Here is a 57671-nt window from a genome sequence, read left to right on the forward strand (position 1 = left end):
GCCGCCGCCGCGAAGCCGGCCGCGCCGCCCGCGAAGCCGGCCGCGCCCGCGCCCGCCCCGAAGCCGGCCGCGCCGAAGCCGAACATCGTGACGATCATCGCGCCGCCCCCGAAGGCGAGCGGCGGCCCGAAGGCGTCTGCGCCGAAGCCGGCGCTGACGGCGAAGGAAGCCCTCGCCGCGAAGGCGAAGGCCGCGCAGGCGAAGGGCAAGGCCCCGGCGCAGCCCGCGAAGGCGGAAGGCGCCGCGGAGGCCCCGGCGGCCGCAGCGGCCCCGGCGTTCGAGGCGGCCGATTTGTCGGCCGGCTGGGATACGGCCGTGGAGGCCGCGCGCAAGGCGGGCGATCGCAGCGGAGCGCTCGTGGACGCGTGGCTCGCGGGCTCGAACGTGGAGGCAATCGCAGCCGTGGCCGACGCAGACGACGCGCCGGGCGTCGCGCGCAAGGCCGCGCGTCGCGCGATCAACATCCTGAAGTCGCGCGGGACGGCGATCCCGACGCGGCCGCGGGTGGCGCGCGTGGACACGCGGGCCGAGGTGGCGCTCGAAGCGACGTTCCTGCCGCCCGACGGCAGCGGGACGTCGGCCATCTCGATCACGAGCCGCGACGCGAGCGGTCGCTATCACCTGGCCGAGGTGATCGTGAGGGACCCGATCGGCATCCTGAACGCGGGCAGCGCGTGGATGAGCGGCTCGCAGCTCAAGGAGGGCCGCAACCGCGCGCTCGAAGGGCTCGGCGTGTCGCCGGCGCCCGTGCCCGTGGAGTGGGCGCGTCATCGGATCGCCACGGCGCGGAAGCAAAACGCGACGTCGGGGCAGATCGTGCCGCTCGGGTTCGAGGGCTGTCGCGAGCTCGTCGAGCCGTGCCCCGAGGCCGAGCCGGCGCATCCGGTGGCCGATCTCGAAGCGGAGGTCACGAGCGAGATCGCCTGGGCGCGCGCGCCCGGGTCGGCGACGCTGCACGAGGAGCCGGAGTTCCGGTCGTGGCTGCCCGATCGCGGGAGCCTGGAGGAGCTGCTCCAGCGGCTCGGCCAGCGGCTCGGGCCGGAGGGCGTGCGGGATCCGCAGGCCGTGAACGAGGCGCTGCGCGAGGAGATCGCGAGCGCGACGGATCGCTTCTTCTCGCCGGAGGCGCGCGCGGTCGTCGCGACGCGGATGCGAGACGCGGCGATCTCGGTGCGCTCGCGAAAGGGGAGCGACCGCGCGACGGACGTGCTCGCGGTGGCGCGCGCGGTGAAAGAGGCGGGGCTCATCACGTCGCCGCCGAACGAGATCCCCTTCCTGCTGGGCTTCTTCCAGAAGGGGATCAACGTGCTCGCGCATCAGGGCGGCGGCTCGCTGCGGATCCCGATGGCGCCGATGGCGCCGCAGGCGCAGCAGGCTGCTCCCGCTGAGGGAACGCAGGAAGCCTCGACCTGATCACGGCATCATGAAACGGGGGCCGGTCGTTGCGATCGGCCCCTTTTTCATTTCAATCGACCCACGGCGCTTTCGCGTCACCCATCCCCACATGACGCCGAAACGCGAGGTGCAACGCTCGCGTGTTCGGGCCCGGTTTGCCGCTGCCGATCGGCGCGCCGTCGACCACGACGACCGGCAAGAGCTCTCGCAAGCTCGACGACAGGAACACCTCGTCCGCCGCGCGCACGTCGTCGGGCACGAGCGGACGTAGCTCGACGGAGAGGCCCGCTTCGTCGGCGATCGCGAGGATGTGCGCGCGCGTGATGCCCGCGAGGATCCCCGCCTCCTCGGGCGGCGTGATCAGGGTTCGTCCCCGCACCACGAAAACGTTGGAGGTCGTACCTTCGACGATCTGCCCCGCGGTGTTGATGATGAGCGCCTCATGCGCGCCGACGTCACACGCCTTGCGGATCGCGAGCACGCTGGCGAGGTAGTTGCCGACCTTGGCGCCATGCGCGGCATCACAGGCGCGCTCGGTGCGATGCGTGATGACGGCGACGCCGTCGCGGTACATCGCCGCCGGGAGGAGCTTCAGCGGCTCGACGAGGATGACACGCAGCGGATGCGCGGCGAGGCGCGGATCGAGGCCGAGCGGGCCGGTGCCACGCGTGAGCGTGGCGCGCACGTAACTCTCGGGGTTCGCCGCGGCCGCGAGGGCACGCTCGATCTCGGCGGCGAACGCGGCCCGATCGATCGGCATGGGGATCGCGACCTGCGCAGCCGATCGTTCGAGGCGCTGCACGTGCTCGTCGAGCGCGAAGGGGCGTCCGCCGTAGGTGCGGATGGTCTCGAAGACGCTGTCGCCGTAGAGGAAGCCGCGGTCGTAGACCGAGACCTTGGCGTCCTCGGGCGCGTGAATCACTCCGTCGATGCAGGCGATGCGGCTCATGGTCGTCACCGCGGAGCGTGTCACGGATCGGCGCCGAGCGCGCGCAGGGCGGCCTCGCGAGCGGCGTCGATCGCGCGCGCGAGGGTCGTGGTGTCGAGGCCGCGTGGATCGAGCGGCGCGCCGAGCGCGACGGCGACACGCGAGAAGGGGCGCGGGATCTCGAACCGATCCCACGTCCGCGCGAGGACCCACGCAGAGGAGCAAGCCGATGCGAGAGGCACGACGAGGCCGCCGCCGAGCTGCGCCGCGAGGATCGCGCCGACACGATCACCGTCGCCACGCACGACGCCGCGTGGTCCGCGTGGTCCATCCACGGCGAAGGCCGCGTCATGACCGTGGCGCATGCGACGAACGATGCCCTTGAGGCCCATGGCGCCGCCGCGCGAGGACGAACCACGCTCGACGACGAGGCCGAGGGATCCGAGCGCGCCGGTCTGGATCTCGCCGTCGTCGGAGAGGCTGACGAGCACGGAGGTGCGGCGACGCTTGGGCCAGCGGTGCAGCGCGAACTGCTGACCGTGCCAGAAGGCGAGCACCCAGGGGGTGCCGTCGGTTCCGTCGAGATCGGGGTGCGTGAGGAGGGAGAAGCGGACGGTGCGGAGAAGAACGCGGGCGACGAGCCCCACAGCGTGGCCGAGGGCTCGTCGCCGCGTATTCGACGTTTGGGGGCTACGCCCGAGCAAGTCGGGCTTCGCCCCCAAACCCCCGGCGCTCACTTCTTCAGCTTGGCGAGCAGCTCCTTCGCGGGCGCGAAGTTCTTGTCGGCGTCGATCGCGCGATCGAGCTGCTGGATCGCCTTCTTGTCGTCGCCCTGCGCGTGGAGGATCCGGCCGATGTAGTAGAAGGCCGCGGCCTTCGAGATCGGCGAGTTCTCGTCGAGCTTCTGCAGGAGCAGCGCGCGGAAGGTCTTCTGCGCGCGCTCGAAGTGCGCGTCGCGCCCCGCCTTCTCCTCCGTGGCCTCGCCGAGCTCCATCGAGAGCACGCCGAGGTCGCGCAGGATCGCGATCGAACCCGGATCGATCTTGAACGCGATGTCGAGGTCCGCGAGCGCCTTGTCCTTGTCGCCTTCGGCGAGGTACGCCTTGGCGAGTCGGTGATGGATCGTCGCGAGCTCCTTCGAGCGACGGCCGCCGTACGACTCCACGATCTTCTGCAGCACCTCCGCGGCCTGCTTGCCGCGGCCCGAGGCGCTGTAGGCGTCGCAGAGCGCGAGGAGCAGCTCCCGATCGCCGGGCGCGAGCTCCGAGGCCTTCACGAGCAGGTCCGCCGCGGCGCCCGGATCGTTCCGCTTGCCGAGGTGGATCTCCGCGGCCTTCCGGAAGAGCTGCACCTTCTGGCCCGACTCGGTCGCGGCCTCGGCGTCGCCCTTCACGAGGTCGGCGAGCTCGGCCCACGCCTGCTGCTTCTCGTAGAGCGCGTGCAGCTTCTTGCGGATGTCCGCGGCGCGCTCGTCGGCCTTGAGGCCGGCTTCGAGGACGCGACGGACCGCCGCCTCGTCCTTGAGCGCCGTGTACAGATCCGCGAGGCGGAGCGACGTCTTGACGGCCTCTTCGCCGCTGGCGGAGGAGAGCACCGTTTCGAGCGCCTTGGCCGCCTCGGCCTTGTCGCCCTTCTTCTCGTAGAGCCGCGCGAGCGAGAGCAGCGCGCCCTTGTGGCTGCCGTCGCGCTCGAGCACCGCCTTGTACGTCTCGATCGCCTTCGGGACGTTGTTCAGGCGGTTCTCGAAGACCTCACCGAGGCGCACGCTGTAGACGAGCTCCGCGGAGAGATCGCCGCGCTCCTTCGCGAGGTCGATCTGCGTGTTGAGCAGCTCCGCCAGCTCGTCATCGCGGCCCGTCTTCTCGAGGAGCTGCGAGAGGAGCAGCGTGGCCTGCTCGTGCGTGCGCTCCTCGTCGAGGATCGCGCGCAGGTGCTCCATCGCCTCGCTCGTCGCGTCGAGCTTCTCGATGCAGATCCGGGCGCTCTCGAGGCGCAGCGTGGCGCGCGCGGAAGGCGTCTCCGCGAGGTCCACGAGGCGCGAGAGGACGTTCAGGAGCTCCTTGTGCTTGCCCGCCTTCGCATAGAGCTCGCGCAGCGCGTCGGAGGCCTTCGCGTCGTTCGGCTCGTCCTCGAAGATCTGGCTGTAGAGGTCGAGGGCCTTCTTGTCGTCCGAGAGTTTCTCCCGAGCGACCGAGGCCGCGCGGTGCTTGAGGTCCCGGATCTTCTCGCCCTCGGCCGCGAGCTCGGCCTGACGCACGAGGAGATCGAAGACCTCCTTCGCGTCGCCGGCCTTGTCGCGCACCTTCGTGAGCTCCGCGAGCGCCCACGCGTCGCTGTCGTCGGCCTTGATCATGTCGCGGAGGATCGCCTCGCTGAGCGCGTCGTCCGCAAGCACGCCTTCGGCCAGGCCCTTCGCCTCGCGGCGCAGGTCGGAGGCGAGGTGGCCGAGGCCGTCGAGCCCGGCGAGGCGGCGCAGCGTGCCCACGAGGTCACGCTCGCGGCCGGCCGCGCGCTGCAGGCCCTCGATGTTGCGCAGGATCGTCTCGCTCGTCGGGTCGTGCTTGAGCGCCTGTTCGAGCGCGCGTTCGGCAGCGGCGTTGTCGGCGAGCTTGTCCTTGCGCCACTCGGCGATGCGCATCCACAGGTCGCGCGCCGAATCCGTCGAGAGATCGCTCTTCTCGGACACGGCCTTTTCCAGCGCGTCCGCGGCGCCCGCCCACCCGCCCGTGATCGGGGCGAGGCGTTCGAGCTCGGCGAGCACGTCGACGTCGGCCGGGTCGTCCTTGAGCGCGGCTTCGAGCGCGCTCTGGGCCGCCTTCGGATCGCCGGAGCGATCTTCGAGGACCTTGGCGAGATCGAGCCGGAGCCGCACGCGCTCGGTGGGCGTTGCGACGAACCCGATGCGCTTCTCGTAGAGCTTCGCGAGCGCCGCGTGATCGCCCTGCGACTTGTAGACGTTCTCGAGGGCCTCGGCGGCCTCCTCGAAGAGCGACCGCTCGTCGGTGAGCTTCTCGAGCGCCTCGCGCGAGGGCCCGTGATCGGGCGCCCGCTCGAGGGCTTGCTTCAGCGTCGCGAGGCCCTGCGACTTCTCGCCGAACGCCTCGATCTGGATCGTGGCGAGCCGGTGTTGGAAGTTCGCCTGCTCGCGCTCGTTGGAGATCGCGGACACGCGGCGTTCGAGGACGTCGGCGAGCGCCTTGTTGTCCCCGAGCCGCGAGTAGAGACGATCGAGGGCTTCGAGCAGCGCGGGCTCGTCGCCGGCTTGCTCGACCGCCTTCGCGTACGCCTCGACGCTGCGACGATCGTCCTTGAGCTTCTCCTCGGCGATGCGACCGACGCGGAGCCAGAGGTCCTTCGCGATGACCGCGTCGAACGTCGCCGCCGCGCGCTGCGAGAGGGCGTCGCAGTACCGGCCGAAGCCCTCGGAGCGCTCGGCGAGCCGCTCGATCTCGGCGTGGAGCTCGGGATCGTCCGGCGTGTCTTCGAGCGCGCGGAGCAGCGCGCCCTCGGCGGCCAGGGGCTTGCCGAGCTTCTCGTCCTCGACGATCGCGATCGCGCGGAGCGTGCGGGCGCGGTCGCTGCCCTCGGTCTGCGCCTTGAGGCGCATCTCGAGGACGCCGACGAGCTCCTCCCAGCGCGAGGCCGCGCGGAGGACGGGCTCGAGGGCGTCGGCCGCGTCGAGGCGCAGCTCCTCGCGACCCTCGCCGATCGCGCGGATCGCCTTGATCGCGTGATCGTTCGTGGCGTCGTCGTCGAGCACCAGGCGGTAGTGTTCGAGCGCGTCCTGCGGGCTCGCGAGCTCGGCGGCGTAGAGGTCGCCGATCGCGGTCCGCAGTTTGACGCGTGCTTCACGCGTATCCGCCGTGCTCGCCTGGAGCTTCAGGTTGTCGAGCAGCTCGTCCCACATCTTCTCGGCGCGGTAGAGCCGCTCGAGCGAGGCGAGGACCGCCGCGTCCGAGGGCCGCGCGTCGAGCGCCGCGTTGAGCGCGTTGATCGCCTCTCGACGGTTGTCGAGCGACTTCTCGTAACGCTCGGCCGCGCGCACGTTGAGGTCGTATCGGAGGTCAGCCTCGCCCGAGCCCGCGAGCTCCACGCGACGCGCGTAGAGCTCGACGAGGCGCTGGGCTGCGTCACGCGGCTCGTACAGCGGGATGAGCGCGTCGACCGTGACCGTGCTCTCCGGATCGAGCTCGAGGGCGCGCTCGTACGCCTTGATGGCGCCCTCCTCGTCGTCGAGCATCTGCAGCTTCGTCTCGGCGATCCGGCGCCAGATGGCCGCGTTCTCGTCGTCCGACGCGAGCTCGCTCTTCTTCTCGAGGACCGCGATCAGGGTCTGCCAGTCGGAGAGCAGCATCGACAGCACGTCGATCGCCTCGAGCGGATCCCGCTCGCTCGGATCGAGCTCGCTGAGCCTCCGGTAGGCGCCGAGGGCACGCCGCGGATCGTCGACCTTGTCGTCGTAGACCTTGGCCACCGCGAGCAAGAGCTCGCGCTTCACCACGTCGTCCGTCGTCTTCTCGATGCCCTGCTCGTAGCTCTCGCAGAGCCGCTCCCAGGCGCCGAGCATGGTCGCGAGGCGCTCGAGCTCGGCCCGCGTCTGTCCGTCCTCGGGATCGAGGGCGAAGGCGGCGCGCATCGAGCGGAAGGCGAGGCTCTTGTCGTTGCCACGCGTCTCCCAGAGCTGCGCGGTCTCGCGCAGCACGGCGACCTTCTCGTGCACCTCGCTCGCGAGGTGGTAGCGCTCCTCGTTCAGCTTCACGAGCAGGCGCCAGTCGTCGCTGCGCTCGTAAAGCGGGCGGAGGATCTCCACCACGCGCGCCTTGTGCTCGTCGTCGCGCGTGAGGGCTTCGAGCTCCTTGATCGCCTCCTGGTGCCAGGGCACGTCGGAGACGATCGCTTCGAGCTGATCGATCGCGGCCGACGTGTCCTTGATCTTGTCGCGGAGCAGCCGCGCCAGCGCGAGGCGGTACGGCGCGCCGGCCTCGCCGTTCGCCGCGGCCTCGGCGCGCCGCAGGTAGAGGTCGGCGAGGTCCTGATCACGGCCGAGCTCCGCGTAGAGCTCGGTCAGCGCGTCGAGCGCGCGCGCGTCGGACTCGTCGACGTCGAGGGCCGCCCGGTACGTCTCGATCGACTTCTCGGGCTGCTTGAGCTCGATCCGTTCGAGGCGCGCGATCGTGTGCAGCGCGTCGAGCCGCTCCTTGTCGTAGCGGTAGTCGAGCGACGAGCGGTAGAGCTCGACGCGCTCCTCGTGGCGGCGCTCCTTCATGAGCAGGCCGTCGATCGCCGAGAACAGCTCGCGCGACTCCGGCTCGAACTCGTGCGCGCGCCGGTACCACTTGAGCGCGCTCGTGACGTCGTTCAGGTCCGCGTAGATCTCGCCCGTCCGGCGGCAGAGCTTGGCGCTCTGCGCGTCGTCGACCGTGATCTCGGTGAGCTCGGCCGAGTAGATCTCGGCGAGCCTCCGCTCTGCGCTCGCCACCTTCGCGAGGCGCTCGAGCTCGTGCCACACGCCCTCGTCGCCGAGGTCCTCGTGCAGGAGCTTCGCCACCGTCTCGAGGGCGGCCTTGTAGTCCTCGAGCTGCTCCTCGTGCAGCGTCGCCAGGCGCGTGAGCAGATCGCGCCGCTCCGACGGGTCCTCGCTCGCGGCGAGCCGCGCGTCGAGGGCCATCTTCACGCGCGCCCAGTCGGCACGGCGGAGGTAGACCGGCTCCAGCATCTCGCCCGCGCGCGCCCGGTGCGCCGGGTTCTCCGACGCTTCGAGCAGCGCTTCGAGCTCGCCCACCGCGCCCACGTGCGCCGCGTCGATCACGAGCGCCTCGGCGAGCTCGTCGAACGCGCGGGACACGTCCTCGAGCCGCTCGTGCGCGACCTTCGCGATCTTCACGCGGAGCTCGGCCGGCGTCCCCACCGCTCCGTCGAGCTGACGCTCGTAGAGCTTGATGAGGTCCTCCCAGCGCTTCGACTCCTTGTAGAGCGTCTCCAGCGCGTCGATCGCCTTCGGGTTCAGCTCGACGTCGAGCAGCGCCTCGTACGTCTCGATCGCGCCCGTCGGATCCTTCAGCGCGTCGCGCTGCAGCTCCGCCTGGCGGAAGAGGAGGCGCTTCTTCTCGACGTCGTCCTCGGCGTTCTCCACCCGCTGGCGGAGGATCTCGAGGAGGTTCGGCGCGTCGTTCGCCTCGCCGTAGAGCTCCTCGAGGGCGATCATCGCGCGGCGATCGTCGCTCCTCGCTTCGAGCGCGTTCTTGTACCACTCGACCGCGAGCGCCTTGTCGTCGAGCTTCGTCCGGGCGAGCTCGCCGACGCGGAGCCGCACGTCCTGCTGCACGTCGCCGTCGAGGATCGAGTCCACGACCGAGCGGTAGAGCTCGGAGAGCTCCGCCCACCGACCCGTCGCCTTCGCGAGGCGCTCGACCGTCTCGATCCACTGCGCGACCTCGGGCTCACCCGCGGCCTCGCGCACGCCGCGCACCGCGTACCCGAAGGCCCGGCCCGTGTCGCCGAGCGGACCTTCCGCCGTGCGCAGCGCGCTCTGCAGGTTCGAGAGCCGCTCGCCCGTGCTGTCCGCCGTCTCCACCTCGATCTCGAGGACGCGGAGCAGCTTCTCGCTGTCGCCGTCGGCCTCGTAGAGCGGATGCAGCGTCTCGGCCGCGTCGCGCCGCGCCTCGGGATCCTCGAGCAGGGCTTCGAGCGCGCTCCTGCAGCGCGCGTTCGCCGGATCGAGGACGAGCGCCTGACGGTACGCGTCGAGCGCGCCCGGCAGATCACTCTGGTGCAGGCGCCGCACGTCGCCGAGCCGCGCGAACAGATCGAGCCGCTCGTCGAGCTCGGTCGCGAGCGACAGGTGCACGTCGAGCGTGTCGGCGAGATCCGACCACCGCTCGGCCTTCTCGTAGAGCGCTTCGAGCGCCGAGAGCGTGGCCGGCTCGGGGCCGAACTCGTCGGAGACGTTGCGCCAGCCGCTGATCGCGCCGGACACGTCGTCGAGCTTGCTCGCGAGTGTCTCGGCCGCGCGCACCATCGTCCGCTTGCGCTCGGTCGCGTCGTTCGAGAGCGTCTGCCGCGCTTCCAGGATGGAGACGAGCTCGCGCCACTCGCCCGTGCGCTCGTAGAGGCGCTCGAGCGCGGAGAGCGCTTCGAGGTCCTCCGGATCGTCGGACATACGCGCGCGCCAGGCCCCGATCGCCTTGTCGGGCGCTTCGAGCACCGACTCGTACACCTCGCCGATGCGGCGGTAGAGGCTGCGACGCTTCTCGAGGTCCTCTTCGAGGCGCACCTCGATGCCGAGCACCTCGGCGAGCGCCTCGTGCTTGCCCTTGCCCGTGTAGATGCCGGCGAGCGCCTGCGCCGCCGGGATCACCAGGTTCGGATCGGTCTCGTCGATCGAGAGCACGCGCCGGTAGACCTTCTCGGCTCGATCCAGGTCGCCCAGCATGTCCGCGCAGATCTCCGCGACGACCATGAGGATCTCGCCCTGCGTCGGCGGCGTGCTGCACGCGTCGGCGGCCGCCGTGAGGACGGTCGCCATCTTCTCGTGCTCGGCGAGTCTGCGACCGATGTCGACGAAGCGCTCGCGCACGACCGCGTCGTCGGGCTCGAGCGGCACGAGCTCGCTCAACGTGGCGAACGCGCCCGCGTCGTCGCGCAGACGGTCGTCGCGCAGCGTGCTCACGCGGCGCAGAAGCTCGCGACGCTCGTGCTCCTCCTGCGCGCCTTCGCGCCGGATCTCGAGCACACGCACGAGCTGACGCACCTCGTCGCGCGCCTCGTACACGACCTCCAGCACGCGCGCGGCGCGCAGGCGCAGGCTGCCCACTTCGAGCAGGCGCTCGACGAGCTGGCGCGCCTCCGTGTCACCCGGACGTTGCTCGAGCACGCGCTCGAGGTGCTCGAGCGACAGCGCAGGCTCGTGCAGGCGGTCGAGGTAGATCCGCCCGAGGCTCAGCTTGATGTCGGCCGCTTCCTCGTCGGTCGCCGTCTCGAGCCGTCGCTCGAGCAGCGCCGCGAGGTCCTTCCATCGCCCCTCGCGCTCGTAGAGCCTCTGCAGCGCGTCGAGCGCCGGCTCGTAGAACGAGTCGAGCGTGAGGATGCGCTCGTAGTAGCGGATGGCCTTCGCCGCATCGCTCATGATCTCCTCGGCGATCACGGCGACGTCGTTGAGCAGCGAGATCCGCGTCGGTTGATCCGGCGTGCCCTGCGCGGCCTTGTCGTAGAGCGCTTCGAGCTCGCCCCACCGCTCCGCGTTGGTCAGGATCTGCTTCAGGCGCGAGAAGGCGCGCTCGTTCGTCGGGTCCACCGCGAGCACGCGATCGAGGTAGGGCATCGCCCCCTCGGGATCGCCGAGCTGCTCGTCGTGCAGCATCGCCGCGCGCTCGCAGAGCTCGATCTCCACGTCGTCGGGCAGCTTCTTCTCGCTCTCGGCGCTCCGCGCCGTGACGAGGTGCGTCCGGTACGCCTCGGCGAGGTCCGTCGGGCGACCCGCCCGCGCGGCGAGCTCGGAGGCGCGGTCCCACACCGTGAGCTCGCTCGAGAACTCGTTCAGCGCGCCGAGCACGACGTCGAGCGCCGTGCCCACCGCGCGGAGCTTCTGCTCGTTGACGTCCGCGAGCCGGAGGAAGAGCGCGAGCCGCGTGGCCGTGTCGGTCTCCGACTCGAGCAGCACCTTGATCGCGTGCGCCTCGCGGCGCGCGTCGCCCGTCTCGGCGTACTCGATCGACAGGACCTGCGCCGCCTGCGCGCGCGTCTCGGGTTTGTCGAGCAGCCGCGCGAGGATCCCCACCGCATCCGTATCGTGCGGCAGGATCTCGAGCGCGCGCACCGCCGCGTCGAACGCGTCCACCGGTCGTTCGAGCTTCTCCAGGTACAGCGTCGCGAGCTCGACCTCGCACTGCCCGCGTTGCTCGCCCTCGGACACGTCGCGATGACGCGCCACGATCTCGGCGCCCGCGGCCGCCTCGCCCGCCGCGATGAGCAGGCGCGAGAGAGCGCGGAGTGCCTCGCCGCGCGCCGGCGTCACCTCGACGACCTTGTGCAGGAGCTCGATCGCCTTCGCGTTGTCGCCGAAGACCTCCTCTTCGAGCGTCGCCCACTCTTCGAGGATCTCGGCGCGAGCCTCGCCCTCGACCTGATCGGCGCGCAGCTGGAAGAGCCAGCGCAGGTCGTCCTTCTTCTCGTTCGCGCGGAGCAGCGCGTCGAGCTCGCGGATCGTCTCCTCGTCGGTCGGATCCGCCTCGACGAGCTCGCGGTACGTCGCCGCGGCCTCGTCCACCTTGCCGAGCTCGCGCGCGTACACCTCCGCGAGCCGCAGCTTCAGCGCGCGCCGCGTCTCGCCGTCGAGATCCGCGTCGCGCTTGAGCCGCGCCTCGACGGCCTCGACGAACGGACCCCACGAGCTCGCCGCGCGCGACCACGCTTCGAGCAGGGACAGCCCGTCCTCGCTCGCGTCGAGCTCGTAGGCGCGCCGCGCGTAGCCGAGCGCCTTCTGCTTGTCCGCGAGCGGCCCGCCCGTCACCGCGGCGAGCTTGCGCAGCATCGAGACCTGCTCCTCCACGTCTTGCGTGGCGCCGAGCAGGATCTCGTAGAGCGCGGGCAGCCGCCCCCACTTCTCTTCCTTCTCGTAGATCGGCACGAGCGCTGCCGCCGCGCGCGCGTCGGAGGGCGACACGCTGAGGACGCGCTCGTACGAACGCACGGCCCGCTCGGGCGCGCCGAGCTGCTCCTCGTAGATCCGCGCCGCGCGGAACGAGATGTCGAGCTTGACGTTCGGCTCGGTCGCCTTGTCCGCCGCGCCCGAGAGGAACTCGACGAGTCCCTCCCAGTCGTTCTGCGACGCGTAGAGCTCTTCGAGCCCGTCCCAGTCGCCCGACGCCACGTACGACTCACGCAGCACGCGGAGCGCGCGCGCGTGCCCCGGCGAGAGCACGAGCACGCGACGCCACGTGCGCGCCGCCGCCACCGGATCCTTCAGCCGCTCCGCGTACACCGCGCCGAGCTTCTGCAGCGCGTTGAGCCGACCGGCGTCGTCCGTCGCCGCGTCCACGCGCCGCTCGAGCACCTCGGCCACCGTCGCGAAATCCTTGTCGCGCTCTGCTTGCTTCTCCAGCGCGTCGAGCACGCCGGGCGCCTGGGCGTCGAGCTCCAGGATCTGCTTGTAGTGCGCGATCGCGTCCGCGCCGCGATCGAGGCGCTCGGCCGCGAGCTTCGCCATCTCGCCGAGCAGCTCGATGCGCGCCGCGTCCTCCGTCCTCGGGAGCTGCGCCTCGTAGAGCGCGTAGAGCTGCGCCCACGAGCGCCGCTTCAGGTAGAGCTCCTTCAGCCGCGACTCGGCCTCTTCATCGCCCGGCGCCACCGCGAGCAGCGACTCGTAGGCCGACACCGCGTTCTGGACGTTCGAGAACTGATCGACCCAGCGGCGCGCCACCGCGCGGTAGAGGTTTGCCTTCTCCGCGTCGCTCGTCGAGAGCTCGGCGAGCTTCTGCTGGTAAGCGAGCAGGTCACGCCAGCGACCCAGCGTCTCGTAGACCCGCGTCAGCTCACGCACCGCGTCGATGTCCCGCTCGTCGAGCTGCACGATCTGCGTGAGCGCCGTGACGAGCGCCGCGTCGTTCTTCGCGCGGTCGCGGTAGACCGAAGCGATGTCGCGCAGCACCTGGATGCGACCCTGCACGTCGGTCTGCGGCGTGCGCTCGAGCTCCTGCCGGTAGAGCTCGACGAGGGCGTTGTAGCCCTCCGTCTGCATGTAGAGACGCTTCAGCGCATCGCGCGCGTCGCGGTTGTCCGGGTCCGTGCGCAGGATGTTCTTGTACTGATCGATCGCCTTGTGCGCGTTCTCGGTCGACTCGGCGAGCTTGGCGAGCTCCGAGGCGATCGCGCGTTTGTCGGCCCCGTCGGGCAGCGCGCGCTGCGCGTCGGTGAGGATCGCGTAGAGCCGCGCCTTGTCGCCCTTGGCGAGCAGGTGTTCCCGGAAAAACGACAGCATGCCGGCGTGCGTCGGATCGGCGCGACGCACGCGATCGAAGTACGCCTCCGCCGCCTGCGGCTGACCGCGCATGCGCCAGTGCACCATGCCGATCTGGATGAGCACGCCGAGCTCCTCGCCCGGCTTCACGCCGCCGCCCTTGAGCTGATCCTCGTAGAGCGCGACGAGCTCGTCCCATTGCTCGTTCGAGGTGAAATGGTCGGCGAGGAACGCGAGCGCGTCCGACTGACCGGGCTGCATGTCGAGCACCTGCGCGAAGGCGTCGCGGGCGCGGTTCTTGTCGCCGAGCTTCTCCGCCGCGACGCGCCCGAGCTTGAGCCCTGCCGCGATGCGATCGTCCTTCGTCGCGCCCTCGCGCAGCGTGAACGAGAGCGCCCGCGTCACGCCGTCCCAGTCGGCGACCTTCGCGCTCGCGCGCTCGAGTAGCCGCGTCGCGCGGCTGTTCTTCGGGTCGAGCGCGAGCGCGAGACCGATGAGCTCGTCGATCCGATCACGCGCCTCGCCGTGCCCGTACCGGAGCGCCATGTCCGCCGCGCTCGCGAGCAGCGAGCTCTTGAACGCGGGGCCGTCCGCGTTCTCGGACTCGGCCACGTAGCGGTCGACGATCTCGCTCCACCGCTCGCGCTTCGCCGCGTCGCTCTCCAGCGCCTCGGCGGCGGCCTCGTCATCCGGCCGGAGCTCGAGCAGGCGCTCGTACGCGGCTCGTGCCTTGTCGGCATCGACGAGCTCCTCGTTGTAGATGCGCGCGAGCTCCGCCTGCATCGGCGGCTCGACGGGCGTCCCCGAGGCAAACGAGATCTCCAGCTCGAGGAGCTTGGCGACCGCGCCCCATTCTTTCCGCTCCTCTTGCTTGGCCCGCGCGAGCCCCAGGAGACGCTCCACGTCGTTCGTCGACGTGTCGGGGGCCGTCACTGCCTCCGAGAGATCGTTCCAGGCCGCCTCGTTCTCGGGATCGGACTGCAGGACCCCGAGGGCCACGCGAATTTTCTCAACGCTCATCGTTACCCCGGTCGGCGAAGCTCAACGACACGATCATCCGGTCACCCATACGCTGCACCTCGACGTGCAGCGTGGGCTCCTTGGACCAGACAGCTCGTCCTTCTCCCGCCATGCGTCACGAGAGAAGGATCCTCGTATTTATTTGACGCGAGCCGACTCTACGCTGCATTCGACCGGCGTATCAAGGTGCCGTTTCCATCCCGGCCCGGCCGTCCGCTCGCGGCGCGGCAAACCCGCGGGAAAGCTCCCATCCTCCCCCGGTGCGTCCTCGGCCGTTCCACGCGGCCGCACCTTGGGCTATCAAGCGGGCCCATGAACGCTTCCTCCGTGAAACGGATTGGTGTCATCGGCGCTGGCCAGATGGGCCGCGGCATCGCGCAGGTCGCCGCCGCAGCCGGGATCGAGGTCGTCCTCTGCGACGCCTCCCTGGAGATCGCGGACAAGGGCAAGTCGCTGATCGGCAGTATCCTCGGAAAGCTCGTAGAAAAAGGGAAGTTGTCGGCCGACGATCATCGTGCATTGCTCGATCGCATCGTCCCTGCCGGCAGCATGACCGCCTTCTCGTCGGTCGAGCTCGCCGTCGAGGCCGCGACGGAGAACGTCGACATCAAGCTCGACCTCTTCTGCAAGGCCGACGCCGCGCTCGCGCCGGGCGCGATCCTCGCCTCGAACACCTCGTCCATCTCGATCACGCGCCTCGCCGCCGCGACGTCTCGGCCCGAGCGGGTCATCGGCATGCACTTCATGAACCCCGTCCCGCTCATGAAGCTCGTCGAGATCGTGCGTGGCGTGCAGACCTCGCCGGAGACCTACGCGCTCGTCCACGAGCTCTCGGTTCGTCTCGGCAAGACCGTGATCACCTCCGAGGATCGACCGGGCTTTCTGGTCAACCGCATGTTGATCCCCTTCCTCAACGAGGCTTGTTTCACCTTGCAGGAAGGCGTGGGCAGCCCCGAGGACATCGACACGGGCGCGAAGCTCGGCCTGAACCACCCGATGGGCCCGCTCGAGCTCGCGGACCTCATCGGCCTCGACACGGTCCTCGCGATCGCGGAGGTGCTCCACAAGGACCTCGGCGAGGACAAGTACCGCCCCGCCGCGCTCCTGCGGAACCTCGTCGCGGCCGGCTGGCTCGGCAAGAAGAGCGGCCGCGGCTTCTACGTGTACGACGAGAAGGGCCAGAAGACGAAAAGCAGTCTCGCCCGCTAACCCCTCGTCAAGCCCCCTCTCCCGCGGGAGAGGGGGTTTGGGGGTGAGCTCTCACCGCCCGAGGAACGTCGGCTTCGCCTTCGCCAGGAACGCCTTCATCCCCTCGCGCTGATCCTCCGATCCGAACAGCCCCGCGAACGCCTGCGCCTCGTGCTCGCACGCCGACGCGAGGTCGACGCCCTCGCCGTGCAGCATCACGCGCTTGGCCGCCGCGACCGCGAGCGGCCCGCGCGACGCGATCTTCAGCGCCGTCTCCCGCGCCTTGAGGACGAGCTCCGCCGCCGGATGCACCGCGTTCACGAGCCCCATCGCGAGCGCTTGCTCCGCGCTCACCATGTCGCCCGTGAACACGAGCTCCCGCGCGCGCGCCGCGCCGACGCGCCGGAGCAGCCGCTGCGTCCCGCCGAACCCCGGCATCACGCCGAGCGTCACTTCGGGCAGCCCGAGCTTCGCGCCCTCGGCCGCGTAGATGAAGTCGCACGCGAGCGCGAGCTCCGAGCCTCCGCCGAGCGCGAATCCGTTCACCGCGGCGATCACCGGGAACGGCAGCGCCTCGATCCGATGACACAGCCGTTGCCCCGCGTCCGCGAACCGCTTCGCCGCCACCGGCGTCATCTCCGCCATTTCCCCGATGTCCGCGCCTGCCACGAACGCCTTGCCCGCGCCCGTCAGGATCGCCGCGCGCACCGCGTCTTCTCCAGCACCTTCGGTCGCGAGTGCTTCGAACACGCGAGCGAGCTCTGCCACGAGGTGCGCGTTCAGCGCGTTCAGCTTGCTGGGCCGGTTGATCGTGAGCGTCGCGATCGGGCCGGTCCGCTCCACCAGGACGAGGTCGGTATCCGTCATGGCGCCCGCGTTACCAGGGCGCGGCCCCGGTGGGAAGCCGGGACGAGGCGTCGACGCGGTGTGCCGTGAGGGCAAAAAAAAGTCGCGCAGCGCACCGGTTGGGGGGGGCGGACCGGCACGCGCGCGACGAGTTGGAGTGTGACACCCGCGCGCTCCTTGTCGAGCGCAAGTGCGCGACTCGTGCACGGAAACGACGATCGACCGGGCCGATCCAACACGTCTACATCGTCACGTTACGGAGCCGGTGTCTCCGTCATGCGCAGGTCGTTGTGCCCGGGACTACTTGACGCAGAAAAAGAGACCGAACGGGCAGAACCGAGAGGCGCACACCGATCGGGACGTGATGCATGGTCCCTCGGCGGGCCGCCCTCCAAACGCGCTTTGGGACTCGACCAGAACGCAACCGATCTTGTCCCCGCGTGCGACTCGGGGTGAAACTGCCGGGTATGGTCCTTACCAAGGCCGGTCTGAACCGGCTGCTCGCGGAAGTCCTGCCTCAAGACGCAGACGTCGAAGCGTTCGTCGCACAGAACTTCGGCACCATCGCCCGGCGCATCGCGCGCGGCGCCGATCGGGCCGGCAAGATCGCGCTCCTCGTGGACAACGCCGATCTGAAGGTTCTGCTCGACAAGATCTCCGGCGCGCACCCGGTCGCCGTCGCTCGGAACGAGCACCTGCTCGCCGAGGACAAACGGGTCGCGGGAGCGCCGGTGCCCGACGCAGGACCCTGCGTGGGTCGGGACGCGCTCCTCGCCGAGCTCGCGGCGCACATCCATGGAGATGCGCCGAGGCCCGTGCTCCTCGCCGGCGACGCAGGCCTCGGCAAGACGACGCTCGCGCTCGCGCTCCTCCACGCGCCTGCCTCCGTCCAGCACTTCGGCGGCCGCAGGTACGTCGCGCACCTCGACACCACGGTCGACACCGAAGCGGCCGTCGTCGAGGTCAGCCGCGCGCTTGGCGTCACCCCCGAGGCGCCGCTCCTCAACCGCATCGCAGAGGCGCTCCGCCGCGCGCCGGCCCTGATCGTCCTCGACGATCTCGACGTACCCCTCGAGAAGGATCCCGCCAACGTGCGCGACCTTCTCCAGAGGCTCACGGCGATCCCGGGCGTCGCGGTCATCGCGACGGCGCGGTCTTCGTCCGCGCGGCCCGACGGCTTCCACGTCGCCGCCGTCAAACCCCTCGACGAGGCGTCTGCGCGGGAAGCGTTCCTCGCCGTCGCCGGCGACGCGCGCCGCTCCGACCCGGGCCTCTCCTTCGCGCTGACCGAGGCGGCGGGCAATCCCCTCGCGCTCACCTTGCTCGCGCGCGCGGCGGGTGATGGTCCGCTCGACCTCGCGGTCCGCACCTGGCACCAGAAGCAGAACGAGCTCCTCATGCGCGAGGACGGCCCCGAGTCGGCGAGCGCCATCGAGATCGCCGTCGCGCTCGCGCTCGCGAGTGGGCGCCTCTCGGACGAAGCGCGCCGCCTCGTCCCGCTCGTCGCCGCGCTGCCGAACGGCGTCCGCGCCGACGACCTCGCGACCTTCGCGTCTTCCGGCACGGCCGACGCGGCCGTCGCGCTCGTGGCCCTCGGCCTCGCGCAGGATGCATCGGCGCGATACCGCGTGCGCCGCGCCGTGCGTGAGGCCGTCGCCTCGCAGCGCCCTGGCGTCGAGGAGTCCGCGAAGGCGACGCAGCGCTACACCGGCCTCGCGCTCTCGAACGGCCCGAACGTCGGATGGCCGTCCGGCGAAGACAGCGCGGTGCGCCTCGCGGCGGACAGCGACAACATCGAGGCGATGATCCTGCGTGGCTTCGACGGCCCGCATCGCATCGCGTGCATCGACGCCTCCGTCGCGCTCGCCACGTTCATCGGCTCCTCGGGCCATGGCACGCCGCGCGTCGTCGAGCGTGCGCGCGACGCGGCGCGCGAGGGTGGCGACAAGCTCGGCGAGGCCGACTGCACGCAGGCGCTCGGCGACATCGCGCTCGCGCGTGGCGACGTCGACGAAGCGCGCGCGCGTTACCTCGACGCGCTCCCGCTCTTCCACCAGGCGCGCGCGGGCCTCAGCATCGCGGCTTGCCTCATGCGCCTCGGCGACATCGCGCTCGAGCGCCACGAGTACGAGGAGGCCAAGCTCCGCTACACCGACGCCACGCCGTTCTACCGGCACATCGGCGATCGGCTCGGCGAGGCCAACTGCTTGCGCAACCTCGCCGAGATCGCGGCCTTGCGCGACGAGTACGAGGAGGCGCGCGCTCGGTTCAAGGAGGCGCTCCCGATCTACAACGAGCTCGGCGACAAGGAGGCGAGCGCCCACTGCATGAAGGGCATCGCGGACATCGCCTTCCAGGGCACGCAGTACGACGAGGCGCGCGCGCTCTACCAGGAGGTCGGCCCGCTCCTCGAAGAGCTCGGCGATCGCCTCTCGATGGCGCAGTGCCTGCAGAACCTCGGCGACATCGCGTTTGCGCTCGGCGAGCACTCCGTGGCCGAGGGGCATTACCAGAAGGCGCTGCCGATCTTGAAGGAGCTCGGCGACAAACTCGGCGAGGGCACGTGCCTCTCGACGCTCGGCGACGTCGCGCTCGCGTGCACGGAGATCGAGGACGCGCAGGCCTACTACCTCGCGGCGCTCCCGCTCCTCCGCGAGGTCGGCGAGAAGATGGGCGAGGCGAACTGCATCCAGAGCCTCGGCGACATCGCGCTCACGCAGTTCGAGCACGACGCGGCCCGGTCGCATTACGAGAACGCCCTCGGCCTCTTCACGGCGCTGAAGGACGATTACTCGATCGGCTGGACGCATTACCGCCTGGCCCAGGTCGCCGCGGACCCGGACATCTTCAAGAACCACCTCTACGCCGCGCGTGACGCCTGGCTGCGCATCAACCGGAAGGACCTCATCGACGACGTCAACACCGAGTTCCCGGGCATTCTCTAGGGTTCTCGAAAAAACGGATGTCGTGTCCTCCGCGCCCGGTATAGTGCCGGGCGCACGGAGGACCGATCATCCATGAACGTCGTCGTTACCGGAGCCACGGGGCACGTGGGCGCGAACCTCACGCGCGCGCTCGTCGAGCGCGGCGATCGCGTGCGTGTGCTCTATCGACATGCGCCGCCGCGCGCGCTCGACGACGTCGATTGCGAGCGCATCACCGGCGACGTCCGCGACCCCGACACCGTCGATCGCGCCATCCAGGGCGCCGAGCTCGTCTACCACTGCGCCGCCAAGATATCGCTCGAATCGGTCGATCCCGAGGTCGAGACCATCAACGTCGACGGCGTCCGCAACATCACGAACGCCTGCTTGCGCCACGGCGTCCGCAGGCTCGTGCATTTCAGCTCGATCCACGCCTTCGCCACCGAACCTGCGTCCGAGGTCCTCGACGAGAAGCGCCCGCTCATCACCGACACTCGGCAACCTCCGTATGACCGCTCCAAGGCCGCGGGCCATCGTGTCGTCCTCTCGGCCGTCGAGAAGGGCCTCGACGCTGTCGTCTTGCATCCTGCGGCTGTCCTCGGCCCGCACGATTACATGCCCTCGCGCATGGGCCGCGTCCTCCTCTCGCTCGCGCGTGGCCGCATGCCTGGCCTCGTCGAGGGCGGCTTCTCGTGGGTCGACGTCCGTGACATCGTGGCAGCGGCCCTCGCGGCCGACACCCGCGGCCGCCGTGGGGAAAACTACCTCCTCTCGGGCCATTGGCTCACCTTTGCGCAGCTCGCGGCGGTCGCGGGCGAGGTCACGGGCCGCCGCCCGCCGCGCCTCACCACGCCCATGTGGCTCGCGCGCGCCGTCGCGCCGGCTGCGGGGGGCATTGCGAAGCTCCTCCGCGTCGACCCGCTCTTCAACAGCGTCTCTTTGCACGCGCTCCGCATTCACCGCTACACGAGCCACAAGAAGGCCGAGACCGAGCTCGGATTCACGCCGCGCTCCACGAAAGAGACCTTGGAGGGGACCTATGCGTGGTTCCGCGAGGTCGGCATGCTTCCCAGCTGATACATGGACGAGCCCACGTTCTATCGATTCCTCCTCTGGGGATTCCTCGTCATCGCGGCCCTGATCTTCCCGGCGCTCTTTTTCATCACCGCCCCGTACGGCCGCCACGAAACGAAATCCTGGGGCCCCACGATCGACAATCGCCTCGGCTGGCTCCTCATGGAGTCGCCGTCGGTCCTCGTCTTTTTGGCGTGCTGGTACCTCGGCGGCTGCCCGACGGACCCGGCCTCGCTCGGGTTCCTCTTCCTCTGGCAGCTCCATTACGTCCACCGCGCCTTCATCTTCCCGTTCCGCATCAAGAGCGGCCCCAAGCGAATGCCGATCGCCATTGCCGCCGCGGCGTTCACGTTCACCTCGCTCAACGGTTACCTCAATGGCCGCTGGCTCTTCGGCTTCGCCGGCGCGGATCGTTACGGAAGCGCGTGGCTCTCGGATCCTCGCTTCTTCCTCGGCGCGGCCATCTTCCTCGCGGGATTCGCCATCAACCAGCAGGCCGACTGGATCCTCCTCCACCTGCGCAAGCCTGGCGAAACCGGCTACAAGATCCCGCGCGGCGGCTTTTACCGCTGGGTGAGCTGCCCCAATTATTTCGGCGAGATCATCGAGTGGATCGGCTTTGCGATCTGCACCTGGTCTCTGCCGGGCGTCGCGTTCGCGCTCTGGACCATCGCGAACCTCCTGCCGCGCGCCCGCTCCCACCACCGCTGGTACCGCGAAAAATTCCCGGAGTACCCGCCGGAGCGGAAGGCGCTCGTGCCGGGATTATTCTGATCCGTAGAGCCTCTTCGCATTCCCCCCGACGATCCCCGCGAGCTCTTCCTCCCGCATTCCGAGCGCCGCGAGCCGCTTGATCTCCCGATCCCACGCGTACGGCACGTTCGGGAAATCCGAACCGTAAAGCACTCGCTCCGGCCGGCAATGCAAAAGCCGCATCGGCGGCGGGCCTGTGAAGTATTCGGCCATCGTCATCGTCGTATCGAGCCAGAGGTTGTCGTACCGTTCCATCAGCCGCTCGTACGCATCGAACTCGTTGGCCCCGAGGTGCGGCACACACAGCTTCAAACCCGGATAGTCCGCGAGCACCCGCCCGACCCGGTCGGCCGAGCAAATCTCGTACGTATCACACTTGTAGGCCGGGCTCTTCGGCTCCCGGCCTGCGTGCACCACGAGCGGTTTGTTTGCCCGGACGCACGCCTCGTACACGTCGTGCAGCGCCTCCTCGTCCGGCGAGAAGCATTGCACGTGGCAATGGAGCTTCACGCCTTGGAGCCCCATCGCGAACGCCTCCGAAAGGATCTCCTTCGCGCCCGGCTCCCCGGGCAGCACCGTCGCGAGCCCGACGACCCGCGGCTCCTCCCGGCAAAGCCCCGCCACGAATTGGTTCAGCGCCCGCGCCATGCCCGGCTTGTGCGCGTAATGCAGCGCCACGATCCGCGACACCCCGCGCGACAGCAGAAATTGCACCACTTCCCGCGCTTTGAGCTTGTACCGGATCGGCCACCCATACTGGTCGAACCAGCGCCACAGCGCCTCGAACACCGGCTCCGGAAACACGTGCACGTGCGCGTCGATCACCTCGGGCAAGGACGACGACAGGCGCGCGCCTTCCTCGTCGTTCGCGGCGGGCAGCGGGGCCTGGTCGGCCGAGAGCCATCCTCCGAAGGCCTCTCGGGACGGCGGCGCGTGATCGGCGAGGCAGGGCAGGGGACAGTCGTGCATGGCGACGCAGCATGCCTCAAACGGGCGCCGCGCGACAGATCTCGCGCCGCGTGGCAAGCGCGCGTCGTGCAGCACGGACAATCTCGACCCGACTCGAGCCATCGTGCGAATCGGAACCCCTTCATCTTGACCGCGCCCTCGCGCGGCCACACGATCCGGCCACCCTCGAGGTGCGCCCCTTGGACTTCCTCCAATCCCTCTTCGTCTGGGCGAACCTCCCCTACGCCATCGTATTCGCGGTCGCGATCCTCTTCGCGCTCCTGCAAATGACCGGCGTCCTCGGCTTGCTCGTCGGCGGCTCCGATCACGACGCCGACGCGGATCACGACGCGCACGTCGACGCCGACGCGGATCACGACGTCGACGCGGATCACGACCACGATCACGACGCCGATCACGAGAACGACGCGGGCCTCGGCGGCAAGATCCTCGTCGACCTCGGCGCCGGCCGCATCCCGTTTTCGGTCCTCTGGCAGACCTTCGCCGTCACCTTCGGCATCACCGGCCTCGCGCTCAACACCCTTTATTTCGGCCGCGCCGGCGCGCTCGCTCCCTCGACCCTCGCGCTCAGCCTGCCCGCTTCGCTCCTCGTCGCCTACCTCGTCACGCGCTCTGCCTCGCGCCTCCTCGGCAAGGTCGTCGCGCCGTCGGGTGAAGAGGCCACGAGCCGCAGGAACCTCGTGGGCTGCTCGGGTGTCGTGATCAGTAGCCGCGTGACCAGCGAATTCGGCGAGATTCGTGCCAAGGACCGGACGGGGCATTTCGTGCACGTCATCTGCCGCATTCGCGAGGGCGAATCCGTCATCGGGGCTGGCCGCGAGGTGGTCATCGTCGATTACGACAGCAGGGACGGTCGCATCTTCGTCGCGCCGCTCGACGACGACGACGCGCCGCCCGCGCCCGCGCTCCGCATCGCGGGTGATACGCGGGCGGAAGCCGAAGCGGAGGCCGAAGCGGAGGCCTCGGAAAAGAATAATAAATCCCACGTACGACGCGCGCCTTGAGCGGGCGAGCGCGTTCTCCCTTGCCACGGCCCCCTGCGAGGCGGTCTCATCGATCGTCGCCTTCGCGGCGGAGTTATCTCCATACGGAGCATCCGAGCCATGCCTCAGCTCTTCCAGAAACCCGAGTTTCAGTTATTCGCCTTGGGGACGGCCGGCTTCCTGGTCCTCCTCATCGCCTTCTTCGTCACCCTGGCGAAGTTTTATCGACGCTGCGGCGCGGACGAGGCCCTCGTCCGCACCGGCGCCGGCGGGAACAAGGTCGTGATCGGCGGCGGTATCACCGTCTATCCGATCCTCCACCAGCTCCTGCGCGTCTCGCTGCACTCGATCAAGCTCTCCGTCGAGCGCTCGGGCAAGAACGCCCTCGTCACGAAGGACAAGATCAAAGCCAACGTCACGACCGAGCTCTACATCAAGGTCGAGCCCATCGCCGAGGACGTCCTCGCCGCCGCGCGATCGTTCGGCGAGCGAAACTTCGACGAGCAGGCCATCGGCGACCTCATCGAGGGCAAACTCACCGACGCCCTCCGCTCCGTCTCGGCGAACCAGACCTTCATGGAGCTGCACGGCCAGCGAAAGCAGTTCGCCGAGCACATCCAGAGCACGCTCTCCGACGAGCTCAAGAAAAACGGCCTCACGCTGGAGAACGTCTCGATCACCGCGCTCGCGATGGTCCCCGTCAAGGAGCTCGACCCGAACGACGTCTTCGACGCCGAGGGCCTGCGCGCCATCACCGACAGCGTCCAGTCGAACGCCGAGCAGACCACCAAGATCCAGCGCGAAAAAGAGCTCGCCATCCAGCTCACGAACGCCGAGGCGAAAAAACGCGCCCTCACGATCGAGCAGGATCAGAAGCAGGCGGAGGCCGACCAGGCCCGCCGCGTCTCCGAATACGCCGCCACGCAGAAGGCCGAGACCGCGAAGGCCGTCTACGTCCAGGAGCAGGCCCAGGAGCTCGCCGCGCTCGAAAAACGCAAAGCCACCGAGACCGCGCGCATCCAGCAAGAGCAAGCGATCGCCGTCGCCGAGGCCGCGCGCCAGCGGGGCCAGCGCGAGGCGCAGATCGCCGCCGAGAAGGCGCAGCAGGCCGCCGAGATCGCCAAGCAGCGCGAGATCGAGGCCTCGATGATCGAGAAGGAGAAGGTCGTCCAGGCCGCCGAGGTCGATCGCCAGAAGGCCCTCGAGACCGCCTCGATCGACAAACAGAAGGCCGTCGAGAGCGCCGAGATCGTCAAGCAGCAGGCCGTCGAGACCGCGCGCATCGCCAAGCAAATCGCGGTCACGCAGAGCGAGGAGCAGGCCGCGCGCGCCGCCGCCCTGAAGGCCCAGGCCGAGGCCGAGCAGCAGCAAGCGATGCAGGGGATCATCACGGTCGAGGAGACCGCGAAGGCGAACCGCGAAAAAGCGATCGCCGTCATCAAGAGCGAAGAGGACGCGCAACGCTCGCGCATCGCCGCCGAGCGCGAGGCCTTCAAGCTCAAGCTCGAAGCCGAGACGCAGGCCGCCGCGCTCAAGGCGCACGCCGAAGGCGAAGCCGCGGCCAAACGCGCCGCCGCCGAGGGCGAGATCGCCCGCGCGCAGGGCCTCGCGCAGGCGCGCGAGCTCGACGCGCAGGCGAACGCGAACGTCATGCGCAAGGGCGCCGAGGCCGACGCCGATCGCGTCCGCATCTCGGCCGAAGCCAAGGCCCAGGCCGCCTCGCAGGAAGCGCAGGCCTTGATCGCCCTCGCCGAGGCCACGCGCAAGAAGGGCGAAGCCGAGGCCGACGCCAAGCGCAAGCTCGTCGAGGCCGAGAACGCCGTCTCCACGAAGTTCCTCCTCCGCGACGTCGCCGTGAAGGCGCTCGACGTCCTGCCCGCCGTCACGCGCGAGCTCATGACCCCGGCCCGCGCCATCAGCGAGATCAAGGTCCTGCAGCTCCAGGGCGCGGGCGGCGTGGCCGCGACGAACGGCGAGGGCGCCCCGAGCGCGCCCTTCGGCAACGTCGCTTCGCCGGTCCTCAAGACCATCCTCGAAGCTGGCGCTGCCTACCCGCTCCTCCGCGAGATGCTCGCGTTCTCGCAGGTCGACGAGCGAGGCCTGGCGGACAAGGCCCGCGCCTTCCTCGGCACGCTCCCGGCCGAGCTCCGCGCCGTGATCGACAAGGACCCGGAGCTCGCGAAGAAGCTCGACGACCTCGGCGCCGGCCGCGCCGCGCCCTCCGGCGCCGGCATTCAGGTCCACGAGATCGAGCCTCCGACGATCCCGCCCGCGGCCCCGCTTCCTGGGGAGTGATTCGATGACCACGCCTCGCCGAGACCCGGACGTTGCCGCGCTCTCTGCGCTCGCGCAGATCGCGCGTGGCCTCGTCTCGACCCCGGGCGCGCAGGGCGGCGCGCTCGGGTATGGCACGTGGAAGCAAGGTTTTCGCGAGCTCGTCCAGCGGGATCCGCTGGACACGCTCCTCGTCTCCGTGCTTGGCGGCGCCTACCTCTTTTGGCTCGCCGAGAGGGACAAAAATCCGCGGTGCCGCACGTTCTGGGACGCCGCGGTCTTCGTCTCCACGTGCCTATCCGTGGGCTACGACAACAAGTTCGCCGTGACCGAATCGGGCAAGGCCCTCGCCACCTTCCTCATGACGTTTGGCCCGAGTGTCGCGGCGAACGCGTTCGCTCCTCCCGCCACGGCACAGCAAAATTTCGGCGAGCCAGCTTCCAATGGGGCGGATGCACATGTTTCCGCCGCCACAGCGGAGTCGCTCGCCCTCCAGAAAGCCATTCTCGCGCGCCTCGACGCGATCCTCGCCGAGCTCCAGGACGCCCGTCCGTCGCCCGACCGGAACGTGCGGGGCTGACAGGATTTCCGATTCGGCTATCATGCGGCCTTCGTCCAGGAGGACCGCCATGAGTCTTGCTGCGTCGCACGGAACCGGCCGTCATGCCATCGTCATTGGTGGTGGTATCGCTGGCCTCGCCACCGCGCGTGTGCTCACCGAGCATTTCGACCGTATCACCGTGCTCGAGCGCGACAAACCGCCGGGCGGCGCCGAGCACCGGGCCGGGGTCCCGCAGGCCCGGCACGTCCACATCCTGCTCGCGGGCGGCGAACAGGCGCTGGAGGGGCTCTTTCCGGGCCTGCGCGAGGAGCTCACCGCGGCCGGGGCGCCGTGGGGCGACTATGCCGGCACGTCGCTCATCAATTTTCCCATCTTCCGCCTGCCGCACTCGACGAGCGGCGTCGAGGTGAGCTTCGCGAGCCGTCCGTTCCGAGAGTACACGATGCGGTGTCGACTCGAGCGTGGCGGCCGGGTCGAGTTTCGCAATGGCGTCCAGGTGAAGGGCCTCGTCGGCGAGGGCCATGGGGTCTCGGGCGTTAAGCTTCGCGACAGCCGCGGCGAGGACGTCCTGCGGGCCGACTTCGTGGTCGCGGCGTGCGGCCGCGAGGGCCGCGTGGACGAATGGATCGCGGAGCTCGGCTATCCGACGCCGCGTGAGGAGACGGTCGACGCGGCCCTGTCTTATGCGACCCGCTGGTATCGTGGACCCCGCAGCCTCTCGCGGTACAACCTCGTGGTGGACCTCCCGACGCCCCCGGATCTGCCGCGGGGCGGAGGCTACATGTCGTGTGAGGACGGCAAGTGGTTCGTCACGCTGATGGGCATCGCGGGCGAACGCGCGCCGCTCGACGAAGAGGGATTCTACGCCTGGATCCGCAACCTGCGATTCCCCGAGGTCTGGGACCTCGTGCAGAAAGCCGAGCCGGCCTCGCCGATCTACGGCTCGGCGAAGGGGGAGAACCGGCATCGCCATTTCGAGGAGCTGAAGCGCTTCCCGGACCGCTTCGTGGCGCTCGGGGACGCGGTCGCCTCGTTCAACCCGATGTATGGCCAGGGCATGTCGATGGCGGTGCTCGGCGCGATGGAGCTCGGCGCTTGCCTTTCGGAGCAACGCGAGCGCATCGGCGGCCCGAGCCTCGTGGGTTTGTCGCGCCGGTTCCAGCGGCGCCTCGAGCGCGTCGTGCGATCGGTGTGGGGAATGTCGATTTCCGAGGATTTCCGCTGGTCGGCGACGCGGGGCGAGCGCCCCGGGGGGATCAGCCGGGTGGTGGGGAAGTACATGGACAAGCTCATGAATACCGTCCCGGAGGACGAGCTGGTGTTCCAGAGGTTCGTCCGGGTACAACACTTGCTCGATCCGGTCTCGTCGCTGCTCGCGCCGGACGTCGCGGGACGTGTGATCGAGCGGGCGATGCGGCCGGTGCGGACTTCTGTGCGTGAGGTGGTGGGGGAGCTCGTGGGAGGGGCGGGATAGGACACGCTGCCTGCGGCGCGCCTGCCCCTGAATCAGCCCTTCCGCACCAAAAACCCCGCCACGAAATACCCATCCGTCCCCTGCACGTGCGGCAGGAGCCGGAAGCTCGTCGCCCCCTCACCCAGAATCGCCCGCGGAAGCTCCGCCTCGATCGGAAGTTTTTCCAGCCGAACCCCCGTCTCCGACCCTTCCCCCACGAGCCGCTCGACCACCTCTTCGGCCTCCTCCCGCAGCACACTGCACACGGCGAAGACCAGCCGCCCCCCGTCCTTCACCCGCGTCGCCGCGTTCCGCACGATTGCAGTCTGCAGCTCCGACAAACGTTTCACGTCCTCCGCCGTCCGCCGGAGCGCGATCTCCGGCCGCCTCCGCAGCGTCCCCACGCCCGAACACGGCGCGTCCACCAGCACCCGATCGTAATCCTCCGGCACCTCCGCGAACGCCCCCGTCCGCGCCGCCCAGTCGACCGCGTATGTCGCCCGCGCCGCTCGTCCCGCCGAACCCTCCTTCAATCGCTCGAGCTTCGCCGCGTACAGATCCGCCGCGTCCACCGCGCCTTCGGGGCCCACCTCGTCTCCGAGCAGCCACGTCTTGTTTCCGCGCCCCGCGCAGGCGTCGAGCACCCGCTCGCCCCGCCGCGCACCGAGCGCGAGCGCCACCACCTGCGCCCCCTCCTCCTGCACGATCCACGCGGTCCCCGCGCCCGGCAATCGCCGCACGTCGCCCGCGCCGCGCACCAGGATCGCCCGCGGCGAGGCGTGCCCCTCCTCGAATGTTCCTTCCGGACAAACCTCACGCAATCGCGCGATCCACGCCGCCCGATCCTCCGACAGCGCGAGCGACAAACCCAGCGGCGGCGGCACCGGGCCCGCCGCGAGATAGGCCTCCGCCGCGCTCCGCCCGAGCGATCGACGCAGCGATCCCCGGAGCCACCCTGGAGCCGACGCGCTCGCCGCCTCCAGAAGCGACGGCCGCCCCTTCGCCTCGACCTCCGCCGACAGCTTCCGCAAAATCGCATTCGCGAACGACCCCGTCCGCACGTCCCCTTCCGAGCGGATCGCCCCCACGGCCTCGTTCACCGCGGCGAACGTTGGTACCCGATCCAGAAAGCAGATCGTATACGCCGCCATGAGCACGTGCGCCCGCGCAATGGGCGACGGCAGGTCGAGCTTGCCTTTGGGCGTCAACGCCGAGAGCCTCGCGACGAGCGCTGCTTCCGTCCGCAAAACCCCGTACACGAGCTCGGTCGCGAGCCCCGCGTCGCGCGGATCCATTCCGGAATGCCGCCCGAGCTCGGCGTCGAGCGCCGCGGCCGCGAACGCCTCCGTGCTCCACACCCGCGCGAGCACCCGCGCCGCGATGATCCTTGCGTCGCTAATCAACGAGCTCCCTCAACTGCCCTTGGATCACGTCCCACCGCCGCTCCACGTCATTCTTGAACGCTACCCCCATCAATGCAAAGAGCACGAGCAGGCCCACGAGGCTCGCGATCTCCCGCACCCGGAGCGGCAGAGGCCGCCTCGATACGGCCTCGAACAGGAAAAACAGGAGATGACCGCCGTCGAGCACCGGGATCGGCAAGAGGTTCACGAGCCCGAGGTTGATGGAAATCACGGCCATCGCCCACACGAAATAGGAGACGCCCTTCGAGCCCTCCTCGCCGACCACGTCGTACACCGTGATCGGCCCGCCGAGCGTCGAGATGCTCACCTTGCCCTCGGCGATTCGCACGATCCCCACCACGATGAACCGGATCACGTCGTACGTCTCGTCGAGCGCGCTCCGGAGCGCGAACGGCAAGAGCGACGCGTGCTCCACGTACGCCTCCGGCACCACCGGCGACCAGTTCGACGAGCGCACGAAATACCGCGGCCGGTGCTGCCCGTATTCGTCGATCCAGTCCTCGCGCCGCAAAAGAATCGTCCCGCTCTTCTTCACGCCGCCGCGGAGCCACGTCACCGTGTGAGGACGATCCGGCGAGGCGAGCAGCCGTTCGAGGAACGTCGCCCAGGCCGTCACCGTGGTCTGATCCACCTCCACGATGCGATCCCCTGGCCGCATGTCGGCGTTCCATTCGGCCGAACCCTCGGCCACGTCGAATACGTAAAGGTCCGCCGATTCGAGCCCCGTGCGCTCTTCGAGATCGCCGTGCCCGTTCGCCTCCGGCGTCAGCGCCGCCACGCCCGACTCGTACACGGCCATGTCCGCGAGCCCGCCGAACGCGCGCGGCACCTTCACGGGCCGCAAATACGTCACCGGCACCGTCTCGCCGTGGTTCTCGGACAGCGCGGCTTCGAGATCCGCGAACGTCTTCACCGGCCGGCCTCGAACCTCGGTCACGAGGTCGAACGTCCGGAGCCCCGCGCGATACGCAGGCGAATCTGGCCGCGAGATACCCACGACGGCCGCGGGCCGGCTCGGCTTGATGCCGATTTCGCCGACCTTCTCCACGATGTCGAGCGGCTTCCGGACGACCTTCTCCTCCGGCACCACCACGACCTCGACGTGCTCGTTGTTGCGGAACACCTTGAGCCGCAGCTCTTTGCCGGGGCTCTCGCCGATGATCCGCGCGAGCTCGGCGAACGTCGAGATTCGCTCGCCGTCCACCTCGAGCACCCGATCGCCCGGCACGAGTTTTCCCTCCGCCGGGTGTCCGGGCAAAACGAAGCCGACCGTGGGGGGCGAGAATCGTGTCTCCCCGACGAAAACGGAGAAATACAGGAGGACCGGGAACAGGATGTTCATCGCCGGGCCCGCGATGACGATGATCACCCGTTTCCAGAGTGCCTGCGCCTCGAACGTACGCTTGCGATCCTCGGGCAGCACCGGCTCCTGCCGGTTCTCCTCGAGCATCTTCACGAAGCCGCCGAGGGGCAAGAGCCCCACGCAATACTCCGTCTCTCGTCCTCGAAACCGGAGCACCTTCGGCCCGAAACCCATCGAGAACGTGAGCACCTTCACGCCGAAGATCTTCGCCCACACGAAGTGGCCGAGCTCGTGCACGAAGATCAGCACGGAGCAGAGCAGCGCGAAGTAGAGCAGATCCACGGCTGGCGTATCTCTACGCGAGATCCCGCCGGGGCGCCAAGGACAAAACCGCGCCCAGGACGCTCTTTCCGCTCACGAGGGGACCCCATTTGCCCGGCCAACACCGCCGTGCAATCGTTGGCCTCTGCAATAGACCGGGGGGAGCCGTCTTGCGCCTGCTCATCGTCTCGTACGCATTTCCGCCCGTCGGCGGCGTCGCCGTCCAGCGCGTCACCAAGTTCGCCAAGTACCTGCCCTCGTGCGGCGTCGAGACCACCGTGCTCACGGCGGAAAACCCGTCCGTCCCCATCCGGGACGAGAGCTTGCTCCGCGACGTCCCGGCCGAAGTGAAGGTCGTCCGCGTCCGGACGCTCGAACCGAGCTACGAGAAAAAGGCTGCCGTCTGGCGCGGCGCCGCGTCGAAAGGCCCCTTCTCCGGGGCGCGCCGGGCCCTCGCGCGCCTCGCCTCCGCCGCGCTCGTCCCGGACCCGCAAATCCTGTGGCTACCCGCTGCCGCGGCCGCGATTCGCCGCCTCTCGGCGAACGTCGACGCCGCCCTCGTCAGCGGCCCTCCGTTTTCGCCTTTCTTGCTCGGCCCGCTCTCGCGCGTACCGTTCGTCCTCGACTATCGCGACGAATGGCGCACCGCGGCCACCTACGAAATGCACGGCGGCCCGCTCCTCGCGCGCGTGATCGACACCATCGAGCCCGCGCTCGTCCGGCGCGCCGCGCGAATCCTCACGGCCACCGAGGACTTCCGCCGAAACCTGCTCACGCGTTATCGCGACCTCGATCCGAGCCGCGTCGTCACGCTGACGAACGGCTACGATCCTGACGATTTCGCGCACATCCTCGACGCGCCTCCGCCCCGGACCTACGCGCCCGGCCGCAAGCTCGTCGCGACCTATGCCGGCACGACCTTCTGGCATACTTCGCCGCGTGGCCTCTTCGCGGGCTTGCGCCTCCTCGCGGAGCGCGCGCCTGCCCTTGCGGACCTCTTCGACATTCGTTTCATCGGCCGCGTCGTCGATACCGAGCGCGCCGTCTTCGAGGAGAACCCGCTCCCGATGGTCCGGCACCTCGGCTTTCGTCCGCACGACGAGGCGCTTTCGCTCCTCGCGGAGAGCCACCTCGCGCTCGTCATCGTCGATGACATCCCGGGCAATACCGCCATTTACCCGGGAAAGATCTTCGACATCATGGCGATCGGCCGGCCTTGCCTCGCGCTCGCGCCAGCGGGCGCGCTCTCGCGCCTCGTCGAGCGACATCGGCTCGGCCTCGTCGTGCATCCGCGCGAGCCCGCCGCCATTGCCGAAGCGCTCGAGCGGATTGCCCTCTCGTTCCAGCGCGGCGAGCCGCTCCTTCCTTCCCGGCCCGTCGGCCTCGAACCTTTCCACCGCCGCGCCATCGCCGGCCGCCTCGCCGAGGTGCTCCGCGACATCGTCGTTCCGCAGGGACAAACGAGCACGCCTTCGACTGCTTAACGGGCGGGGGAGGCGATCCTTTCGAGCACCGCGGCGAGCTCCTTCGGGTGGCTGACCATGGGAAACAGGCCGGCGGCCACCTCGTGAAATTCGAAGCCCTCCGCCCGCGCCTTTTCCACGAAGTGAGCGATCGGATCCGCCTTGAAAAAGGCGATCAGATCCTCGCGCGCCGTCCCGAGCACGTAAGCCCGGGGCATCCGAGGCTCGCCGCGCGTGAGCACGATCGGCTCCTCGAGGCATTTCATCGGATGCGGCGAGAGCCTCGGCTCCACCCAGGCCTGGTCCGCGGCGTCGTGAATCCCCATCGCCTCGAAGGGAAACGGCGGCAAAAGCCGGGGCCCCTCGTTGTCCGACATATCGTCGAGCTTGCCGGCCGTCCCTCCGCCGAACGCGCCCATTGCATTGCGCCCGCTCGTCGGCACGTGCCCGTTCACGTACACGAGCCGCGTGATCCGCTCCGGCACGCGGTCCGCGACGCCGGTGATGACCATCCCGCCGTAGGTCTGCCCCACGAGGATCACGTCACGGAGGTCCTCGTACACGAGCACGTTCGTGATGTCCTCGATATGCGTCGAAAGCCCCACGTCCGGCCCGAGCAGGTGCGAGCGCTCGCCGATGCCCGTGAGCGTCGGCGTGAAGACCGTGTGCCCTGCGCGTTCGAGCTCGGAAGCGATACGCCGAAACCCCCATCCGCCGAGGAAGGGGCCGTGGACCAGGACGAACGTCGCCGTCATCGCGCCGCTTCCACCCTGGGTTTTTCGCACAGACTCGCGCGTTTTTCCTGACAGGGCAGATCATTCACGCGCCCGTCGCTCGGGAGCCACTCCGCGCAATCCTCGTCGCCGAGGTTGTTCGGCTCTCCGCTCCGCCATGGCGGCGCGCCGACCGGCTCGCCCGAGGCCCAACGGAAATCGTCTTCTTTCGCCGCGTCCGAGAGCCCGACCCACATCGACCCGACGTCGATCTTCGCGCCGATCGCCGCAAAAAGCGCGTCGTTCTCCTCCGCCGACTCGATCACGGCGAGGTCCCCGCCGGATCGCGCGCACCGCGCCTGCGCATTTTGCCACGTCGCGGCGTCTTGCAAGCAATACTCGCGTTTCCCGACGACGAGCCGCGCGCTCTCGGCGCACGCGAGCGCGCCTTTTTTCCCGGCCGGCGACCGGCTCTTGCAGAGCGCCGTGCGCGGCACGAAGCAATCGACGTCGTTCCACCGCCCGCTCCCGAGGAGCCACGAGCCGCAGTTCTCCGCGCCGCCGTCGTTGTTCGGCTCGCCGTCGTTCCACGCGAAGAATCGTATGGGCTTGGCGTCGGGGCCGAGCCATCGCCCTTCCGTCGGCTCCACGAGTCCGAGCCACACGTTCTCACCGCTGACGGGCGACACGATCGCCGAGCGGAGCACCTGCGCCTCGGCCTCGGACGTGATCGACGCGAGGTGCCCGCCGTGCTCCTCGCAATGCCGCTCGGCGTCCGGCCACGATCGCGGCTCCGTGAACACGCAATACGTGCCCGTCGCCGCCACGATTTCCTTCCCCTTGCCACACGAAAATGGCGGAGGCGGTTTTTTCGCTCCGTCCGCCACTTCGAGCGTCGGTTTTTCCGGAGCGGAAGCGGAAGCAGAAGCCGACGGGGTCGCGGAAGCGGAAGCCGCGCCTCGCGGGATCAGCGCCTCGTCGGGGTTCGATACGACCGTGGGGCCCGGACCGCAGCCAGCAAGGGCCAGCAAAACGACGGACCACGACGAACCGGACTTCCGCATGGTCAGGATCGCATCAGCCCGCGGGCCTTCCTGTCAAGGCATTCACGCGCCCTCGGCGCGCGCGAATCGCTTCGTGCCGAGGGCCACCAGGATCCCGAGCACCAGCGTCACCCCCGCGAACAAGAACTCCGGCTTCTCCGCGCCTGCGAGCAGCGCCACCGATCCCGCGGCGCCCACGAACGGAATGATCTTCCCGCCCGGCACCCGGAACCCCTTCGATTCGCCGTCCTTCTTGCGCAAGACCGGCACCGCGAGGCACGTGAACAGATACTGGATCACGATCGTGATGTTCGACATCCCCACGAGGCGCCGATAATCGAAGAAAAACGCGAGCGCTGCCGTGATGGCCGTCGTCCAGAAGATCGCCACGTGCGGCGTGCCCCAGCGCCCGTGGATCCGCGCGAGCGCCGCCGGCATGAGCCTGTGCGCCGCGATCGCCTGCGCGTACCTCGGCGACCCGAGCGCGCTGCCCGCCGTGAATCCGCCGACCGAGAGCAAGCTGCCGGCGACCACGACCGCGCCGATCGTGGGACCGATGAACCGCGCGGCGTCGACCAAGGGCTGCCCCGACTCCTCGCCGATCTTCGGGTACGTCGTGACCAGCACCGCCTGCACCACGATGAAGAGCAGCGCCGAAATCGACAGCGCTCCGAGCGTCCCGAGCGGCACGTTGCGCTGGGGATTTTGCGTCTCGCCCGCCGCGATCGGCGCGACCTCGAAACCCTGGAGCGGAAAGAGCGCGAGATACACGCCTTGCCCCACGCCGAGCGCGCCGAGCGGGAGCTTTCCTCCGAGCCGCGACGGATCGACGAGCGACACGGCCACCACGAGGAAACACAGGATCGCGCCGATCTTGCCGAGCGTCATCGCGTTCACGACCCACGCGCCCGGTTTGACCCCGAAATAATTCACCACGCCGAGCGCGACCACGACCGCCGCGGCGACGGCCGACCCCACGAACGGCGCGCGGATCCCCACGAGCTCCACGAAGAGGCTCGCGTTCGCCGCCCAGCTGACGAACGTGTTCGCCCAGCAAAACCAGCCGACGAGGAAGCCGGCCCGGTCGCCGAACGCATTGCGCGCATAGAGGTACGTCCCGCCCGTGTCGACGTGCCTGCCCGAGAGCTCGGCGAAGCAGAGCGCGACCGGCATCAGGAGCAGCGCGCAGAGCGCGAAGGAGAGCGGGGAAAACCCGCCCATCACCCGGTGCATGTCGTCGGGCAGCGCGAACACGCCCGATCCCACCGTGGCGTTGACCCCGATGCAGAGGACGTCGAACAACGTGAGCCTGCGCCGCAGGGAGGGCACCTGGGCCTGGGTCGAGTCGCCGAGGGCGGAGACGCTCATGATGCGGACCCCATGGCAGGAGGAGACGACCGAAAGCGGGCCGACAGTCTAGGACGCGCGGGCCGCGCGAGGCAACCCCTTCGATCACCCTTCGGCTTGACGTTCCCGGTAAAACCCTGAATAGTGCTGGCGAAGGAGGAAACTGGCATGAACGAGCGAGCCGACTGGTATTATCACCGCAAGGGGTGAACCTCGTGCACTCGAGCGCGGGAGTTTCTCGCGCAAGAAAATGTGACGATCGGGGAAATGGCCGACGCGGGCAAGCTCAAGCTCGGCGGAGAGGGCGCGCTCGCGCTCGCCCGGCAGGCCGAGCGGATCGTCGCGGTGAAAGGAAAGAAGCGCGTCACGCTCGACATGCGCGCGCGCCCGCCCGACGCGGACGTGCTCGAGGCCATGCTCGGGCCGACGGGCGGGCTCCGGGCCCCGACGATGCGGGTAGGACAAACGCTCGTGGTGGGCTTCGATCCCGAGGTTTACGCCGAGGTCCTCGGGCGCGGGAAGGGGTGAACGAGAAGGCTCAATCCGCCAGATTGCCCATGCCCATGCCGAGAGCAGGTGCTTCTGGACCTCGGTGTGCGCCTTGTTCAGCCCCTCGGCTGCCTGTCCCGAGAACGGATCGACGACCACGCGCGTGGGGCGGCTGCCCGCGGGCGACTCGACGAGCGTGAGGACCGCGTCCGCCACGAGCTGCGGGCTCGGAACGTTGTCGCCCGAGAACATCTGCTCGAAGCTCTTGCCCATCATCTCCACCGCGTTCGCGAACGGCCCGTAGCCCTGGGCGCGCTCCTGCTCGGCGCCCACGGCGAGCTTCTGGCCAAATTCCGTGGGGCTCTTCCCCGAGGGAAGGGGCCCGTCACCGAGGAAAAATCGAACCTCAATCTCCGTTCGGCTGACCCATGCGGAGCGGGCCGCCGCGCGCGGTCGACCAGAGCAGGCAATTCTCGGCCGAACCCGGCACCGTGAACACGTCGAGCCCGTGCTCGAAGGTCTGCACGAAGATCTCGACCTGCCCATCACCGTCGAGGTCGCCGACCGCGGGCGCCGCGGGCGCGCCATTGCCATTTCCATTTTGCTCGCCCGTATTGTGAAGCGGCACGTCGTGGAGCAACGTCCCATCCGCGGCGAGGATCACGAGATACCCCGAGTCGAGCACGTTCGGATCGCCGTACGTGGCGAAGATGAGCTCGGGCGAGCCGTCCTGGTTCAGGTCCGCGACGGTCACCTCGGTCGCGAACATGATCGACTTACCGTGCGTGTAGTTGAATCGCCAGATCTGCTTCGCGTCCGCGCCGAACGCATACACGAACCCGTCGTTGAACGGCGCCACGATCTCGGGTTTGTCGTCGCCCTGGATGTTCACCGTCGTCGCCGTCGGGATGCCGCCGGGCGGATAATAACCCTCCACCTGGATGGGTTTTTCCCCGCGCGGGAGCGTCTCCCAGCCGGGCTTGCGCATCGCCGAGCGGCTCCCGTCGCCGTGCGCGCCTTCGAGCACCATGATCGCATAGGCCTGCGTTTCGTACGGCTCGTTTTTCTCGATGTTCGGCAGCCCCAGCACCTCGTTTTTCCCGTCCCCGTCGAGGTCGACCACGTTCGGCGGCGACGCGGTCCACTGGAGCCACTCGGCGAACGACGGGTGCGGCCACTCGCCCGTGTGCAGGTTGTAATGGTCCGCCTCGACCTTCGGATCCGCCCAGCGGATGAACTGGCCCCACGTGAGGCGCTGCCCCTCGAATTCGTTCGCGCGGTTCGTGAAGAACGGCGCGGCGTCGATCGCCACGCCGTCGTGGTCGAAGGCCTGGATGTGGTGGTTGTCGTAGGTCGCGAGCACCTCGAGCTCCGGGTCGTCGTCGATGTTCCCGACCGCCACGTTGAGCCCGTAGCAGCCATACCCGGAGTGCCCCATCCCATTCCGATCTGCGTCGTTCCCGGCGCCCGTGAGGTTGTTGTATCGAGGCCACGCCGGAAATCCGAGCCCCGCCGGTTGATGGAGCGAGCCGTCGGCGCGGAACACGAACACCTGCGCCCCGCCGTCCTCGGTGCTCGCGGTTTGCGTCGTGGTCACGACGATCTCGAGCACGCCGTCGCCGTCGAGATCGCCGGCGGCCATACCGCGCACCTCGGGCGCGTCGTTCGCGGTCGTCGTGCTCGCGGGGAACCCTGCCTTCGGCACGAGCGCCTTGTCCTTCCACTCGTACGCCCAGACCTCGTGATCGCTGCCGTACACGATGTCCACGAGCCCGTCGCCTTCGAGGTCCGCGACGACGTGCGGGGCGTACACGCGCCCCTCGCCGCCCTCGGCCTTCGCGAGCACGTTGCCCTCCGCGTCGTGGACGAAGACCGAATAATAGGCCGCGATGAGCTCGCGTTTTCCGTCGCCGTCGAGGTCGCGCACGACGGGCGAGGCGAACCAGCTCGTCTCGCCGGGGAGCGTCATCTTGTATTCGGGCGCCATCACCTCGCCCTTGCTTTCGCCCTTCTCGCACGTCGTGTTGCGCGTCCCGCCGGTCGTGGAGCCCCCGGTCCGGCCCCCGGGGCCGCCCTCGCTCTCGCCGCAGGAGGCGACCGCGAGGGAGAGGCCCGAGGCGAGGAGCAAGGAGAGGAGGGGTTTGCCCCGCCGGGACATCGAGTGATGGAATGAGCGCATGTGGGTCATGTCGTCCTCGTCGCGCAAAAGAAAGGTGCCGCGTCCGCCCCCAGCGGCGGCGGGTCCGAGGATATCAAACTTGGTCCGGTCGTGGTAAGGTCGCCTCGTGCGACCCCGGTGAGCCATGCGCGCGTCTGCCACGGAAAACCGAGCTTCACGAACCCACGAGAGCCGCGTCCTCCGCGCTCTTCTCTGCATCCTTGCGCCCCTCGTGCTCGGCGCGGCGTCGCCCGACGAGGCCGCGCCTTCGCCTCCGGCCGAGCCTCTGCCCGAGCTCCCACCGCCGCCCGACCCCGTGGCGGCGCCGTCCGCGCCTGCCGCGGGCAATGCCGCGCCGCGTGAGCGCTCGACGGTGGAGATGGCGCGGCTCGACGCGGGCGTCATGTACGTCCGCGGCCTGAAAATGCTTGGGTTCGGGACGCTCGCGCGGTACCAGGTCTTGGTCGGGGTCATCGACCTCGACATCGTGCGTTTCCCGCACGAGCGGCTCGGCTTCGAGATTCACCTGAACGGCGGCCCGATCGGATTCGACGAGAATGCGCAGGTCGAGATCGGCCTCTCCGGCGCGGGCCTCGTCGCGCCGCTTCGCTGGAAGGGCCGGGCGCCGGGCTCGTTCGTCCTCGGCGTGGGCGGCACCTTCGAGTACGGCCGCCCCGTCTGGCTCGAACCAGGCTATCACGGCGCGCCTTACGGCGTCGCGCGGTTCCGGATTTTTCCCACCGAGACCGTTGGACTTCAAACGAGCTACCGCTTCGTCCCGATCACCACGAACGAGCTCGCGCTCCAGGAGCACGACGTCGAGTTCGGCGTGAGCACGGGGCTCCTGCAGGTGGGCGCGCGCGTGCGGGTCGACGAGGTGCGGGGCGGCGAGCCTTCGAGGCTTTATCGATCGATCGGCGGAGGCCTCTTTGCCGGGCTCGTGGTGTTCTGATGAAGACGCGCGTGCTGCCGCTCGTTCTCGTCGCCCTCACGGCCCTCGCGGGTTGCGAGGACGAGCCCGTACGCTCGACCGACGTCTCGACCCTCGATATGCTCTTTTCTCTCGACGCAAGCGACGAGGGAAACGGCGCCACGGTGCGCGTGCGGATCTCGAGCCCGGTCGGCGAATTGCGTTTGTCGGACGGCGACACCCTGCGCCTCCAGATGAGCGGAAAACCGCTTCCGCTGCGCGAGGTGACCGAAGACGATCGTCCCGTCTACCTGGCCGAGATCGAGGGTTTGTCAGGGGATATCACGCTCGACCTGGAGCGCCGCGCGGATCGGGGCATCATCGGCCGCGTGATCCCCGTGCCGCCGCCGATCGGGCTCTCCGCCGAGCCGCTCATGGGGGATGCTCCGCTGAAGCTCACCTGGAATGCCGCGCCCGAGGGCAACCACGTGCTCGGCCTGGCCGCCTCTGGCACGTGCATCAAGCCGCTCGGCCGCACGTTGCCGAACGACGTGGGCCAATACGAGATTTCTCAGGCCGAGCTCGTGCCCGCGAATCCGGCCATGCCCGGCCCGTGCCCGCTCCAGGTGACGCTCACGCGGACCGCGACGCTCCAGGAGCCGATCGCCCCGCCGGTGATGCAAGTCGGGCTTTATGCGTGGTTCGTGCTCAGCCGCACCGTCGAGGTGAGCTGGACGCCGTGAATGCTCGTCCTGGGCGATTCACCAGATTCGAGGGAGGGCCCGTCAGAAGGCCAGGTTCCGCGAGACCGGCCCTGCGAAGTGGTGATTGCCGGCGTTGCTGGTGACATGGATGTCCCTGTATTCGACTCGGCGAAGCTTCAACTGGCTGGGCGGACACATCCCGAACATCTGCGGCGTTGGAGGCGGTGGGGCGATCCTGATGACGACATCCACCTGCCCAGCCGCGTTGGCCGTGGACGTCCCGGTGCGTCCCATCACCCGCTGGTGGGGCGGCTCCGGCCTGAACGTGACGCGGCAGATGTAGTAGGCTGTCGCCTTCGCCGTCGCTTGCCAGTTGATCTGCGAGCCCGGAGTGGCTCCTTCGATGAAATGGAACTGGAGGCCGCCGTGGAAATCGACGTTCGCGCCCGCAATGGTGGCCCTGGCCTCGCTACCGGCGGTGAGGAGCGGAAGGCTCACCGCGGCCCCGAACAGTATGGATTGAATCGAATTTCTCATGGTGCATCCTCCCTCCTGAACCGTCGCGGCCCATGCGGTGATCAAAAACGCGCCACACGTATCGCTCTAGCAATAAACTTGCCGTTCTGGACGTTCGCTCGTGCCTTCGAGGGAACGAGAAGAGGCACCCACCGCTTTGCGTACGGCGTTCAGCGCTCGGCGACAATTCCCCGGAGAATGGGAGGAAAATCCTCGGGCCGGACGCCTTCGGTCACGAGCGGTCGGCTGTTCTGCGAGTTCCAGAAGAGCACGACTTTCCCCGCGAGGCGCGTGGCGTCGTCGAGCAAAGCCGCGAGGGTTTTTCCCGTATAGGTCGGTTCGAGCGTCATCCCTTCCGTCTCGGCGGCGAGCGTGATCGCCCGTTCTCCTTTTCGTGTCGGGGCGCCATAGCCGGCGCCGAGATGGTTCGTCGCGAATCGCACGCGCGCGCGGCCGAGGCGCACGTCGGGGAAGGTCGGATCGAGCGAGCGCGCGAAAGCCACGGTTTCTCGGGCCATCGCGAAAAACCGCGCCTCGCTCGACGTCTCGGGGCTCGACGTCCGCACGGCGACGACCTCGGTCCGGAGCCCGGAGAGCTCGAGCCCGAGCGCAAGGCCGACCGCGCTGCCCATCGTGCCCATCGCGAGATAGACGCAATCGGGCAGAGGGCAATGCCTGTCGCCGACCTGCTCGGCGAGCTCGAAGCCAGCATTGACGAACGCGAGGTTCCCGAGCGGAGAAGAGCCGCCGGGTGGCACGAGATACGGCGCGACGCCTTTCGCCGCCTTTGCCATTCGTTTCGCCAGTGCCTCGGCCTCGGCAACCCCGCCGGTCACGACCCGGATCGTGGCCCCGGCGCGTCGCGCGGCGAGCAGGTTTTTCCGGACGTACGGGCTCGGCGCCTGCGGGGCGAGCAGCAGCGTGACCGCAAATCCCTGCGCCGCGCCGTACAGGGCCGTGGCGACGGCTTGATTCGACCCGAAGGCGCCGAACGTGACGATCTCGCGCGCGCCTTTCGCGCGGGCCTCCGCCAGGAAAAACTCGAGCTTGCGTGTCTTGCCCCCGCCGTACGCGGCGCCGGCGAGGTCGTCCCGCTTGATGTGGAGCCCGGCGAGCCCGGCCTTTTCGCCGAGTTTTGCTGCGCGTTCGACGGGCGTGGGCAAAAGGCCGATTGGGAGGCGCGGAAGGTGCGGCGCGAGGCCCGGATGGGCGCGGAACAGGGGAGGGACGTAATCAGCAGGCGCGGGCGCGGAGGTGGGAGCAGAAGCGGCGGCGGGAGCGGAAGCGGAAGCGGCGGCGGGTGCGGGGGCCTCCGTCCGTTCCTCACACCCGACGAGCGCGCCGAGCGCGAGGGCCGAGAAGGTGCGTCGGTCCATGTTCATCCGTCGCCCTCAACGCCCGCGGGCGGTTTTTCGAACCCGGCGGCATGTGCTTTTCACGGCCTCGCTCATGCCCGCGCCAGCGCCACCGAGATCGCCGCGTCGGCAAAGGCCTTTGTCGCCTCGCCGAGGTCCCCCGCCGCCCGCGCGGCCTCGAGCCGCGAATAGATCGCCGCCATCGCTCGCAATCCGACGTGCTCGAGCGCCGGCGCGAGCGGCGGGATCCGCGCCGAAAGCACGCCGTCCTGGGCCAGCGCGTCGAGGGCCGATTCGAGCCGCCCGAGCGCGTCGCCGAGCACGTCCGGAGCCTCGGGCGCGGCGATCGGCAGCGCGGGGATCGGCGCGGCCGGCGCGAGATCCGGGATGACGACACGATCCGTGACCACCGCGATCGGCTCGAGCACACGCCCGCCTCGCGATTCACGCAGCCAGCCCGAGACGTAACGTGCCGACGGGAGCGCCTCCGCGAGCGCCGCGATGGCGCCGGGGGCAAACCATTCGTGCGCTCGTTCCACGCGGAGCCGGGCGCCGTCGTCCTCGATCCACCCCGACAGCGTTTGACGTCCGGGCGACCATGACAAACCCTGGACCCCTCCGTTCGTCGCGACGATCCGGAGCGCCGCCGTGCGGGCGCGCGGGCGCAAGAACGAGGGAGGCCGGCCCACCTCGTCGGCGAGGAGCGCGCTCGGCCCGGGGAAACCAAAGGGCGCGGGGATGTCGCCCCACGCGCCGCGCTGCGGGATCACCGTGGTGTCCTTGCCGCGCCGGATCTCGATGGTGCGTCTCGCCAAACGCACGAGGTGGCGCGAGAGGACCTGCCCGCCGGCCATGACCGCGAGCGGCGTGCCCGCGACCGCGATCATGGAGGCTGGATCGACCTTGTCGGGAATCGCCACGCTCCACGACACGACCGTGGCGCCGTCCCAGAACAGCACTTCCAGCGCTCGGGCCGTTCCCGCCGCCAAGAGCCGCGCGCCGAGCGAGAGCAGGCGCGCCCGGTCGAGCGGGACTTCGAGCGGCTCGCCGAGCCCGAGTAACGTCGCAGGCTCGCCGCCGCCCCTCGCCGCCCGCAGCCGCGCCCATCCTTCGGCGAGGAGCCTCCGCACCTCTCCGGCGTCGTGTAATGCCGAGCGAATCTCCCACGCCTCGCGTTGCGCCTCGAGGTCCTCGATCAGGCCGTCGAGCCAGGGGTATTCGTTCAATTGCGCGCGGACCTCCTCGCGCGCCTGCGCGAGCCCGCGCGCATCCGCGAGCCCACGCGCGAGGGTTCGCCCGAGGAGCCCCTCCACACCGGCGAGCATGGCCGCCGGAATCGTGGGTTTCGGCGGCGGCCCGAGGCGCACGTGCCCCGCGCCGCGCGCCCGATCCTCCACGGAGAGCCGCTGAAATGCCCGGACCGCGAGCGGCACGTGCGCGCACCGCGTCGTCGCGCAATCGCACCGCGCGTGCGCGAGATCGGCCCCCGCCAAGAAGCGCACGGTGCACCCCGAGAAACGCGCGATCGGCGGATTCGTCCCGAGCTCGACCTCGACCCCCGCGGCCTCGGCGGCGTCCACGAGCGGCGCCCGTTCGCCCAGCCAAACCAGAAGCTCCTCGGGGCTGATCTCCCACGGTGGCCGCGTCTCGGTCCCGGCCATCGCCGCGTAGGCGAGCACCGCGGCGATGCGATGGCGACAAACCGTCTTCGCCCCGCAGCCGCAGGGCGTGTCCTTCAGCGCCTTGCCCGGCAGGAGGCGCGTCGAAATGCCGTCCGGGAACGTCGCGACGACGGCGCCATTCGCTTCCTCGTGGACCTTCGGCCCCTGTCCGGCCTCGATTTCGCGCTGCGCGCGCTTCACGAGGCCCACGTTCGCCATCGCGGCGAGCGCCTCCGGCGTCAGGGCCGCGAGATCCGCCCTCATCGCCGGATCCTCTCCACGAGCCAGCCCACGAGCTCGCGCGGCGTCGTGGCCGCCACGTGCGCGCCCGCGTCCGCGACCGCCTGCGCGACGCCGTGATCGTACGCGCCGCGCACCTGATCGTCGAGCGATGCCGCCCCGAACACCGTGACCCCTTCGCCGACGAGCGCGGTCACTTCACGGACGAGTTTGTCCGCGTGATCCTCGAAATCGGTGATCCAGAGCAAGATCGTCCGGTGTGGCATGTCCACGAGCTCCGCCGCGTATCGCAGCGCCTTCGCTCCATCGGTGCCGCCGCCGAGCTGAACGCGCAAGAGGAGCTCGACGGGATCGTCCACGTATGGCGTCAGATCGACGACCTCCGTGTCGTACACGACGAGGTGCGAGCGCGTGGACGGGAGCTTCCAGAGGACCGACGCCAGCACGGCCGCGTGAATGATGTTGCGCGCCATCGAGCCGGATTGATCGACGAGCACGATGACCTGATACCGCGGCCCGAAGCGCCGGACGCGCGCGAAGAATTCGGGGCGCTCGATGATGAGCCGCCGTTTGTCCTGGTCCCAGTGCTGGAGGTTTCTCCGGATGGTCCGGAGCGCGTCGAGGTTCCGCGCCACGCGGAAGCGCGAGCGCCGGTGCCGGAACGGCGTCGCGCCGAGCCGGTGCTCGATCTCGTCGCAGAGGCGTTTTTTCAGGTCCTCGACGACCTTGTCGACGATCGCGCGGGCGGCGTCGAGCACATGGGCATCCATGCGGGATTTGCAGCACAGGATGGCCTCGACGAGCGAGAGCGAAGGCGTGACGTTCTCGAGCGCCTCCTTTCGCGTGACCACGTCGAGGATGCCATAGCGGTGCAGCGCGTCCGATTCGAGGCGCTCGATCGCCTCTTTCGGGAAGAGCTCGTGGATCGTATTGAGCCAGTCGGGCACGTCGAGCGGGTGCTCGGGGCCGCTCCCGGGGCGGCCGCGCGCAATCGAGCGGCTCGCCTCGCCGTCGGTCTCGCGATCGTAAAGCCAGGCGAGGGCGCGCTCGAGGTCCGCGGTCTCGCCCCCGCCGGCGTCCGCGGCCCCGAGCCCGTCGTTTCCGGCCGGTCCGAGGATCAGCCGCCATCGCGTCTCCGCGTCGTACGTGCTCATTCGAGCACCCCGAGCGCGCGGCCCCACGAGAGCACCCGCGCGTCGAGCGCGAGGCCGGCTTGCAATACATCGGCGGGGACGTCCCCGATCCACGAAGCATCCGGCCGTTTGCCCCAGCGCGCCGCGAGGAGCGCGCCGATGCGCGCGCGCTCGGCGGGAGGAAACCACGAAAAGGCTAGCCTCAATGCGGGCAGCGCGACGAGGAAGGCATTGTCGTCGAGCTTTCCGAGGGCCGCGTCGACCGCGCCGATGAGCCGATCGTCGCGCAGCGCGGGCCCACGCGCGAGGGCGAACAGCCCCGCGAGGTAATCACCGAGCCGGCCCTCCGACGAAGCGAAGAGCGCGCCGTCGATGGCCGAATCGACGGGCGCGGCCTCGGTGTCGAGGAACCAGATCGCGCCGAGCGCGGCGCCGCGCAGCATCGCGGGCGCGGCAGGGTCCGCGACCCTTCGCGCGAGCGCGGCGCGGGTATCGTCCGGAGGGAGGTCGAGCGCCTCGCCATGGCGCAAAAGCTCGGCGAGCGAGCGCATCGCGTCGAGGTCGGCCGGGAGCAGATCCGTCCCCTGAATGCCCGCGAGGAGCGAGAGCGACCGCTCGCCGGCCGCCCGTAGCACGGGCGAAAAGAGCGGCGCGCCGACGACCTCGAGCCATTCGCCGTGCCGCCACAGGCCGAGGAGTTTTTCGATCGCGGGCCCGAGCGCGCTGAACGAGGGCGTCGCGGCCACCGCGTTCGCCACGAGATCGAGGATCTCGCCGGCGAGCTTCGTGAGCCCCACGAATGCGGCATCTCCGAGCGCGTCCACGCGCGCGCCGAGCGACTCGGCCGCGAGCAGGCGGTGCGAGAGAAGCAAGGAGACCGCGCCTTCGAGCGTCGAGCCCCAGCGCGAGGCTTCGATGATGGCCGGATCCTGATCGGGCCGCCATACGAGCTTGAAGGCCTCGGCCATGCGCGCGTCCGTGCCCCACGCCGGACCATGAATCCGGACGAATCCGGGGATCTCGAGAAGCCGCAATCGATGCAGGACGCGCAATCGCTCGCGATCTCGCTCGATACGCCAATCGAGCGACACCGCCTGCGGGTTTCTCGGCGGAGAGAGCCCGAGGCGATCGAGCGTCTCGTGCACCTCGCGAAGGAGCGGCGGTCGCTCCGTCTCCGCGGACAAACGGCCCACCCGATCCCCCGTGAACGTGCGGAGGAGGGTCGCCAGCGTCGGATGCAAATCGCCGGTCACGATGCCGCGCCGCGACCAGGGCGGCGGGCCGGGGAGCGGCTCGCGGACGAGCGCGGAGAGCAGCCCGTCGAGCACGTCCACGCGTTTCGGCGTCTCGTGCCCGCGTAATGCGGCGAGCGCACCGATCCCCGTGCGAACCGCGATATGATCGGCGACCGTGGGTCGTTGCGTGTTCCTGCGCAACGCTTCCAGGCTGCGATCGAGCATCGCCTCCGCCACGCCCGCGCCGAGCTTCCATTCGAGCTCCCACCACATCGGCGAGGGCATGCCGGCCTGGTATCCGGCGAAGGCATCCATGCGAGCATAGGTCCAGGGCACGAGGTGGCTCTGGCCGCCGAGCGAGGGCACCGGCGGAATGGGCTCGGGGCCGCCGGGCGTGATGGAGGCGAGCGCGGGCGCATGATACCCGCCGCAAACGAGGACGACGTCGCCGCGCGTGAGCGCCCAGGAGGCATAGTCCCGCATGAATGCCTCGCGCGGCGCATCACGCTCGCCGGCCACCGCATCGCCGCGGATCTGCTGAAAATAGGCTTCGAGCGCGGGTTCGAGCTCCTCCGGGGGGCGGCCCTCGAAGAGGTGATCCCATAACGCGTCGAGGTCCGAGGTGCCGGTGCGGCGGCAAAGCGCCTCGATCGCTCGTTCGTATCGATCGTCTTCGTCGCGATACCGATTCTGCACGCCGACGAACGCCTTGCTCCACGAGGGCAAATCGCAGAACCGCACGGTTTTTCCGTGCGCGAAGGCCCAGCGGAGCGCGACCCACTCCGGGGAAAACGCGCAGAACGGCGCGAAGGACGAGACCGGGCCGTCCTCGGTCAGGTAATGCGTGAAGATCGCGATGGGCGGCGCGTGATCGAGCGCGAGCTCCGCCATTTTGACGTTCCAGTCGGAAGGGCCCTCGATCAGCACCACGGCCGGCTCGATCCGCGCGAGCACGGCCTCGACGAGCCGCGCGCACGCGGGGCTGTGGTGCCGCACGCCGACGACGTGGAGCGTTCCCGACACGGTCCTAGAGCCTCGACCGCGCCGCGTGCAGCGCGGCCCAATGCGGCGCCTTGCGCTTGCTCACCACGGTTTCGAGATATCGCCGCAGTTTTTCCAGGTCCTCGGCGTTGTCTTTCACCGCGGCGCCCGCGAGGCAATCGATCACGTCGCCCGGGTGCGGCGCGCCGTCGCCGAGGAACGCCGCCCGGACGCCGACGGCGTGCGCGACGGAGACCGCTTCGGCCGTGGAGAGGACGGTCGAGAGCCGCTCGACGGGCTGGCCGTCGCCGGAGACGCCCGTGCGCAGCTCGCGGAACGTGGTGACGAGGACTTCGAGCACCGGCTCGGGCAAGGTCATCTTCACGCCCGAGGCGTCGAGCAGGCGCGTGGATTCACGGCGAACGAGCTCGATCTCGGCCGCGAGGTCGCCGATCGGGAAGAGGGTTTCGAAGTTGAAACGGCGCTTGAGTGCAGCGCTCATTTCATTGACGCCGCGGTCGCGGGTGTTCGCCGTGGCGATGATGTTGAATCCCTCCCGCGCGAAGACCACGCCTTGCTCGCCGAGCTCGGGGATCGTGAGGACGCGGTCCGAGAGAATCGAGAGGAGCCCGTCCTGCACCTCGGCCGGGCAACGCGTGATTTCCTCGAATCGAACGACCTTGCCCTCCCGCATGCCCGTGAGCACGGGGCCGGGCACGAGCGCGCGTTCGCCCGGGCCCTCGGCGAGGAGCAAGGCGTAGTTCCACGAGTACTTGATCTGGTCCTCGCTCGTGGCCGCGCTTCCTTGCACCGTGAGCGTCGATTGCCCGGAGATCGCCGCGGCGAGCAGCTCCGAGAGCCAGCTCTTCGCCGTGCCCGGCTCGCCGATGAGCAGAAGCCCGCGCGAGGTCGCGAGCGAGACCATGGCCCGATCGATCACCGCCGAATGGCCCACGAATTTCGGCTTGATGTCGCGCGCCGGATCGCCGAGCACGAAGGCCCGCACCGCCCGCGGCGAGAGCTTCCATCCGGGCGGGCGAGGGCCCGTGTCCTCCGCGGCGAGGCGCGCGAGCTCGTCCTTGAAATGCAGCTCCGCCGAGGCGCGCTGCAAACCCGCCTGCTTCTTTTTCACGAGGCGCTCCCGAGCTGCACGAGGTCCCGCACGAGCTCCGAAAACACCACGGGCGTGAGCTCGCCGAGCTTGAAACCGTCGCGGTTTTTCGAGACGTACACCTCGCCGATCTCCTGCTTCGGCTCCGTATACTGCATGTCGGCGCTGATGCCGGTGCGGAGGGCCAGCGTGGCCACGACGCCACCGGGCAAACGCTTTTCCATGTCCCAGATCCAGCCCGCGTCCTGGGGCTCGCCCTTGCGCCAGCCGCGCTCGACGAGGCCGAGGAGCTTGCCCACGGGGACGAATTGCCCCGCGCGGCGCTTGATCGAGTTGTCGGTCGCCTCGGCGCTCGTCGGGGCATACGTGTCGCGGCCGATCTGCGGGAAGGGCTGAAGAATGCCGTAATCGCCGAGGATCTGGCCGAACGCCGCGCGCGTCGCGTCCGGGAGCGCGAGCGGGTGGACGATGCCGACGAGCGCGTTGTCCGGCAAATCGAAGGCCGCGTCGTCGGCGTCGGCGAGTGAGCTGTCCTCGGCGACGCGGAAGGCATTCAGGTATTTGCCCTCCTCGGTGTAGACGCCCCAGACGAGCCGCCGCACGAGGTGCACGAGCAGCGGATGTTCGAGGAAGAGCGCGCGGAACGAATTCACCTCCCAGCGACGCTCCGCGCACATCGCGAGTTCGAGCCGCGTGATCTGGTTCTGGGCGATCGCCTTGACGTCCTTCTTGAGCGTCTTCCAGGTCGTATCGGCCTCTTTCGCCTTCGCAGCGTCGTCCGATTTGCCCGGCTTCGGCAGATCCGAGAGGGTTTTTCCGGACCCATCCACGACGTACGGCTTCAAGGCCTCGTCGAAGCCGACGCGGAATTGACGCGCACCGAAATCGAGCGTGCGCGAGCCGTCCTCGTCGAGGTCGAGGTCGGGCACGAGCCGATCGGCGAGCTCGTCGGCGGAGAGGCCGCGGTTCTGCGCGACCTCGTCCATTTTCGCGCGCGCTTTCTCCTGGAGGCCCTTGAACTTCACTTTCTGCGCGATGCCATTGAGGTGCATCAACGCGAGGTCGGAGCCGATGCGCGCGAGGATGTCGAGGCCCGAGACGGCGCGGGCCTGGAGGTTTTCCCCGGGCCAGGCGCGAATGAGCGGCGTGAGCTTGCGCGCGACGCTGTCGCCGCCGAGCAGCCCGAGCTGCTGAAAGCCCCACGCCTCCTTGGAAGGAGCGCCGGCCCGCTGCCATTCATTGAAGAGCGCCCAGGAGAACTCCTCCAGCGAGGCGGGATCGCAGACGGTGAACACGTCCTCGAGGCCGGCGTACACGTTTTCCGGCGTGGAGATCGCCAGCATGACGAGGAGGGCCTCGACGGCGGATCGCGGCAAGCCCTTGGCTCGGCCCGCGACGAGGAGCGTCGGCAGGGCCTCGGGTTTGGCCCAATCGCCGATCTTCGGCAGCTTCGCGGGGAACCGATCGCGCGGGTCCGTGGAGAGGACGGCCTTCACGGCGGCCTCGACCTCGGAGCCATAGGATTCGGCGGCCTCGCGGACGATTTCGCCGTGGCCCTTCGCGACCAGGAATCGCACCGCTTCCTCCGCGTGCTCGCGCGCCTTGGAATGAGGTCCGACGGCCGTCGGGATGAGGCCTGTGGCCGCGGCCTTCGGGAACTTCGTAAACCACCGCTCCGCCGATTTGCGCGCGGATTTCAGGGTGCGGGCGTGGGCAAAGAAGGTCGCGAGCCGCGGGGACTCGACGACGTCGGCGAGGGCGGACGCGAAGTGCGCGGCATTGGCGGAGGCAATACGCGGATACCCGCCGATCGCGTCGACGCCGAGGACCACGAGCGGGACGAGCAGGCCGTAGCCGGCGTCCCACGCCTTCGCGGGCCACTCCGCAAAGGCGCGTTTCACGTCCGCATCCGAGAGCTCGCTCATCCTGCCCGAGACGTACTTGCCGACCCAGCGGTGGTTGATGTTCTCGGACGCCTCCTCGAAGGACGTCTTCGTGTGTTTTCGCGTCTGCTCGCGGTCCGCTTTCGCCTGCGAGAGTTCCCCGTAGGCGTCGTGCAGCACCTCGGCGTAAGGCTGCATCGCGACGCGTACGACGAGGGGCAAAGCGGTGGACCACCGGCCCGAGATCCAAGGTGGATCGAGGAGGATGCGGGGCAATTCGGTCGGGGAGGCGTCGGGCCGCGGGGCCATCTTTTCGCGGAGCTTCTGGACGGCCGTGCGCGCGGCGGGGCGAAGGTCGATCTTGTCGGCGAGGCCCGGGTGTGCCCGGTCGATCCCGAGGAACACGGACGCGGCGCGATCCCCGAGCGTCGAGGCCGCGGCAATGGCGTCGGCGAGCGGGGCGACGGCGAGCGCGGGGTTTTTCGCGAGCCACTCCTCGGCGACCTGGGCGATTTCGCGCTTCTGCGCGAGCTGGGAGACCATGAGCGAGGCCGTCTCGGGCCCGATGACGTGCGTCGCGACCTGGAGGCCCTCGACGATGATGCCCGCGTAATCAGCGTTGTCGCAATGGATCCGGCACACCGGGACCACGTCCGCGCCGCAGAGGTCGAGGAGCGTCCAGAGATACCCTCCGAGGTAGCCGCCCGAGAACGACATCGCGACGGTTTTTTTCGCGAGCTTGAGGAGGATGGGGCGCGAATACGCGAAACGGAACTCCGGCTTGATGCCGTCCTTGTCCCACGTGGGACGGACGTACCCCTCGACGTGCCCGTCGCAGGCGAGCCATTCCTCGCCGAGCGCGTCCGCGAGCGGCGTGTGGTCGGGGATCAGCGCGAGCGCGAGGCGCTTCTGCCAGTAGGAGAGCGTGGGCCAGCGCGTCGTGATGGCCGCGATGAGGGCTCCGTAGGTGTCGTCGGGCAGGTTTTGTGTGTAAAACGCGAATGTAGGGGTGCCGTTCGTGTCGAGCTCGAAGGGGCCACTGGTCTCCTTATATAGGGAAAAACCGCTGAACTCTTTCGCCTCCTTGTTGCGGATCTGATACGGCCACGGCTCGATCCGGACACGCGTCACCGCGAGGACCGCGTCGAGGAGCCACCCCGGGCCGTCTTTCGCGATCGAGGCATCGGCGAGCGCGCGGAGCAAGGGATACGCGGGCGGGCCGTGAGGCATGTCGAGCAAATCGTCGAGCACGGCGGCGGCGAGCGGCGAGATCGGCGTCGGGCCCTTGCCTTCGAGAAAGGCGCGCGCCTCGCGAACGGCCGGCGCGAGCTCGGCGGGAATCGCCATTTGATCCCACGGGCAAAACGGCGCCCAGGCGGCCCACGCCGTCTGCACGGCCTGCCAGGGATCGGCCGCGAGCTCCTCGGCCGTGGGCCTGAGAACCCCTTTGCGATGGGGCATGTGCACATTTCGACGAATGTCCTCGACCTGAGCGATATCGAGGACGACGGGGGCTTCGGTCGCCGCGGGCATCGCGGGTTCGTCCGTGGCTGGCGGCGGAGCGCTCGCCACTTTCGGGGCCGGGGGCGGCGTTGCGCTCGGCTCCGCGGGCGCGGCGGCGGCCTTTTTGGGAGCCGGGGCCGTCGACGCGTCCGGTGCCGCGACCTCGACGTATCCTTTTTTGGTCTTCTCGGCGACGAGCTTGTCGTGCTCGGTCTGGGCCTTCTGATCGCTCGGAAAGTCCTTGACCTGGCTTTGACCGGCCGTGCCGATCTTGCCCCACTGGATCGAGAGTTGCGAGCCATCACGCTCGATCTGCCAGAACTTCTTCGAGGCCCCTTCCACGAACTCGAACCGACGCATGGCGCGGGAGGCTACCACGCGCGCGGCGAGCGATGGTAGAACCTCCCGTGATGCGTCGCCTCGCGAACGTCGCTTTCGCCCTCGCCCTCGCCCTCGGCACGCTCTCGGGAGGGGCCGCGCGCGCGGACGCCCCCGCGAAGCCCGCCGCGGCGCTCTCCGACGACGAGACGATCGAAAAGGACGTCGAGGCGCTCTACGGCGCGGGGAAGTACGGCGAGGCGCTCGCGGCGGCGCAGAAGCTCGTGGCGCTGCGCGAGCAGAAGTACGGCAAAGAGCATCCGAAGACGGGCTCGGCGCTGTCCGATCTCGGCGGGATGTACCTCGCGACGGGCGATTACCCGAAGGCCGAAGGGTTTTTGCGGCGCGCAGTCGAGATTCTGGAGGCGACGAAGGGGCCCGACGATCTGCTCGCCACGGCGGTCGGCAACCTCGGCACGTTGCTCAAGAAAAAGGGTGATACGAAGGGCGCGGAGAAGGCCTACGAGCGCGCCATCGCCCTCGAAGAGAAGGGCGGCGCGGCGCGCGAATCGGCTCTCGGGACGGTGTTCGCGAATCTCGCCGGGCTTTACATGGCGAGCGGGAGATTGGCCCAGGCCGAGAAGCTGTTTTTGCGAGCGATCGCGCTCCACGAGAAGAATGGCCCCGAACGTTCGCTCCTCATCGACGTCGGCAGCCTCGGCGCGCTGTATCGAGGCATGGGGCGCTACGACAAGGCCGCCGAGCAGTACAACCGCGCCCTGCCGCTCGCCCAGCGTGTGCACGGGACGAACCACCCCGACGTGGGACGGCTGTACCACAACATCGCGGTGTTCTTGACGGGGTCGAGTCAGAAAGATCTCGCCGAGGAGCATTATCGAAAGGCCGAGTCGATCCTCGCGAGGACGCTCGGGCCCCGGCACCCCGATCTCGCCTCGGTTTATAGCGACTGGGCGCTCCTGCGGACGCGGATCGACTGGAAGCAGGCCATCGATCTGTACGAGAAGGCGCTCGACGTCGAGGAGCCATGGCTGGAGAGCGCCCTCGTCGGCGGCTCGGAAGAGGACAAGACGCTGTATGCGTCGCGCCTCGAGACGATCATGGATCGGGTGGTCTCGTTCGAATACGCGAGCAATGGCCTCGGCCGGCCGGAGGTCGCGCGCCTCGCCTTCGGCGCGGTGCTGCGCAACAAGGCGCGCGTGCTCGAAGCGTCGGCCGCGCACGTGAACGCATTGCGCGAGCGCATGAGCCCCGAGGATCGCAAATTGCTGGACGAGCTCGCCCGTGTGCGTGGCGCGTACGCGGCCGCCATGACGCGAGGGCCACGCGGAATGACGGTGGACGAGCACAACGCCGAGACGGATCGGCTCCGCGCCGAGGCCGACGCGATCGAGGCGCGGATCGCCGAGCACAGCGCCGGATATCGCCGCGGAAAGGCGAAGGTGACGGTCGAGGCCGTCGCCGCCCGCATTCCGAAGGACGCGGTGCTGATGGAGTTCGTCCGGTACCAGCCGCGCAGCGCCCATTTCTACAGCGCGGCGAGCGAAAGGCTCGGCGTGCCGAAGTACATGGCCTACGTGCTCTGGCCGGACGGGACGATCCGTCACCACCAGGTGCCGGTCAGCGCGGCCGAGGTCGATCGGAAGGTCGATATCATCCGCCGCGGTCTCGCGGATCCGAGCGCGAAGTTCCGCGATACCGGGACGCAGCTCGCGTTGCTGCACGACGTCCTCTTCGCGGAGGTCAGCGACCGACTCGCCGGGGTGAAGCACGTCTTGGTCTCGCCCGACGCGGCGCTCGCCCTGGTGCCGTTCGGCGCGCTGATCGGTCGCGACAGTAAATATTTGATCTCGAAGTATTCGTTCACTTATCTCTCGACCGGGCGGGATCTCCTGCGGCTCGGCGCGGGCGGCGCGAAGCGGTCGGCGCCGCTGCTCGTGGCGAACCCCGATTACGATGCGCCGGGCGAGGCAGGGGCGACGGCGCTGCCGGAGGCGCCGAAAGGCGCGCTGCCCACGATTGCGCGGGTGAAGTTCACGTCGCTGCCGGGCACGGCGGAGGAGGCGGAGGCGATCCGGTCGCTCATGCCCGATCCGGCCGTGAAGCTCGAACGCGTCGCCACGGAGACGGCGCTGAAGCAGGTCTCCTCGCCGCGGATCCTGCACGTCGCGACGCACGGGTTTTTCCTGGGCAACGACGGCAAGGCCGGGCAAGGAAAGGCGCGCGGGCTCGAGCTCGAAATTCCGCCCGAGAACCTGCCGCAAGTCGCGTCGGAGGTGGACGGGCGCAAGCTGCCCGTGCCGCACCCGATGTTCCTCTCGGGCATCGCGCTCGCCGGCGCGAACGTGCGAAAAGGGCAGGCCGACGACGGGATCCTCACGGCGTACGAGGCGTCTTCGTTGGACCTCCAAGGAACGGAGCTCGTGGTGCTGAGCGCGTGCGAGACGGGCCTCGGCCTGCGCGCCGGGAGCGAAGGCGTGCGAGGGCTGCGTCGCGCGCTCGTGCTCGCAGGATCCGAGACACAGGTGATGAGCCTGTGGCAGGTGGACGACGAGGCGACGCGTGACCTGATGACGAGCTACTACCAGAAGCTCTTTCGCGAAGGAAAAGGGCGCGCCGAGGCGATGCGCGAATCGCAGATCCGCCTGCTCCAGCGGCCGGGGTACGAGCACCCGTACTTCTGGGCGAGCTTCATCGTGTCCGGCGCGTGGGGGCCGCTCGAAGGCGTGATGCCCGCGAAGGGAGAAGCCGCGTCGGCGGCGCGCGGCGCCGTTCCAAAAGGCGGGGCGCGGGGCTGCGGATGCGAGGTCGCGGGGAGGAACGAGGGCACGCAGGCGGCCGGGGCCGGTGCTCTGGCGCTCTTCGCGCTCGCGGCCGCGCGCCGCATTCGTGTAGCTCGCGCGCGAGCGGGGCGATAAGCTTGGCCCCATGTCGCGAAGGCTCTCCGGCATGGGGGACGTCGATCCCCTCGCCGTACCTCTCCCGCATGGGACGGAGGTGACGACCCGCGTGGATCGGACGCTCGGCGAGCGTCTGGTCCCGCAAGGCGCGCTCGGACGCGTGGTCGGGTCCGGAGAGGGATTTTTCGATGTTCTCGTCGTCGGCGTGGGGACCGTGCGGTATTCGCGCGAGGAGCTCGTGCCGCGCAAGGTCGGCCAGGTGCGCTACGCGCGGCGGCGCGAGGACGCGTGGTCGGCGCTCTTGCCGTGCGTGGTGATCGACGCGGTCGTCGGGTCGCGGACGTGGGGTTTGTCGGACGAGAACTCGGACGAGGATCGGCGCGGGGTGTTCGTCTTGCCGTTCCCGTTCACGACCGGGCTCGTCGAGCCGCCGCAGGACCTCGTGTCGGAGGACGGCAGCCGCACGTACTGGGAGATGGGAAAGGCGATCCGGCAGGCGCTCCGGGCCGATCCGAACACGCTGGAGATGCTGTTCGCGGCCGCGTCGCAGCCGGCGAGCGAGAAGGACCCGATGGGCCGCTGGCTCGTCGAGGCGCGCGACGCGTTCGTCTCGGTGGAGATCCACGCGAGCTTCGGCCGTTACGCGCTCTCGCAGCTCTCGCGCCTCTCGCACGACACGCGCCTCGCCGAGCACCGCGCGATCGTGCTCGGGTGGCTGCGCGAGGATCCGACGCTCGGGCTCGACGAGGCGGCCGCGCGGCTCGCGAAGGAGACGCACATCGTGGCGCCGACGCCCGAGGACGCGATGCTCCGCGCGCGCGAGTATCTGAAGCAGCTCTATCGCTCGATGGCCGATCAGGGCCTGCTCGAAGGGCGCGAGTGGACGGCGCTCGCCGCGTATGCGCGCGCGGGTGACGTTTCATCGTTGCCTTCGCCGCGCGAGCTCCGGCCGAAGAATGCCTACAACCTGGTGCGCCTCATCGATCTGTCGATCCGGTGGCTCCGGACGGGCGAGCCGGAGCTTCGCGTGCGGGACGAGCTCCGGCCCGTGCTGCTCGACATCAAGAAGGGGCGCGTGCCGCTCGCGGAGGTGATCACGCTGGCGGAGTCGCTCACGCCGGAGCTCGAAGCGGCGCGGCGGGAGAGCAAGCTGCCGCGGCGCGCGGACGTGCGGCGGGCCGAGATGGCTTTGCGCAGGGTCCGCGAGGAGGCCGCGCGGAGGTTTTTCGAGGGCAGGGAGGGGCCCTTCGGCAAGGACGCGCCGGCCGCGCCGGAGGCGCGCTGGGACGAATGAGGGACGAATGACGAAGGAAAAGGGTGAGCAGGCGGGCAAGCTCGTAATGCAATTCGACGCTCTGCCCGACGCGCAAGCGAAGGTGGCGCGGGGCGTCCTGGAAGAAGAGGGCAAGGCGCGCGAGCACCTCGTCGTGCTCCTGAGCGGCGCGCACGCGTACGGGTTCGCCTCGCCCGACAGCGATCTCGATCTGAAGGCGGTGCACGTGGTGTCGACGTCGCTCCTCGTGGGGCTCGAAATGGCGCCGGCCGCGCGGGATCGCATGGAGGTGATCGAGGGGGTGGAGATCGATTACACCTCGAACGAGATCGGCCCCGTGCTCGCCGGGATCGTCGGGGGAAATGGGAATTACTTGGAGCGGATCCTGGGCGCGCCCGCGCTCGTGCAGAGCCCGCTGCTCGAAGGGCTGCGCCCGCTCGTGCGCGCGGCGCTGTCGCGGCGCGTGTTCCGGCATTACGCGGGGTTCGCCCAGAACCAGCGCAAGGCGGCCGAGGAGGAGGGCGGGACGACGGCGAAGCGCGTGCTCTACGTGCTGCGCACGGCGCTCACGGGGACACATCTGCTCCGCGCGGGGGAGGTGGTGACGGACGTGGCGCGGCTGTTCCCCGAATACGGGTTCGAGGAGGCGAACGCGCTCGTCACGATGAAGCGCGCCGGGGAACGAACGAAGCTGTCCGCGAAGGACGCGAAGCGATTCCGCGCGAGCCTCGACCGGGCGATGCGGATGCTCGAAGAGGCGCGTGACGAATCGGTCCTGCCCGAGATGCCCAAGGACGAGGCGTTTCGCGCGCTCTCGACCTGGCTCATCGCGCTTCGCAAAGAGCGATTCTGAGGCGCTTCAGCCGCGCGTTTTCCCCACCCGCACGAGCCGTCCCGGCCGTGCCCCGGTGAATCGACCGTTCTCCACGATGACCTCGCCGGCCACGAGCGTGGCCACGTAGCCCTCCGCCTGCTGCATGAGGCGCTGCCCGCCGGCCGGCAGGTCGTGCTGCATGAAGGGGGACCGGAGGCGCAGGTTGTCGAAATCGATGATGTTGATGTCCGCCCGCTGCCCCGGCTTCAAGGTGCCGCGGTCGTCGAGGCCGAGGAACCGCGCAGTGTCGTGCGCTTGCATTTTGACGAGGCGCTCCACGGGGATCTTGCCCTCGGCCCGGTCGCGGGCCCAGTGCGTGAGCAAGAATGTCGGGAAGCTCGCGTCGCAAATGGTGCCGACGTGCGCGCCGCCGTCGCCGAGCCCCGGCAGCGAGAGCGGGTGCAGGAGCATGCGGCGCACCACGTCGAGGTTCATTTCGGTGTAGTTGTAGAGCGGGAAATAGAGGAGCGCGCGGCCGTCCTGCTCGAGCATCGCGTCGTAGATGACCGAGAGGAGCGGCAATCCCCCGCGCGTCGCGTCACCCGCGAGGCTCGTGAGCCCGGAAGGCTCGTAATTGGGCGATTCGCCGAGCCGGAAGAGGCGCATCGCCACGAGGAGCGGGTTTGCCAGGAAAAAGTCCGCGAGCGGCGGCAAGGGGCTGCCGTCCCCGGCGACCTTTCCGCTCTTCTCCGAGAGGAGCCGGGCGCGGAAGGCGGGATCACGCATCTGCGCGACGCGCGCTTCGAGTGGCAACGAGGCGATTTCCTTGTAGCTCGGGAAGCCCATGAACGGGTGGAACGTGGCCGTCAGGCCGAGCAAGACGCCAATGGGGCGCGCCGCGACCTGGCAACGAATGTCCCGGCCGGCGCGGGCGGCGAGCTCGGCGCGCTCGTAAATGCGCTCCCATTGCCGCGGGGCGTGGTCGCGTTGCATGGTGGATACGCTGAGCGGGCGGCCGGAGGCCTCGGCCATCCGTTCGAGCAGGTCGAACTCGGCCGGAAAGATCTCCTCGCCGCGGAACATGTCGAAATCGCTGACGGCCTGGATGACGCCGTGCGGGAGGCCGGCAAAGGCGCGCGCGATGCCGGAGAGCTCGCCCTCGCGCGCCTCGGAGCCGGGGGTCGGTTTGCCCCGGGCGCTCCTGTGGTTGTCGGTGCGGCCCGTGGAGAAGCCGGCCGCGCCGGCGAGGAGCGCCTCCCGGAGGAGCGCGCGCATCGATTCGATGTCGGATTCGGTCGCGCTCTCCTCGGCGACGGCACGCTCGCCCATCACGTACACGCGCAGGGCGTCGTGCGGGACCTGGCAGATGAAATCGATCGCGCGTGGCCTCTTTTCGAGGACGTCCATGTACTCGGGAAAACTCTCCCAGCCCCAGGTGAGGCCCTCGGCGAGGGCGCTGCCGGGGATGTCCTCGACGCCCTCCATGAGCTCGACGAGCTTTTCGTGGTCGCTCGGCCGCACGGGCGCGAATC

34 protein-coding genes and 2 pseudogenes (1 of these 36 running past the window's edge) are annotated in these 57671 nt (G+C 69.4%); 17 read left to right on the plus strand and 19 right to left on the minus strand.

What is annotated here, in order from left to right; all coding sequences use genetic code 11:
- Positions 1–1413, plus strand: a pseudogene (locus QHF83_RS00005) (hypothetical protein); the annotation flags it as partial.
- Positions 1414–1465: 52 nt separating this feature from the next.
- Here QHF83_RS00005 and QHF83_RS00010 read toward each other — a convergent pair.
- The 3 genes from QHF83_RS00010 to QHF83_RS00020 all read right to left on the minus strand — a co-directional run bounded on the left by QHF83_RS00010 (position 1466) and on the right by QHF83_RS00020 (position 14297).
- Positions 1466–2344, minus strand: coding sequence for an aminotransferase class IV (locus tag QHF83_RS00010; RefSeq protein WP_282415635.1), 879 nt, complete (start codon positions 2342–2344; stop codon positions 1466–1468).
- 20 nt (positions 2345–2364) lie between these two features.
- Positions 2365–2970 carry a DUF374 domain-containing protein gene (locus tag QHF83_RS00015; protein ID WP_282415636.1) on the minus strand — a complete coding sequence of 202 codons (606 nt, stop codon included), beginning with the start codon at positions 2968–2970 and terminating at the stop codon, positions 2365–2367.
- Between the two features lie 86 nt (positions 2971–3056).
- Entirely contained in the window at positions 3057–14297 is an 11241-nt protein-coding gene (locus QHF83_RS00020; protein WP_282415637.1) for a tetratricopeptide repeat protein, read from the minus strand.
- 312 nt (positions 14298–14609) lie between these two features.
- Here QHF83_RS00020 and QHF83_RS00025 point away from each other — a divergent pair, with 312 nt between their 5' ends.
- Positions 14610–15506, plus strand: a complete 897-nt coding sequence (locus QHF83_RS00025; protein WP_282415638.1) for a 3-hydroxyacyl-CoA dehydrogenase NAD-binding domain-containing protein — start codon at positions 14610–14612, stop codon at positions 15504–15506.
- A 51-nt stretch (positions 15507–15557) separates the two neighbouring features.
- On the opposite strand, the gene QHF83_RS00030 is transcribed toward QHF83_RS00025, so the two are convergent.
- Positions 15558–16352 carry an enoyl-CoA hydratase-related protein gene (locus QHF83_RS00030; protein WP_282415639.1) on the minus strand — a complete coding sequence of 265 codons (795 nt, stop codon included), beginning with the start codon at positions 16350–16352 and terminating at the stop codon, positions 15558–15560.
- A gap of 446 nt (positions 16353–16798) precedes the next feature.
- Here QHF83_RS00030 and QHF83_RS00035 point away from each other — a divergent pair, with 446 nt between their 5' ends.
- From QHF83_RS00035 to QHF83_RS00045, 3 genes are all read left to right on the plus strand, one after another.
- Entirely contained in the window at positions 16799–19276 is a 2478-nt protein-coding gene (locus QHF83_RS00035) for a tetratricopeptide repeat protein (RefSeq protein WP_282415640.1), read from the plus strand.
- A gap of 72 nt (positions 19277–19348) precedes the next feature.
- Positions 19349–20332, plus strand: a complete 984-nt coding sequence (locus QHF83_RS00040; protein ID WP_282415641.1) for an NAD-dependent epimerase/dehydratase family protein — start codon at positions 19349–19351, stop codon at positions 20330–20332.
- A 3-nt stretch (positions 20333–20335) separates the two neighbouring features.
- Entirely contained in the window at positions 20336–21103 is a 768-nt protein-coding gene (locus QHF83_RS00045; RefSeq protein ID WP_282415642.1) for a DUF1295 domain-containing protein, read from the plus strand.
- Here QHF83_RS00045 and QHF83_RS00050 read toward each other — a convergent pair.
- Entirely contained in the window at positions 21095–22051 is a 957-nt protein-coding gene (locus tag QHF83_RS00050; RefSeq protein WP_282415643.1) for an amidohydrolase family protein, read from the minus strand. The genes QHF83_RS00045 and QHF83_RS00050 overlap by 9 nt on opposite strands.
- A gap of 179 nt (positions 22052–22230) precedes the next feature.
- Here QHF83_RS00050 and QHF83_RS00055 point away from each other — a divergent pair, with 179 nt between their 5' ends.
- From QHF83_RS00055 to QHF83_RS00070, 4 genes are all read left to right on the plus strand, one after another.
- Complete coding sequence (locus QHF83_RS00055) at positions 22231–23055, plus strand: OB-fold-containig protein (protein ID WP_282415644.1); 825 nt, start codon at positions 22231–22233, stop codon at positions 23053–23055.
- Between the two features lie 99 nt (positions 23056–23154).
- Entirely contained in the window at positions 23155–25329 is a 2175-nt protein-coding gene (locus tag QHF83_RS00060; RefSeq protein WP_282415645.1) for a flotillin domain-containing protein, read from the plus strand.
- Between the two features lie 4 nt (positions 25330–25333).
- Positions 25334–25888 (plus strand): ion channel, encoded by a 555-nt coding sequence (locus tag QHF83_RS00065; protein WP_282415646.1) that lies wholly within the window; start codon positions 25334–25336, stop codon positions 25886–25888.
- Between the two features lie 49 nt (positions 25889–25937).
- The gene (locus QHF83_RS00070; protein ID WP_282415647.1) at positions 25938–27344 is read left to right on the plus strand and encodes an FAD-dependent oxidoreductase; all 1407 of its coding nucleotides are present in this window, start codon (positions 25938–25940) and stop codon (positions 27342–27344) included.
- 32 nt (positions 27345–27376) lie between these two features.
- Here QHF83_RS00070 and QHF83_RS00075 read toward each other — a convergent pair whose 3' ends face one another.
- Complete coding sequence (locus tag QHF83_RS00075) at positions 27377–28726, minus strand: transcription antitermination factor NusB (RefSeq protein WP_282415648.1); 1350 nt, start codon at positions 28724–28726, stop codon at positions 27377–27379.
- The gene (gene rseP / locus QHF83_RS00080) at positions 28719–30392 is read right to left on the minus strand and encodes an RIP metalloprotease RseP (RefSeq protein WP_282415649.1); all 1674 of its coding nucleotides are present in this window, start codon (positions 30390–30392) and stop codon (positions 28719–28721) included. Before rseP ends, QHF83_RS00075 begins: the two co-directional genes overlap by 8 nt.
- 149 nt (positions 30393–30541) lie before the next feature.
- Between rseP and QHF83_RS00085 the strand changes: the two genes are divergently transcribed.
- Positions 30542–31855 carry a glycosyltransferase family 4 protein gene (locus tag QHF83_RS00085; protein WP_282415650.1) on the plus strand — a complete coding sequence of 438 codons (1314 nt, stop codon included), beginning with the start codon at positions 30542–30544 and terminating at the stop codon, positions 31853–31855.
- Here the strand turns inward: QHF83_RS00085 and QHF83_RS00090 are convergent.
- The 3 genes from QHF83_RS00090 to QHF83_RS00100 are packed head-to-tail and all read right to left on the minus strand — an operon-like array spanning position 31852 to position 34958.
- Positions 31852–32589 carry an alpha/beta hydrolase gene (locus QHF83_RS00090; protein ID WP_282415651.1) on the minus strand — a complete coding sequence of 246 codons (738 nt, stop codon included), beginning with the start codon at positions 32587–32589 and terminating at the stop codon, positions 31852–31854. The genes QHF83_RS00085 and QHF83_RS00090 overlap by 4 nt on opposite strands.
- Complete coding sequence (locus tag QHF83_RS00095; protein WP_282415652.1) at positions 32586–33611, minus strand: C-type lectin domain-containing protein; 1026 nt, start codon at positions 33609–33611, stop codon at positions 32586–32588. Before QHF83_RS00095 ends, QHF83_RS00090 begins: the two co-directional genes overlap by 4 nt.
- A gap of 42 nt (positions 33612–33653) precedes the next feature.
- Positions 33654–34958, minus strand: coding sequence for an APC family permease (locus QHF83_RS00100; protein WP_282415653.1), 1305 nt, complete (start codon positions 34956–34958; stop codon positions 33654–33656).
- A 201-nt stretch (positions 34959–35159) separates the two neighbouring features.
- On the opposite strand from QHF83_RS00100, the pseudogene QHF83_RS00105 reads away from it, so the two are divergent.
- Both QHF83_RS00105 and QHF83_RS00110 read left to right on the plus strand, forming a co-directional pair.
- A pseudogene (locus QHF83_RS00105) lies at positions 35160–35465 on the plus strand (ArsC family (seleno)protein); the annotation flags it as partial.
- Positions 35466–35538: 73 nt separating this feature from the next.
- The gene (locus QHF83_RS00110) at positions 35539–35730 is read left to right on the plus strand and encodes a hypothetical protein (protein ID WP_282415654.1); all 192 of its coding nucleotides are present in this window, start codon (positions 35539–35541) and stop codon (positions 35728–35730) included.
- Between the two features lie 102 nt (positions 35731–35832).
- Here QHF83_RS00110 and QHF83_RS00115 read toward each other — a convergent pair whose 3' ends face one another.
- Entirely contained in the window at positions 35833–37614 is a 1782-nt protein-coding gene (locus tag QHF83_RS00115) for a VCBS repeat-containing protein (protein WP_282415655.1), read from the minus strand.
- A gap of 115 nt (positions 37615–37729) precedes the next feature.
- On the opposite strand from QHF83_RS00115, the gene QHF83_RS00120 reads away from it, so the two are divergent.
- Complete coding sequence (locus tag QHF83_RS00120; RefSeq protein WP_282415656.1) at positions 37730–38536, plus strand: hypothetical protein; 807 nt, start codon at positions 37730–37732, stop codon at positions 38534–38536.
- Positions 38536–39237 carry a hypothetical protein gene (locus QHF83_RS00125; protein WP_282415657.1) on the plus strand — a complete coding sequence of 234 codons (702 nt, stop codon included), beginning with the start codon at positions 38536–38538 and terminating at the stop codon, positions 39235–39237. The genes QHF83_RS00120 and QHF83_RS00125 overlap by 1 nt, the downstream gene beginning before the upstream one ends.
- Positions 39238–39279: 42 nt before the next feature.
- On the opposite strand, the gene QHF83_RS00130 is transcribed toward QHF83_RS00125, so the two are convergent.
- The 7 genes from QHF83_RS00130 to QHF83_RS00160 form a co-directional block, all read right to left on the minus strand.
- The gene (locus tag QHF83_RS00130; RefSeq protein ID WP_282415658.1) at positions 39280–39735 is read right to left on the minus strand and encodes a hypothetical protein; all 456 of its coding nucleotides are present in this window, start codon (positions 39733–39735) and stop codon (positions 39280–39282) included.
- A 149-nt stretch (positions 39736–39884) separates the two neighbouring features.
- A complete protein-coding gene (locus tag QHF83_RS00135; RefSeq protein ID WP_282415659.1) occupies positions 39885–41090 on the minus strand; it encodes a pyridoxal-phosphate dependent enzyme in 1206 nt (401 codons plus the stop codon).
- 71 nt (positions 41091–41161) lie between these two features.
- Entirely contained in the window at positions 41162–42994 is a 1833-nt protein-coding gene (locus QHF83_RS00140; protein WP_282415660.1) for a hypothetical protein, read from the minus strand.
- The gene (locus QHF83_RS00145) at positions 42991–44124 is read right to left on the minus strand and encodes a VWA domain-containing protein (protein ID WP_282415661.1); all 1134 of its coding nucleotides are present in this window, start codon (positions 44122–44124) and stop codon (positions 42991–42993) included. The genes QHF83_RS00140 and QHF83_RS00145 overlap by 4 nt, the downstream gene beginning before the upstream one ends.
- Positions 44121–46361, minus strand: coding sequence for a DUF5682 family protein (locus tag QHF83_RS00150; protein ID WP_282415662.1), 2241 nt, complete (start codon positions 46359–46361; stop codon positions 44121–44123). The genes QHF83_RS00145 and QHF83_RS00150 overlap by 4 nt, the downstream gene beginning before the upstream one ends.
- A 4-nt stretch (positions 46362–46365) precedes the next feature.
- Positions 46366–47451, minus strand: coding sequence for an AAA family ATPase (locus QHF83_RS00155; RefSeq protein ID WP_282415663.1), 1086 nt, complete (start codon positions 47449–47451; stop codon positions 46366–46368).
- A complete protein-coding gene (locus tag QHF83_RS00160) occupies positions 47448–51176 on the minus strand; it encodes a WGR and DUF4132 domain-containing protein (protein WP_282415664.1) in 3729 nt (1242 codons plus the stop codon). The genes QHF83_RS00155 and QHF83_RS00160 overlap by 4 nt, the downstream gene beginning before the upstream one ends.
- Before the next feature lie 50 nt (positions 51177–51226).
- Here QHF83_RS00160 and QHF83_RS00165 point away from each other — a divergent pair, with 50 nt between their 5' ends.
- Genes QHF83_RS00165 through QHF83_RS00175 form a run of 3 tightly spaced genes read left to right on the plus strand, consistent with a single transcriptional unit; the run spans position 51227 to position 56178 of the window.
- On the plus strand, positions 51227–54070 hold the full coding sequence (locus QHF83_RS00165; protein WP_282415665.1) for a CHAT domain-containing tetratricopeptide repeat protein: 2844 nt from the start codon (positions 51227–51229) through the stop codon (positions 54068–54070).
- Positions 54071–54080: 10 nt separating this feature from the next.
- Positions 54081–55346: a nucleotidyltransferase domain-containing protein gene (locus tag QHF83_RS00170; protein WP_282415666.1), complete on the plus strand. Its 1266-nt coding sequence runs from the start codon at positions 54081–54083 to the stop codon at positions 55344–55346.
- Positions 55347–55353: 7 nt separating this feature from the next.
- Positions 55354–56178 (plus strand): nucleotidyltransferase domain-containing protein, encoded by an 825-nt coding sequence (locus QHF83_RS00175; protein WP_282415667.1) that lies wholly within the window; start codon positions 55354–55356, stop codon positions 56176–56178.
- A gap of 6 nt (positions 56179–56184) precedes the next feature.
- Here the strand turns inward: QHF83_RS00175 and QHF83_RS00180 are convergent, their stop codons facing one another.
- Positions 56185–57671 carry the 3' portion of an amidohydrolase family protein gene (locus QHF83_RS00180; RefSeq protein WP_282415668.1) on the minus strand. Its footprint extends 274 nt past the window's final position, so 1487 of the gene's 1761 nt are visible here — the last part of the coding sequence; its start codon lies off the right edge, out of view; the stop codon is at positions 56185–56187.

The sequence above is a fragment of the Polyangium sp. 15x6 genome (assembly GCF_029960785.1).
In the GTDB taxonomy this organism is placed as follows: Bacteria; Myxococcota_A; Polyangia; order Polyangiales; family Polyangiaceae; genus Polyangium.

What these genes read in the sequence shown, in the direction of transcription:
- QHF83_RS00170 (WP_282415666.1), top strand. Translation starts at nt 54,081, where the DNA reads ATGTCGCGAAGGCTCTCCGGCATGGGGGACGTCGATCCCCTCGCCGTA.
- QHF83_RS00140 (WP_282415660.1), bottom strand. Translation starts at nt 42,994, where the DNA reads ATGAGGGCGGATCTCGCGGCCCTGACGCCGGAGGCGCTCGCCGCGATG.
- QHF83_RS00040 (WP_282415641.1), top strand. Translation starts at nt 19,349, where the DNA reads ATGAACGTCGTCGTTACCGGAGCCACGGGGCACGTGGGCGCGAACCTC.
- QHF83_RS00050 (WP_282415643.1), bottom strand. Translation starts at nt 22,051, where the DNA reads ATGCACGACTGTCCCCTGCCCTGCCTCGCCGATCACGCGCCGCCGTCC.
- QHF83_RS00045 (WP_282415642.1), top strand. Translation starts at nt 20,336, where the DNA reads ATGGACGAGCCCACGTTCTATCGATTCCTCCTCTGGGGATTCCTCGTC.
- QHF83_RS00165 (WP_282415665.1), top strand. Translation starts at nt 51,227, where the DNA reads ATGCGTCGCCTCGCGAACGTCGCTTTCGCCCTCGCCCTCGCCCTCGGC.
- QHF83_RS00025 (WP_282415638.1), top strand. Translation starts at nt 14,610, where the DNA reads ATGAACGCTTCCTCCGTGAAACGGATTGGTGTCATCGGCGCTGGCCAG.
- QHF83_RS00010 (WP_282415635.1), bottom strand. Translation starts at nt 2,344, where the DNA reads ATGAGCCGCATCGCCTGCATCGACGGAGTGATTCACGCGCCCGAGGAC.
- QHF83_RS00065 (WP_282415646.1), top strand. Translation starts at nt 25,334, where the DNA reads ATGACCACGCCTCGCCGAGACCCGGACGTTGCCGCGCTCTCTGCGCTC.
- QHF83_RS00100 (WP_282415653.1), bottom strand. Translation starts at nt 34,958, where the DNA reads ATGAGCGTCTCCGCCCTCGGCGACTCGACCCAGGCCCAGGTGCCCTCC.
- QHF83_RS00030 (WP_282415639.1), bottom strand. Translation starts at nt 16,352, where the DNA reads ATGACGGATACCGACCTCGTCCTGGTGGAGCGGACCGGCCCGATCGCG.
- QHF83_RS00125 (WP_282415657.1), top strand. Translation starts at nt 38,536, where the DNA reads ATGAAGACGCGCGTGCTGCCGCTCGTTCTCGTCGCCCTCACGGCCCTC.
- QHF83_RS00120 (WP_282415656.1), top strand. Translation starts at nt 37,730, where the DNA reads ATGCGCGCGTCTGCCACGGAAAACCGAGCTTCACGAACCCACGAGAGC.
- QHF83_RS00145 (WP_282415661.1), bottom strand. Translation starts at nt 44,124, where the DNA reads ATGAGCACGTACGACGCGGAGACGCGATGGCGGCTGATCCTCGGACCG.
- QHF83_RS00095 (WP_282415652.1), bottom strand. Translation starts at nt 33,611, where the DNA reads ATGCGGAAGTCCGGTTCGTCGTGGTCCGTCGTTTTGCTGGCCCTTGCT.
- QHF83_RS00130 (WP_282415658.1), bottom strand. Translation starts at nt 39,735, where the DNA reads ATGAGAAATTCGATTCAATCCATACTGTTCGGGGCCGCGGTGAGCCTT.
- QHF83_RS00175 (WP_282415667.1), top strand. Translation starts at nt 55,354, where the DNA reads ATGACGAAGGAAAAGGGTGAGCAGGCGGGCAAGCTCGTAATGCAATTC.
- QHF83_RS00035 (WP_282415640.1), top strand. Translation starts at nt 16,799, where the DNA reads ATGGTCCTTACCAAGGCCGGTCTGAACCGGCTGCTCGCGGAAGTCCTG.
- QHF83_RS00115 (WP_282415655.1), bottom strand. Translation starts at nt 37,614, where the DNA reads ATGACCCACATGCGCTCATTCCATCACTCGATGTCCCGGCGGGGCAAA.
- QHF83_RS00070 (WP_282415647.1), top strand. Translation starts at nt 25,938, where the DNA reads ATGAGTCTTGCTGCGTCGCACGGAACCGGCCGTCATGCCATCGTCATT.
- QHF83_RS00135 (WP_282415659.1), bottom strand. Translation starts at nt 41,090, where the DNA reads ATGGACCGACGCACCTTCTCGGCCCTCGCGCTCGGCGCGCTCGTCGGG.
- QHF83_RS00090 (WP_282415651.1), bottom strand. Translation starts at nt 32,589, where the DNA reads ATGACGGCGACGTTCGTCCTGGTCCACGGCCCCTTCCTCGGCGGATGG.
- QHF83_RS00020 (WP_282415637.1), bottom strand. Translation starts at nt 14,297, where the DNA reads ATGAGCGTTGAGAAAATTCGCGTGGCCCTCGGGGTCCTGCAGTCCGAT.
- QHF83_RS00160 (WP_282415664.1), bottom strand. Translation starts at nt 51,176, where the DNA reads ATGCGTCGGTTCGAGTTCGTGGAAGGGGCCTCGAAGAAGTTCTGGCAG.
- QHF83_RS00060 (WP_282415645.1), top strand. Translation starts at nt 23,155, where the DNA reads ATGCCTCAGCTCTTCCAGAAACCCGAGTTTCAGTTATTCGCCTTGGGG.